Genomic DNA, 56331 nt, shown 5'->3' with positions numbered 1-56331 from the left:
CGGCCCTTGCCGGAATCCCCAACTCTTCCGTGATCCCCAAGGTTCTGGCCGACCACCCGATCGATTTCCGGAGGTCCCGCTCCTGCCGACGGTCCTCGCCGACGCCGGGTGGCCCGGCAGGAGCAATGTCCTGCCGGGCCACCCGGTCTCTTCCTGCTCTCCCCGCTCTCCCTACAGCTTGGAGTTCCGGTTGGCCGCGGCCCTGAGGCCGGCCACCGTGAACGCCACGACCAGCAGTGAGGCCAGCGTCGCGGCCACCGCCGACAGAGCCGGGATCGGGGCTGTCACCCCGTCGGGCCGCAGCACGTAGGAGAGCGTCGTGGAGGCGACCCGATCACCCACGAGGTGGCTGACGGTCAGCGCACCGGCCACCAAGGTGCTCGCCAATGCCACGATCGGCGACCCGCTCAGGCACAGTGCCGCGCCCGTCACAGCGCAGACGGCAACGACGCCGAGCGCGGCGGAGACACCGAGGGTGGGCGCGTCCGACCAGTTCAGCGGGAAATGGGCCGCCGCACAGAGCAGCAGAAGGATGCCTGCCGTGCGGCGCAGCCACGCCAGGAGTGTCTTGCCCTGTGCGTGCGTGGCCCCGGCGGCCGGGACCGTCGAGGGGTGGGCAGCCTCGGCGGGCGAAGCCATCGGCGCGGCTGGAGTTCCGGCCCCGACGCCGGTGGCGTCCTTGCTTTCCCCGCTGTCCGTGTGCTCCGTGTGCCCTTGGTGTTCCTGGTGTTCCTTCAGGCTGCCGATGAGCTGCATCAGATCCTCGACAGATCTGGTCGTACCTGCGGCGTGCACCGCCTCGGCGCCGCTGTGCGGGTCGTGCGGAGGGCGGGACAGCAGGTGAACGAGACGGCTGACCTCCGGAATAGGCCGTTCTTCGGCGGCGTGCCGAATGGCTTCATCCATGTGGTCGGCGGGGTGTTCCGGCGGGCCGAGCAGTTCCACCAGCTGGGTGACGTCGTCGACGGAGCGGGCCACTGCGGCCAGGCGGAGCACCGAGGCTGCGGTCGGCATGCCGTCAGGTGACTGCTCCAGGAGGGTGACGAGGTCGACGACGTCGTCCAAGGGCCTGGACACCACGGCGACGCGCAGGAGCTCTTCCACCGCGTCGGCGTCGAGGCCGGGCGTCGTCTCTTCCGAGGGTCCTTCGTCGGCGACGGGCGCGGCCCGTTCCGGGCGTACGTCGTCGACGACCTGACCGGTGTCGTAGGCGGCCTGGCCGATGTCGTAGGTGGCCTGGCCGGTGTCATGGGCGCCCGGGCCGGTGTCGTAGGCGGCCTGATCGGTGTCGTGGTCCTCTGTGTGCGGCCGCAGGGCAGGCTGATCGCGGGTCGGGGCGCCGAGCTGCACGGTCCCCCAGTGAACCGACGTAGAAACCAGCGGCTCGTCGGTCCCGGATATGTCCCCCGCGGCAGAGAATGACTCAGCGGCCATTTCGTTCTCCATTCCAGCGAGGCGTCCTCACCCCGCACGTGTGCGTACATCCCGTTCTATGCACGCTTCCTTCGCCCCGCCACTGGAGGAACTCGCCCGGCGGTGGGTCGGCAGGGCGGCCCCGGCGCCGAGCCGAGCAGCGCGAGCCGACCGGCAGGACGCCCTGCAAGACGCCCTGCCGCGATTCGACACCGGCTGTCAGCGGCTTCTCACGCCCACGGCTGGAATGGGCGCTTCCTCTGTTGCCGCTGATACTGCCGTCATGCACTTAGGTACCGCCCGTGTGGTGACGACTGGATACTGCAACTCAGCAACGGCATAGCGTGGTTACGGAGAGAGGGGGCTCGAGTCCATGCCTACCAACTCCGTGATCCTCGTCGTCGATGACCACAAGGACACCCTGTTCGCGCTGGAGAGCGCGCTGGCCCCTCTCGGGTACCCGATGGTGAGCGCGACCAACGGCGACGACGCCCTCAGGATGGTCCTGCGCGGGAACGTCGGGCTCATCCTGCTCGACGTGCGCATGCCGGGCGTGAGCGGTCTCGACGTCGTGCGCTATGTACGCCGACTGGACCAGACACGGTCCATCCCCATCATCTTGCTGACCGGATTCGACGTGAGCCGCGACATAGCCTCTACGGCCTTCCTGCTCGGCGTGGCCGATGTCGCCCTCAAGCCCATCGACCCGCTGACCCTGCGCACGAAGGTCCGCTACCTCTTCGACACCCATCAGCAGATGAAATCCATGCAGCTGGAGATCGAGGAACTCCGGGCCCAGCTGAAGGACGGGACCATCGGAACGACGGGCAACAGTCACTCCGCATCACAGTGCGCTCCCGGCCCTCAGATCGAGACGTGAACGCCCCCTCGTGTGCGCATCAATCACCATGAGCGTGCGTGAGCGACGAGCCCACCGGCCGCGTAGACGGACCGGCGGCGCCCGTGGAGAGCAGCGTCGGCCGCAGACCCCGGCCCGACGCCGCGCTCCCGTTCGTCACCGACGCGTGGTGTCCGTCGTCTCACGGCTGCCACTCTTGGCCAACCCGCGGCTGACCAGGTAGCCGATCGTCAACAGAGTGACGTACAGCCATGCCTGGTCGGCAGGAAATCGGTCCACCCCGTCAGAGCCGTCACCGACCGCCAGGGAAGCGATCAGGACCGCTATCACCGACGCGACGTAGGCGAACATCTCCGAGGTCTTGAACGAGGGTTTCGTCTCGGACTGAGTCTGACGTGCTGCATATGTGTCCCGGGCCTGGCCGGCTTCCGCATCCGGATACCGGGGGGACGAAGCTGCGGTCATCTTGTCTCTGCCTCCTGAATGGGGGGTGCCTCACGACTTGCAGGCAGGCGCCGCGTACCCGAGGCACCGACACCGGAACGCTCTGCCGCATATGCGCGCTCGCCGCCCCCCGCTCATCAGCCAGGCACCCAAGAGACCGCAGAGCAGCATGCGCCGCGGAGCACCGCACCAGGTGGCCAGGGTCGTCGCGGGGTATCCGTGGGGTCTGTCGTCACCGCGGACTCCGGCCGGAACAACACGCTCCCAAGGACCGCCGATCTGCCGCTCTGTCCGCCCACTGGCACCCGTCGGCCGCCCCGTGGCCTCGCGCATGACGACGGCCCCTCAACCGATCAAGGTCGAGGGGCCGTTCACCGCATCTAGCTGCGGCTTACCACTGTGGGCGCGGACGGTTTCGAACCGCCGACATCTGCCTTGTAAGGGCAGCGCTCTACCACTGAGCTACGCGCCCGGGATATTGCGACAGCCTACCCTGCCTGTGGCCCCGCCCCGCAAACCCGTACGGGTGACCACGGGGTGGGGTTAACCCCACCCCTGATCCGGGAGCGGGCCGGATCGGCGGGGGGCGGGGGCCACTCGTACGATCTTGGAGCGACCGGGGAAGCAGAAGTCGCAGTCATGGCGTGGACTGACCGCCACAGCCGCTCAGGGGGAAATCTTCATGACCGTCCGTTCCGTTCACCGTCGTGGCAAGGGCCGCACCTCCAGCACTCGCGACACGCGCCGCCCCCGCGGCCTCCGCGTGCTCGGCGCCGCGAGTGGCGTCGTCGCCGTCGCCCTCCTCGCCGGAGCCTGTGGGGCCAGTGCCGATGACGATTCGGATCCGGAGCGGCGGACCTTCGCGCTGGCGGGGAAGACCCTGACCGTCGACTCCGACGATTCGGCCCTTGAGTTCGTCACCGGGGGCTCCGACGACAGCAAGGTCGAGGTGACCCGGTGGTTCGACGGCTCCACCGTGCTCGGCGGGAGCCCCAAGGTGACCTGGGTCATGGACGGGGATCGGCTGACCCTGCGCATGAAGTGCTCCGGCGTCTTCACCGACTGCTCGGCCAAGCACCGCATCGAGGTGCCTCGTGGGGTGGCCCTGAAGGTGGAGAACAACAATGGGCACGTGAACGCCAAGGGGTTCCGGGAGCCGCTCTCCATCCGCACCAAGGACGGTTCCGTCACCGTCAAGGACCCCACCGGGCCGCTGACGCTGGACAGCGACAACGGAGCGGTCGATGCGACCGGCGTCCGCTCGGCACGCGTCCGTGCCACCTCCAAGGACGGTTCCCTGCGGCTCGGGCTTGCGTCCGTGCCCGACCGTGTCGAGGCGCGCAGCGCGAACGGCTCCCTCACCATCGAGGTACCGAGGAAGAAGGGCGGCCGCGACGTCTCGTACGACGTGGCGACCAAGACCGACAACGGGGCCGTGGATGTTTCCGTTCCCCGTGACAGTGGTAGTCCGCACCTGGTGTCCGCCCGTAGCGAAGACGGCAAAGTCACGGTGCGCAGCGCGAACTAACCGGCCCGTGTGTTCGTCATTAACCGGTGGGAGAATGTGACACCGGGCAAGGCGGATGACAGCACGGGAGAGGGATAGTGACGGCGACACCTTCGCAGCCGTACACGCCGGTTACGTCCAGCGGTTCAGTGGCGCTGGAGCCGGATGAGGATGTACGTCGCTGCGGGAGCGTGCGGCCATCTCCCCGCACCCCTCTCCGCGATGCCGTGGCGCTCGCCCTCCTGCCCCTCCCCCTCCTTGCCCTCGCCCTCCCCGCCGCCTTCGCCGGCGGCGGCACCCGGCGGTGGTTCGGCGGGCGCGGGGAGAGCATGCGGGCCGATGCGCAGGCCGCCAAGGACGCGGCGGCCGCTGCCTTCTACGAGTTGGACACTGCCCAGCGCGATCTGCGGATCTCCATCGAGACGATCGTCGCCGTCGACTCCACGCCCGCCGCGCAGCGGGCGGTCTCCGACTTCGATGCGATCGGGCGGCGGATCGACGAGGCCAGCCGGCAGTACATCAGCGCGGTGGACGCGCACGACCTCGACCGCGACGACCTGGAGGCCTCCGTCGCCGCCCGCGCCCGCACCGAGCTCACCCAGGCCAAGGGCGAGCTGGACAAGGCCAAGCAGGACCTGGACCGGTTCCAGCAGGGGCTCGGCCCGCTGCTCGACAAGGCGGAGACACAGCTCGCCCGGCTCGCCCCTGCCGTCGAGCGCGCCCGGCAGACCCTCCTGGCCGCCAGCAACGCCCTCGATGCCGTACGAGAGGCCGGGCTCAAGGCCGACGATCTCGCCGCACGCCTCGCCGCCCTCGGCCCGGAGCTGACCAAGCTCAATCAAGGGGCCGGCCAGCACGGCGTGCCGGAAACGCTGCAGCGCGCCGACCGCGTCCTTCGGGACGCCGAAGGCGTGCGGGCCGAGGCCGAGCAACTGCCGGAGCGGGCCGCCGAGATAGACCGCCGTCTGGTCTCTCTGCGGACCCGCGCGCAGGCCCTGACCACCCGCAGCGGCCAGGTAGAACCGGTCCTCAGCGAGCTGCGGCGGCGTTTCACGGCCGCCTGCTGGCAGGACCTGCAGCGCGTGCCGGACGAGGCCGCGGAGAACGTACGGCAGGCCGAGGCCAAGCTGAAGGAGGCCCGGCAGGCGCGCGAAGAGCAGCGCTGGCCGGATGCCACCGCCCGGCTCTCCACGGTCCGCGCCCTGCTGAACTCGACGGACGAGGCGGTGTCGGCCGCCGGCGACCGGCTGCACCGGCTCAACGCGGTGGCGAAGGATCCCCAGCAGGAGATCGAGCGCACCCGCTTCGCGATCCGCGACGCCCAGCGCCTGGCCATGGCGGGGCGCCAGACCCCTGAGCAGCGGCACGCCCGTCCGCTCGACGAGTCCGTCGCCCGTCTGGACCGCGCTGTGGCCTCCCTGGAGGGCCGGCACCCGGATTACTGGCACTTCCTGACCGAGACCGAAGCCGTGCGGCAGACGGTGGCGCGGGTGGTCGGCCAGATCCGGGAGGAGCGGGGGCAGGGGGCCTAGGGGCCCAGGGGCGGCTGGTTCCGGCGCCTCTGCTGGCGGTCAGCGGCCTGCGGGCGGATCCTGGAGTTACGTACGCCGACGTCTCCGTACGCGGGCGTCTGCGGCAACAACGTACAGAAGCGGCCTCCGCGCATACCCAAGGGAGGCGGACATGGCCACGCATGTACTTCAGACAGGGCCGAAGCGGCCCAGGCGGCACGTCACGCTGAACGAGCACCTGCCCGTCGACCACCGCCTCAGCACGATCTACCGCGTCGGCGCGGGCCTCATGGGGCTCGTCCTGCTCGCGTTCGGCATCCTCGGCCTGATCGACAAGATCGGTTTCTTCGACACCGGGGGCGACACCGTCGGCGGTCTGAACACGAACGGCGCGCTCAGCGTCCTCTCGATCTGCGTCGGGCTGCTCCTGTTCGTCGGCATGGTGATCGGCGGCAACTTCGCCTCGACGCTCAACATGGTCCTGGGCTGTGCCTTCATCCTCAGCGGCTTCGTCAACCTCGCCCTGCTCGACACCGGCCTCAACTTCCTCGCCTTCCGCATGCCGAACGTCCTGTTCAGCTTCGTGGTGGGCATCCTGCTGATGATCTTCGGGATGTACGGGAGGGTCGGCTCGGCCCTGCCGCACGACAACCCGTACTGGAGGGCGCGCCACACCGGGCAGTGAGCACCCGAGCGCCGACCACCCCGAGCGCTGACCACCCCGAGCACCCTGAGCAGGCACGCCGAACGCCCTGTGGCAGCCTTGGGGCATGTCGGACCTCAGCACTGCCTTCAGTAAAGACCTGCGGACCCGGCGCCTGGTCGCCATCGTGCGCGGCACCGACGCGGAGGCCTCCTTCCGGACGGTCATGGCGCTCGTCGAGTCCGGTGTGCCGCTCGTCGAGGTGTCCCTCAGCGGCGCCGACACACTGGGCGTCCTGCGCCGGGCGCGCGCCGAACTGGGCGACGCGGCCTGGCTGGGCGCGGGCACCGTCCTCACCGCGGACGACGCGCGACGCGCCGCCGACGCGGGGGCCAACATCATCGTGACGCCGGGTCTCGGGGCCGGCGTGGATGAGGCCGTACGGCGTGAACTGCCCGTCGCCGCCGGGGTCCTGACCCCCACCGACGTGATCGCTGCGAGCACGTCGGGCGCGACCGCGCTGAAGATCTTCCCCGCGTCGGCGATGGGCGGGCCTTCGTACCTCAAGGCACTGCGGGCCCCCTTCCCCGACCTGCCCTTCGTACCGGTGGGCGGCGTGGACGCGGCAGCCGCCGAGCAGTATCTGGCGCTCGGCGCGGTCGCCGTGGGCGTCGGCTCCCCACTCATCGGGGACGCGGCGGACGGCGGCGACCTGGACGCGCTGCGCAAGCGCGCGGCTCAGTTCGTGGCGGTCGCGGGGGCGGGCCGATGAGCGCCACCACCGCACCTGTTCAGGGAGCCACCACGGCACCTGTTCAGGGGGCCGACAGCGTCCTCACCCTCGGCGAGACCATGGTCGCCCTGCGCGGCAGCGGGCCGCTCAAGCTGGGCGGTTCGATGGACGTGTCCATCGCGGGCGCCGAGTCGAACGTGGCCATCGGCCTCGCCCGTCTCGGCCACCCGACGCGGTGGGCGGGCGCGGTCGGCGATGACGAGGCGGGCGAGCTCGTACTGCGCACGCTGCGCGCCGAGGGAGTCGACGTCAGCGGCGCGACCCGCGATCCGGGCGCGCCCACGGGCCTGATCCTCTTCGAACCGCGGCTGCCCGAAGTGACCCGCGTGCACTACTACCGCGCGGGCTCCGCCGGTTCACGCCTCACGGCGTCCGCGGTCGAGCGCGCCTTCACCGCTCCCGGCGCGCCCCGCGTCCTGCACCTCACCGGCATCACCCCGGCCCTCGGCCCGTCCGCCCTGGCCGCGTGCCGCCGCGCCATCGAACTGGCCCGGGAGCACGGCACGACGGTCTGCCTCGACGTCAACTTCCGCTCCCGTCTGTGGAGCGACGAGGAGTCCGCAGCGGTCATGCGTTCCTGGATTCCGTACGTCGATGTCCTCATCGCGTCGGACGACGAACTGCCGCTGTGCGTACCGGACATGACGGCCGCCGGTAAGCCGTCCGCCCTGGCCGAAGCGCTCCGCGCGCAGGGCGTCCGTGAGGTCGTGGTCAAGCTCGGTGCCGACGGGGCCACCGCGTACACCGCCGACGGCGAACTGCACGCTCCGGCGCGCCCGGTGCGGGCGGTGGACGCCGTGGGCGCGGGGGACGCGTTCGTCGCCGGGTATCTGTCGGCGCTGCTCGACGGAGCCGACGTGGCGGGGCGCCTGGACCGGGCCGTGACGACCGGGGCCTTCGCCGTGGCGTCGCACGGGGACTGGGAAGGGGCGCCCACGCGCGCCGAGCTCGGGCTCCTTGGAGCGGGGCCCGGGACCGTGATGCGCTAGCGCCTCTCCTGATGCCGGGCGGTCAGCCGCAGCAGCCCCCGCCACAGCAGCCGCCTCCGCCGCCTCCACCGCCACGCGGGGCAGGGGCGGACGCCGAGGCCGAGCCCCCGACGGCGACCGTCGACAGCAGCTTCACCGTGTCCTCGTGCCCGGCGGGGCAGGCCGCGGGGGCGGCGGACTCGGCCATCGGACGGCTCAGCTCAAAGGTGTCGCCACAGGAACGGCAGCGGTACTCGTATCGGGGCATGGGCCAAGGCTAGCGGCAGCGGACCGGCCGGCGGTCAGACGCCCGCCGAACCATGGCGGAGGAAGCCCCGCAGGATCTCCTCCCCCGCCGCGACGCCCCGCTCAGGCAGCACCGTGAGCCCCGGCGCCGTCCAGCCCGTGTCGGCCAGCTCGCCGTGCCCAGGGCGCCACGAGCGGTCGGCGGCGAGCAGCAGATCGGCGTCGAGCAGCGAGTCACCGGCGGCGAGAATCTCCTGCGCGTCGATACGGCGGGCCACCTCGCGCACCGCCGCGCTCTTGGTCAGCGGCTTCGGCACGGCGTAGATCTTGCGGCCCTGCAGCGAGACGGCCCAACCACGGCCCTGCGCCCACACGGCGAGCTCCTTGACCCACTCCTCCGGCAGCAGGGACCGCTCGACGACCAGATAGGCGAAGAGATCCTCGGCCACCCGCTCCTTCAGGAGCCAGGCCGGGTCGGCGGTGCGCACCATGTGCGCGCGGACCTCGTCGAGCGAGGCGCACTCGGCGGCGAGGCGACGGCCGACGCCGGCCCGCCACTCGGGGTCGGAAACACCGTCGACCAGCAGGTGCCCGCCGTTGGCGCAGATCGCGAACTTCGGTGCGGGGCCCGGCAGATGGATGCGGCCGTACTGCTCGCGCGTACGCGTGGTCGTCGGCACGAAGACCGTGCCGCGGCCCACCTCGTCGAGGAGCCCGGCGGCGGTCTCGGTGACGTACGAAAGGGGCTTGCTCTCGTACACCTCGACGCAGAGCAGGCGCGGCGCTTCGGCGTCGGGCATGGTCAGGCCGAGGGCGGCGGCGGAGTAGATGAGGGTGCGGTCGAGGTCGCTGGCGACCAGCACGGTGCGAGGCGCGTCCACAGAGGTACTCACTTGGAGGCCACCGCCTTGCCGTCCGTGCCGGTGGCTCCGCGCGTGAACTTCGGGTGGATCAACCCCACGCACGTGTACGGGAGTTCGCCGACCTCCTCGACCGGTACGCCTCGCTGTTCGGCGAGGAGTCGTACGTGATCGAGGTCGGCCCCCGCTCCCGCACGCGCCAGGATCTTCCAGGGAACGCGGCGGAGGAGGACGCGCGTCGTCTCGCCGACGCCCGGCTTGACCAGGTTCACGTCGTGGATGCCGTACTCCTCGCTGATCCGCTCGACGGCGGCCCAGCCCTCCCAGGTCGGGGCCCTGTCCGCCGAGAGCAGCTCCTTGACCTGGGCGTCGACGGCGTCGGTCACCTCGTCGAAGTGGGCCGCGACGGCGTCGATGAAGTCGAGGGAGACATCGCCGTCGGCGAGCTCGCGGTAGAACTTCGCGCCGTGGAAGTCGTCGGGTCCGACCAGGTCCGCACGGAGGACGGTGCGCGATATCAGGCCGGAGACCGTCGAGTTGAGGCAGGCGGAGGGGATGAGGAAGTCCTCGCGGGTGCCGTAGGTGCGGACGCAGGAGCCGGGGTCGGCGAGCACGGCGATCTCCGGGTTGAAACCGGCGGTCCCGCCTGCCTCCTCGAACTCCCTTACTGCGTCGGCGAGTTCGCGCGTGATCGCCCCCTTGCCCGTCCAGCCGTCGACGAAGACGACGTCGGCCGGGTCGTGGTGGGCGGCGAGCCACCGCAGCGCGTTGGCGTCGATGCCGCGGCCGCGCACGATCGACACGGCGTAGTGCGGCAGGTCCAGACCGTGCCGGTCCTTTGCCCAGCGCCGCATCAGTACGCCGACGGGTGTGCCCGCGCGGGCCAGCGAGACGAGGACGGGGCGAGGGGACCGCTCGGCGAGCACGGTATCGGTGACGGTGCCGACGGCCTGCGCGATGCGTGCGGCGGAGGTGCCGAGCGCGGCACGGAACAGCTCCTGGTACTGCGGGCTCGGCTGGTACTCGACCGGCAGCGACTCGGCGTAGTGCGCGCCACCGCTCTGTATCGCCTCCTCGCGCTCCTCGGTGGGCGCCTCGAGCCGTACGTCCGAGAGGTCCTGGAGCAGCCAGCCGACGTCTTGTGGCGCGTACGAGGAGAAGGCGGGGCCGCGAAGGGGCTCGGGCAGCATGGAGGGCCTTTCGGGGACGTACTCAGGGACGCACTCAGGGACGTACGAGGGCACGACGGCGAGCAGCACCTGTGGGGTGTGCGCGGCGAGCTGCGCCAACAGGCCGTCGGGAGCGTGGAGTTCGGGGCGGTCGCCCACGGAGTCGACCACGATGACGATCGCGTCGAAGTCACCGCCCGCGACGTTGTACGCGTACCTCTCGCCGGGTCCGTCGGCGGGGGCGTCGTGCGCGGGGAAGACCAGGCGGCTGCGGATGGCGTAGCCGGGGTCGTTCACGGCGAGGACGGGCGAGCGCGTGGTGGTGGAGTACCGCACCTCCGCGGCGCGTGCATCGCCCGCATCCCCCGGGGGCAGCCGTTCCTCCAGTGCCACACCGAGAGCCAGCGGCGCGTACATCAGCTCCTCGAAGCCGAGGACGAGGACCCGGCGCGGGAGCGTGCCGGGGGCCTCCGCGTCCGGCGCAAGGGCCTCGGCGACGCGCCCCGCCATCTCCGGCAGCGCGGCGTCCAGGGCTGCCCGGTGCCCGGGCGTGAATCCGTGGCGCCCGCCGTCCGGCACTCCCGCGGGCCAGCCGAGGTCGACCCGGGTGACCGAGCCGCCCTCCCGGCGCGGGGCGGGGAGGGCCGCCGCAGCGGCCTCGTACTCCTCTACCAGCGCCCGCCCCTTCTCAAGGACCCCGTCGGGCAGGCTCACCGTGCCGGACGCCATCGTGATCAGGTCGACCCGTGCGCCGATCTCCCGGGCGAAGTCGGCCAGGCGGCCCTGGTCCTGCGGGGAGCGCATGTCGACGAGCGCCACGATGACGTACCGCTCGCGCGGGAAGAGCTGATGCAGCGCGCGGATGGTGTTGAGGACCGTGTTCCCGGTGGAGAACTCGTCGTCGACGAGGACCAGCGGACCGTCCCTCGTGAGCAGCCGGGGGTCCTCGGGGAGCAGCAGATGCGACGTCGCGTGCGAGTGGGACTCCTCGAAGCCGCCCGCACTGCGCACCCCGTCGACCGGGCGGCGCGTGGAGTGGAGGTAGGGCGCGAGGGCGAGGCCGTCCGCGACGCAGTGGCCGAGCCCTGTCGCCGTCTCCGCGTACCCGAGGACGACCGCGCGCCGGGCCTCGGCGTCACCCAGGAGCGCGCGCACCCGGACACCCAGGTCGCGCCCGGCCGCGTACACGACCGAAGGGCGCTGCGGCACGTGCTTGCCCAGGACGTTCGACACCAGGAGGTGCGCCCGCTTGGGGTTGCGGCGCAGGGCGAGGCCGAGCAGGCCGCTCAGCCCCGCGTCCCCGGCCAACTCCACACCGAGCCGCTCGGCGACCCACGTCCCTGACCACACCACGTCGTCGTTCACAGTCCTCGCACAGTCCTTACGTTCCTTCGCCGTCAGCCGGAGAGCCCGGCGGTGAGCAGCTCCACGAAGCCGATGTCCTCGCGTGCGACGCCGAAGACCTCGGCGCGCCTGAGAGTCCGCTCGGCCCACGCGCGGTGCGGCTTCACTTCGTTCATCTTGTTCGTGTACGTCGAGCGCATGACCCCGCCGCCGCCCCGCTCCGGGCGCAGGATGTCCTCGGCGTCGCTGAACTCCTCGTGGCTGACGACCGACAGCGCGTGCACGGGCAGCACGTGCGAGGGGTGGATGCAGGTCTTGCCGAGCAGGCCGTTGGCCCGGTCGAGCTCGATCTCGCGCAGCAGCCCGTCGATGTCGTGCTCGATGAGCGCCTGCCGCAGTTCCTCGGCCCGGCCCTCCAGGAAGGGGCTCCGGCGCAGCTGCGGCTTGAACATCCTCTCCTGGACGCGGAAGTACTCCCACACCGGCCCGGTGACGGTGAAGCCCGTGCCGTCGGCCCTGCCGAGGTGATTGACCACGTCGGCGATGACCGAGGCCACGATGTGGACGTCGTACGCGGTCATGTGCGGCGGCCTGCGCAGTCCGTACGCCGAGCAGAAGTCGGTGACGCCGAGCCGCAGGGCGAGCACCCGCTCGCGGTACTTGTCGACGGTGCGGGCGATCCCGGCGAGGGTCTCGGCGCGGCTTTCCAGGTGCAGCAGCTCGGGCGATTCGAGGACGGGCATCGCGAAGAGCCTTCGGCCGCTGGTGGCCTCCGCCACGGCGAGCGACTCCAGGAAGGCGACGCCACGCTCCTCGGTGAACTTGGGCAGCACGAATCCGGACAGCAGCCGGATGCTGGGTCCAAGCCGGTTCGCCAGGTCGGCTATCTGCTCGGGCTCCCTGACCCGGATGAACAGCAGCGGCGGCTCCGCGCCGTTCCGCTCCGCCAGGTCGGCGAACTGCCTGACCAGGTTCTCCTCGGCGCCGATGACCTCGGTGTCGTCGATCGAGTCCTCAAGGCAGAGCACCATCGAGATCACGCCACGACCGGCCTGCTTCGCGATGTCGTCGGCGAGGCGGGGGCGCGTGGCAGGGCTGTAGAGCGTGGCCCCGAGGGCTACAGCCAGCAGACTCGGGGAGGAGTCCGCGGTGAAGGAGCACGGCTCCCGATGGAAGAGACGCTGTCGCACCTCTGGGGCTATATGCCCGAAATGACGCATGATTTCCCCTGTACTCGTCGGCGCGACCGACGTGATGTGGCCGGTAATAGTACGTAGGGACGGGTGTCAAGGGTTCCCCATGGGCATGAAATTCAGGTAACCCGGCCATGTCAGACACACAGGCCACACACCGTCACCCCCGCGTTGTCCCGTACAGGACCGGGAAGGCAGGATGACCGCATGACGCACGCGATGTTGAAGGGGTCGAACGTCCCGCTCGAAGCCACGGCCGTCCGCGCCGTGCTGCGCTGGACCCCCGGGCAGGGCGTTCCGGACGTCGACGCGTCGGCTCTGCTGCTCGGCGCCGACGGCCGCGTGCGCTCCGACGAGGACTTCGTCTTCTACAACCAGCCGCGCCATCCGTCGGGCAAAGTCTGGCGGCTCGGCAAGAAGCGGGTCGCCCAGGGCCTCTCCGAGGGCCTGACCGACACGGTCCAGACGGATCTGGCAGGCCTGGATCCCGCGGTGGGCCGAGTCCTGCTCGTCGCCTCCGCCGAGAACATCGCCTTCGAGCACGTACGCGGGCTGCGCATCCTGCTGTACGACGCCACAGCGGGCGAGACCGAACCGCTCGCGTATTTCGACATCACCCCGCAGACGGGCGCCGAGACCGCCCTCATCTGCGGCGAGCTCTACCGCCGCGGTGACGTGTGGAAGTTCCGCGCTCTGGGCGAGGGATATCTGAACGGCCTGGAGGGTCTCGCCGGCGACTTCGGCATCTCCGTGGACGAATCGGAGGCGGTGACGGACCCGACGCCCGAGGCCTCGCTTCCGCAGCCGTATCCGCAGCAGGCTCAGCCGCTGCCCGCAGCGGCCACCACTCAGGCTCAGGCTCCGGCACCGCAGCCCTTCCCCGCTCCGGCCCCGCAGCCCGCGTACGGCTACCCTCCCGAGCCCCCGCGCCACCAGCCTGCCCCGCAGCCTTCCTACGGCTATCCACAGCACGCGCCCGCCCATGCGGCGCCGGTTCCGCAGCCCTCGTACGGCTATCCGCAGCCTGTGGCGCCCATGCCGGACCCGAACTTCCGGCTGCCGCCCCAGGGCCCGCAGTTCCTGGCGCGCTGAGCTAGCGGAAGCCGGGCCCGGGGCCGGGTCTCCCCGCCCCCGGGCTTCCACTGAGAACCAGACGAACACCGAACCTGAACCGACGCCCTCACGAGGGGCTGCTAAGCCCCTCCCACCTGCGACTTGTAGCCGCGGCCCCACTGCAGTCCCCAGCCGTACAGCCGGTCGAGCTCGGCCTGGAAGCCGTACACGAACTTCACCTCGCGGCGCACGATCAGCTCGTCCTTGACGTTCTCGAGTGTGAATATCGCGCAGGAGCGGGCCTGCGGATGGCGCTCGTCCAGGTCGATCTCGACCCGTGGCCCGTTGCTGGGATAGAGCGTCACCTTGGCGTGCGTGCGGTCGAAGGCCGGTGTCTGGTCGTAGATGTAGGCGAAGAACAGCAGCCGCTTGATCGACTCGCGGTGGTCGAGGTTCACATAGATCGTCTCGCCGGACGGCGAACCGAACCGGTCGTCGCCGCTGAGCTTCACGAACGGCGGGGCGTTCAGGTCCCCGAAGAAGCTGCCGAGCGGCTGTACGACACCCTTGGCGCCGTCCATCGTCTCGTACAGGCAGCCGAGGTCGAGGTCCACGTTGACCACGCCCTGGGTGTGCGCCTGGACCACGTCCGGCTGGAACATCCTGAAAGGGTGTCGCAGCAGGCCACCGCCCTCACGCTTGCCGATGATGTCGGACGTTCGCATCTGCCAGTGCAGGTTGACCCGGAGGTTGCCGGTGGCCGCGCCCTGCTTGTTGAGCGAGACCGTCGGGTGCCGCTTGGTGAGTTCGATGGAGTTCGTCGCGGCGCTGCCCGACTCGAAGTCCATAGAGCGCCCACGGAATAAACCGTCCCAGAAGGACATCGCCGCCCCCAAAAATTGCCGGAGCCCCATGGGCTCGTCACGAATGCCACGGGGCGGCCAGGAGGACTCGTCCTCGATGGCCGCCCCGTTCAGAAGCGTTCCTCACTCATCCCCGGGTCACACGCCGGGAACGAGTCAGACCCGAACTCACACGCCGGACGAGACCTCAGCCTTCTCGTCCGAACCTGAGCCCTTTCCCTCCGCGGCTGCCAGCGCACGGTTGCGGCGCACGGAGGAGAAGAAGGACCAGGCGATCAGGAGGACACCGACGGAGCCGGTGATGACCTCGTGGATCTCGTACTGGATCGTGACGAGCAGGATCACGGCGAGGGCGCCGATCGCGTAGTGCGCGCCGTGCTCCAGGTAGACGTAGTCGTCGAGGGTGCCCTGGCGGACCAGGTAGACGGTGAGCGAACGGACGTACATCGCGCCGATGCCCAGGCCGAGCGCCATCAGGACGATGTCGTTCGTGATCGCGAAGGCGCCGATCACGCCGTCGAAGGAGAACGACGCGTCCAGGACCTCGAGGTAGAGGAACATGAAGAACGCGGCCTTGCCGGCCATGACGACGGCAGGAACCTTCTTGCCGCTCTTCTTGGCCTCTTCCTCCTGCTCGTGCTCGCGCTCCTCCTCTTCCTCGAGCTTGTTCTCGAAGAATCCGGAGAGACCGCCCACCACGAGATACGTGATGAGTCCCGCGATGCCGGAGATGAGCACCGTCTGTGCCTTGTCCACATGCGCGCCACCGTGCTGGTGGGCGTGGGTGGCGAAGGTCATCGAGGAGACCAGGAGCACGACGAGCGCGATGCAGACCGACAGCATGTCGACCTTGCCGAGCTTGGCCAGCGGGCGCTCCAGCCAGCCGAGCCACTTGATGTCACGGTCCTCGAAAATAAAGTCGAGGAAGATCATCAACAGGAACATGCCACCGAACGCGGCGATCGACGGGTGAGCGTCGGTCACCAGCTGCTGGTACTTGTCCTTGTCGTTGAGAGCCAGCCGCACGGCCTCGATCGGACCGATCTTGGCGCTCATGGCCACGATCGCGACGGGGAAGACGAGCCGCATGCCGAAGACGGCGATCAGCACACCGATGGTGAGGAAGATTTTCTGCCAGAAGGCACTCATCTTCTTCAGGATCCCGGCGTTGACCACCGCGTTGTCGAAAGACAGCGAGATCTCGAGGATGGAGAGGATCGCCACGATCCCGAAACCTGTCCACCCCCCGTAGAGCACCGCCGCGACCAGGCCGATCGCGGTAACCGCGAACGACCAGCCGAAGGTTTTCAGAAGCACTGGCTACCCAATCGTGTGTGTACGGGCTCCCGTTTAGCGGTCTCCCCCGCGCCGGTCCCCGGCTTTACGAAACATTGACCCCGAAGTCTAGAGCGATGCCTCGCAGTCCTGACGCGTACCCCTGCCCAACGGCACGGAACTTCCACTCTCCGCCATAACGGTAGACCTCGCCAAAGATCATCGCAGTCTCCGTGGAGGCGTCCTCGGAGAGGTCGTAGCGTGCGAGCTCCTGGTGATCGGCTTGGTTGACCACACGGATGAAGGCGTTACTGACCTGTCCGAAGGTCTGGCCACGATTGTCCGCCTCATGGATCGAGACAGGGAAGACGATCTTGTCGCAGTTGGCGGGAACCTTGGAGAGGTCGATCAGGAGCGACTCGTCGTCCCCGTCACCCTCACCCGTGAGGTTGTCGCCAGTGTGTTCGACAGAGCCGTCCGGGCTCTTGAGGTTGTTGTAGAAGACGAACCACTCGTCGCCGATGACCCGGCCCGAGTTGCACATCAGCGCACTGGCGTCGAGGTCGAAGGGGGCTCCGGTCGTGGAGCGCGCGTCCCAGCCGAGGCCGATCAGGACCTGTGTGAGGTTCGGTGCGGCCTTGGAGAGGGAGACATTGCCTCCCTTGGCGAGCGTGACGCCCATGATGTGGTCCTCCCCGTGGTTCGAGAGCAAGAGTTCCCCGGACTCCCCTGTCGGGAGCAAGAGTTTTGAGCACGTCCGGCGCCGCACTCGTGGTGTGCGGCGCCGGACGACAAGGCGGAGGGTGCTACTCGGCTCAGACGTTGACGCCGAAGTCCTGCGCGATGCCGCGCAGGCCCGAGGCGTACCCCTGGCCGACTGCGCGGAACTTCCACTCCGCTCCGTTGCGGTACAGCTCGCCGAAGACCATCGCCGTCTCCGTCGAGGCGTCCTCGGAGAGGTCGTACCGCGCGATCTCCGCGCCGCCCGCTTGGTTCACGACGCGGATGAACGCGTTGCGGACCTGGCCGAACGACTGCTGGCGGGTCTCGGCGTCATAGATCGAGACCGGGAAGACGATCTTGTCCACGTCGGCCGGAACGGCCGCCAGGTCGACCTTGATCGCCTCGTCGTCGCCCTCGCCCTCACCGGTGGTGTTGTCACCGGTGTGCTCGACGGATCCGTCCGGGCTCTTCAGGTTGTTGAAGAACACGAAGTTGCCGTCGCTGCTGACCTTGCCCTCGGCATTCGTCAGGATGGCGCTGGCGTCGAGGTCGAAGTCCGTACCGGTGGTGGTACGGACGTCCCAGCCCAGGCCGACCAGAACCGCGGTCAGGCCGGGGGCCTCCTTGCTCAGCGATACGTTGCCGCCCTTGCTGAGGCTGACTCCCACAAATCCTCCCAAATTGATGTCCAGGGGCGGGGAGCCCCAGTCATGCTTTGCCGGTCGTGCTCTACCAGTCGTGCTTGCCATCAGATCAACGAGTGGATCCTAGTGACCGGTTCCCGGCCGCCACAGGCTCTGCACCTGAAGAATCACAGGGTGTCACCCCTGAGGAATCACAGGGTGTCAAGCGCCTTGACGTACTCGTTGAGGTCACGGGCGTCCGGCAGGCCGTTGACGACAGTCCAGCGCACCACGCCCTCCTTGTCGATGATGAACGTGCCGCGCACGGCGCAGCCCTTCTCCTCATCGAAGACCCCATAGGCGCGCGACGCCTCACCGTGCGGCCAGAAATCGGAGAGCAGGGGGTACTCAAGACCCTCCTGTTCGGCGAAGACGCGCAGGGTGTGGATGGAGTCGTTCGAGACCGCGAGCAGCTGGGTGTCGTCGTTGACGAACTTCGGCAGTTCATCGCGCAGGGCGCACAGCTCGCCCGTGCACACACCGGTGAAAGCGAACGGGTAGAAGAGCAGGACCACGTTCTTCTCGCCGCGAAAATCCGACAGCTTCACGGTCCGGCCGTGGTTGTCCTTCAGCTCGAAGTCCGGGGCCTTGGTGTCGGTCGCGATTCCAGCGAGCGCCATGAGCTAAGCATCCCTTCGATGGGGCTGTTCGGGTGATGACCACCCTACGCAACGGGCGTTTCGTCCGATCACCCCCCATGGCGGGCACTTCACTCGGCCCACGCGCATGCGTGAGCCCCCACCGGCATGTGTCGGTGGGGGCTCACGGCGATTGGCTCAGTCGACTTCCTGCTGCCTGAGCGGCAGCTTCACCGCTTCTTGGCTGCCGCCTTCGGCGTGACCAGACGGCTGCCCGTCCAGTCCTTGCCCGCGTTGATGGTCCTGGTCTGCGCAAGGCCTGCGGTCTGGGCTGCCTCGTTGATGTCGCTCGGCTCGACGTACCCGTCGCGGCCGGTCTTGGGCGTCATCAGCCAGAGGTCGCCGCCCTCTTCGATCAGCTGGGTGGCGTCTACCAGCGCATCCGTCAGGTCGCCGTCGTCCTCGCGGAACCACAGCACCACGGCGTCAGCAGTGTCGTCGTAGTCCTCATCGACGAGCTCGCTGCCGATCACCCCTTCAATGGCCTCGCGGAGCTCCTGATCGACATCGTCGTCGTAGCCGATCTCCTGGACCACCTGCTCGGGCTGGAAACCCAGCCTCGCGGCAGGGTTGGTCCGCTCCTCCGCGTGGTCCGCGGTCGCGCTCACGGCTTGCCTCCTGATCATGTTTTCGGGAATGCCTTCATCCACGCGCGTGCGCGGGACATTGGCGGTAGTCCACACGGGCGGACCGGATCGCGCAAGTACCCGGCCGTCAAGACCGCTGAAACGGTGACGTTCCCGGCCGTGTCGCCGCAACTCAAGGCCCACCTGCCAGATGCTTCTCCGCTCGCACTTCGCTCGTACGACGCCGATCGGAACTGGGGTCCGAACGGCCTTACGAACCGGCTAGGCGGGATGGGCGTATCGTTGCGATTTGGTCGAGCCTACCCCAGGGCCGCCGGGCGGACGCCTCGGTTACCTCTCAGTAGAGATGACGATTCCGACTACGCGGTACACGATGGGGAACGTCTCACAGCCAGGCAGAACCCAGGCGAAAGCCCCAACAGCGAAGGAACAGCGTGGCTTCCGGATCCGATCGCAACCCGATCATCATTGGCGGCCTGCCGAGTCAGGTCCCGGACTTCGATCCCGAAGAGACCCAGGAGTGGCTCGACTCCCTTGATGCCGCGGTGGACGAACGCGGCCGTGAGCGCGCCCGCTATCTGATGCTCCGACTTATCGAACGCGCGCGCGAAAAGCGCGTGGCAGTGCCCGAGATGCGCAGCACGGACTACATCAACACGATCGCCACCAAGGACGAGCCGTTCTTCCCCGGCAACGAGGAGATCGAGCGCAAGGTCCTGAACGCGACCCGCTGGAACGCCGCCGTGATGGTGTCGCGCGCCCAGCGCCCCGGCATCGGGGTCGGCGGCCACATCGCCACCTTCGCCTCGTCCGCCTCGCTCTACGACGTGGGCTTCAACCACTTCTTCCGCGGCAAGGACGAGGGCGACGGCGGCGACCAGATCTTCTTCCAGGGGCACGCGTCCCCCGGTATCTACGCCCGCGCCTTCCTGCTCGACCGGCTCTCCGAGCAGCAGCTCGACGCGTTCCGCCAGGAGAAGTCGAAGGCCCCGAACGGGCTCTCGTCCTACCCGCACCCGCGCCTGATGCCGGACTTCTGGGAGTTCCCGACCGTCTCGATGGGCCTCGGCCCGCTCGGCGCGATCTTCCAGGCGCGGATGAACCGCTACATGGAGGCGCGCGGCATCGCCGACACCTCCAAGTCCCATGTCTGGGCCTACCTCGGCGACGGCGAGATGGACGAGCCCGAGTCGCTCGGCCAGCTCTCCATCGCCGCCCGCGAGGGCCTGGACAACCTGACCTTCGTCGTCAACTGCAACCTCCAGCGCCTCGACGGCCCGGTGCGTGGCAACGGCAAGATCATCCAGGAGCTCGAGTCGCAGTTCCGTGGCGCCGGCTGGAACGTCATCAAGCTGGTCTGGGACCGCAGTTGGGACCCGCTGCTCGCCCAGGACCGCGACGGCGTCCTGGTCAACCGGCTCAACACCACACCCGACGGCCAGTTCCAGACGTACGCGACCGAGACCGGCTCGTACATCCGTGAGCACTTCTTCGGCGACGACCACCGCCTGCGCTCCATGGTCGACGGAATGACCGACGAGCAGATCCTGCACCTGGGCCGCGGCGGCCACGACCACAAGAAGGTCTACGCGGCGTACGCGGCCGCCAAGGCCCACAAGGGCCAGCCGACCGTGATCCTGGCGCAGACGGTCAAGGGCTGGACGCTCGGCCCGAACTTCGAGGGCCGCAACGCCACGCACCAGATGAAGAAGCTGACGGCCGACGACCTCAAGGGCTTCCGCGACCGCCTGCACATCCCGATCACGGACAAGGAGCTGGAGGGCGGCGCCCCGCCGTACTACCACCCGGGCCGTGACTCGGAAGAGATCCAGTACATGCACGACCGCCGCCAGGGCCTCGGCGGCTACGTCCCGACCCGCGTGGTCCGCTCGAAGCCCCTCCAGCTTCCCGAGGACAAGACGTACGCGACCGCGAAGAAGGGTTCAGGTCAGCAGTCGATCGCCACCACCATGGCGTTCGTCCGCATCCTGAAGGACCTCATGCGGGACAAGGAGATCGGCAAGCGCTTCGTGCTGATCGCCCCCGACGAGTACCGCACCTTCGGCATGGATGCCTTCTTCCCGAGCGCGAAGATCTACAACCCGCTCGGCCAGCAGTACGAATCCGTTGACCGTGAACTGCTCCTCGCCTACAAGGAGTCCCCGACCGGCCAGATGCTGCACGACGGCATCTCGGAAGCCGGCTGTACGGCCTCGCTGATCGCCGCGGGCTCGGCCTACGCCACCCACGGCGAACCGCTGATCCCCGTGTACGTCTTCTACTCGATGTTCGGTTTCCAGCGCACCGGCGACCAGTTCTGGCAGATGGCCGACCAGCTGGCCCGCGGCTTCGTGCTCGGCGCCACCGCGGGCCGCACGACGCTGACCGGCGAGGGCCTCCAGCACGCGGACGGCCACTCGCAGCTGCTCGCCTCGACCAACCCGGGCTGTGTCGCCTACGACCCGGCTTTCGGCTACGAGATCGCGCACATCGTCAAGGACGGCCTGCGCCGGATGTACGGCCCCGACAGCGAGGACGTCTTCTACTACCTCACCGTCTACAACGAGCCCATCCAGCACCCGGCCGAGCCCGACGATGTGGACGTCGAGGGCATCCTCAAGGGCATCCACCGCTTCAAGGCGGGCGAGCAGGGCGCCATCCCGGCGCAGATCCTCGCCTCCGGTGTCGCGGTCCCGTGGGCGGTCGAGGCCCAGCAGATCCTCGCTTCGGAGTGGAACGTCAAGGCGGACGTCTGGTCGGCGACCTCCTGGAACGAACTGCGCCGCGAGGCGGTCGACGTGGAGCGCCACAACCTCCTGCACCCCGAGGAGGAGCAGCGCACCCCGTACGTGACGCAGAAGCTGTCCGGCGCCGACGGCCCGTTCGTGGCCGTCTCCGACTGGATGCGGAGCGTCCCGGACCAGATCTCCCGCTGGGTCCCCGGCACGTACCAGTCCCTGGGCGCCGATGGCTTCGGCTTCGCTGACACCCGCGGTGCGGCCCGCCGCTTCTTCCACATCGACGCGCAGTCGATCGTGGTCGGCGTGCTGACCGAGCTGGCCCGCGAGGGCAAGGTCGACCGCTCCGTGCTGAAGCAGGCCATCGACCGCTATCAGCTGCTCGACGTCATGGCGGCCGACCCGGGCGCTGCGGGCGGCGACGCCTAGGCCGTCAGACCGTGGCCACGTAGGTCGTCCGGAGGGCGGTGGGGCGTTGGTTCCCGCCGCCCTCCGGCGTTTCCCGCGACGCACGCAGGGAGTCAGTTCGCCCAGAACCTGGAGTCAGTTCTCCCAGACCTTGAACGCCCGTACGCGGTAGGGCGATTCGGGGAGCCAGGTGCCACCTCCTGGATAGGTGTCGAACTCCGCGGTCTCGGCGCATTCCGCGGACTGATACGTGGTGACCGGTCGGCCCGTGCGGTTGGCGAGAGCTTGAGCGCTGCCCCCCTCCGGCAGCGCTACACAACTCTCGATGTCGATCTCGGACAGCTCGTACGTCCGTCGCGCCCCTTTGAACTCCGCCTTTCCCCATAGACAGAGCTCCCCCGGCCCGCAACTGGCGAGCCTGGGTGGCTCGGCGGCCCCCGCATGCCGCGCCGGTGTCGCGAAATCGGCCTGCGTGGACGGTGTCGCTGCTCCGGCCTGTACGGGCGTCAGGATCACTGTGGCGAGTGCGGCCGCGGCGAAGGTCGTGGGCATGGTCGTGCGCATCTGCTTCAACTCCCGTGTCGTGTCGATCACTTGCCAGAACTGTGACCCACTCGCCAACTCCGTCGGAAGGGGTACGGATGTGCGTCACCCAGATAGGCGAAAGCCCCCCAGTTGGACCCTGAGGGGCTTTCCCTGATGCGTGATCGCCGGGCAGATGCTTGCCCGACAGATGCGTCCGGCCAGATGCCTCCGGCCAAATATGTCGGGCTAGATGTGTCCGACTCCGGCCCCCGCCTCGGCGTTGGCACCTCGCTTGGTCAACATGGCGACCAGCGCCGCGAGGACCGCGACACCACCGGCGACGGTGAAGGCCAGCCCCATGCCCGACACGAACGTGTCGTGCGCGACTGAGGTGATCGCCTCGGCGACCGGCTCCGGCGCCTTCGGCGGAACCGGGGCTCCGCCCATCTCGATGACGGAGGACGCCTGGTCCTGCTGGTCCGGCGTCAGGGGCGGAAGCTTGGCATCCGTCCAGTTCGCGGGAAGGTCGCTGTCGACCCGGGCCGCCATCAGCGCGCCGAGCACCGCCGTGCCGAGAGCGCCGCCGACCTGCATGCCCGCCTGCTGGAGACCGCCTGCCACGCCGGACAGCTCCAACGGGGCGTTGCCGACGATGACCTCGGTGGCGCCCACCATCACGGGCGCGAGGCCAAGGCCGAGCATGCCGAGCCAGAGCGACATCGGCAGCGTCGCGGTGTCCGTGGTCATCGTGGACATGCCGAACATCGCGATGGCGGTGGCGACCATGCCTCCGACCAGCGGGACGCGCGGGCCGAACTTGGTGATGAGCGCACCGGCGATCGGCGACGAGACGATCATCATGGCCGTCAGCGGCAGGAGGTGCAGGCCGCTGTCGACCGGACTCATGCCGTGCACGTTCTGCAGATAGAACGTGACGAAGAACAGCCCGCCCATGAAGGCGAAGGCCATGAGGACCATCAGGACCACACCGGCGGACAGCGGGACGGACTTGAACATGCCCAGCGGGATGAGCGGTTCCTTGACCTTCGTCTCCCAGAAGGCGAAGAGCGCGAAGAGAATCACCGCGCCCGCGAGCAGGAGCAGTGTCTTGGACCCGCCCCAGCCCCACTCCGAGCCCTTGATGAGGGCGAGGATCAGCGCGAACATGCCGCCCGACAGGAGGACGATGCCGGGGATGTCGAAGGACTTCGGCGCGTTCTCCGCCCGGTGGTCCTTGAGGATCACCAGGCCGAGGACGAGAGCGATGACGCCGACGGGCACGTTGATGAAGAACACCGACTGCCAGCTGACGTGCTCGACAAGCAGGCCGCCGACGATGGGGCCGCCCGCGGTCGAGGCACCGATGACCATGCCCCAGATACCGATCGCCATGTTCAGCTTCTCGGCGGGGAAGGTGGCGCGCAGCAGGCCGAGCGCGGCCGGCATCAGCAGGGCTCCGAAAAGGCCCTGGAGCACGCGGAAGCCGACGACCAGGCCGACGCTGCTGGAGAACCCGATCGCGCCGGAGGCCACGGCGAAGCCCGCCACGCCTATCAGGAAGGTCTGTCGGTGGCCGAACCGGTCACCGAGCTTGCCCGCGGTGATCAGTGCGACGGCGAGCGCGAGAAGGTAGCCGTTGGTGATCCACTGGACCCCGGCCATCGTGGTGCCGAGGTCTTTCGCGATGGCCGGGTTGGCGATCGCCACGATGGTGCCGTCCAGGGCGACCATCATCACGCCGATCGCGACGGAGAAGAGCGTCAGCCAAGGGTGGCCGCGGAGCCCCTTGGCCGGGGTCGGAGCGGACGAAGGCTCCGGCGCCTTTTCCGCCTTGTCGACGGTGATCTGACTAGTCATGCGTTCGAGGCTAGTGTCAGTCGCTGACAGTTGACAAACCATTTCACAAGTCGGTAGCTGTCACATAGCTCACAGGTATGGTGAGCTGGTCAAAGCGGCGGAAAGAGGGCCATGACGTGAAGACCGGGCAGCGAGCGGCGGACCCCGCGAAACCGCAGGCCGAGGACTTCGGAGGCGTCTTGGACGAGCCCTCCCGGCCCGGACTGCGCGAGCGGAAGAAGCGGCGCACCCGCGAAGAGCTCCTGCGCGCGGCGCTCGAGCTCTTCACGACGAAGGGGTACGAGGAGACGACGGTCGACGAGATCGCCGAAGCCGTCGACGTCTCTCAGCGCACGTTCTTCCGGTACTTCACCAACAAGCAGGAGACCGCCTTCGCCGTACAGGAGATGGTGGAGCAGCGCTTCGTGGAGGCGCTGCGCGAACGCCCCGCCGACGAAGCGCCGTTCGTGGCTCTGCGCGGGGCCGTGATCGGCACCTGGGACGCGATGGGCCGGTCCATCGAGGAGGTCGTCCCGGTCGAACTCCACATGCGGACCTACCAGATGATCGAGTCCACCCCTTCCTTGCTCGCCGCTCATCTGCGCCGCTCCATAGAGATGGAGGAAGAGATCGCGCGCGTGATCGCCGAGCGTGAGGGGCTCGACCTGGAGACGGATCCGCGACCGCGCGTGGTGGTGGCCGCCTTCAACGGAGTCATGCGCGTGACCGGACGGCTGTGGGGCGCGGGCGAGGACTCCAGCGTGGAGTCGATCCGCACGATCACCGAGACCTACCTCGACCAACTGGGGCCCGCGTTGGCGGAAAACTGGCGCAAAGAGTAGCGACGCACACACTCCGCGTCAGGTCACGGCGCGGGTCGGCGCATCGAACAAATCAATACATTGAGTGACTGGTTGACGCGCCACCAGTAAGAGTGCGCCGGGTGCGCTGCGCGCACTTGGAGTCTACGGAGCGTGACGAAAGCGCCCAAAGTGCGCCCGCTATGCCTCAATTACCCCATGCGAAACGTGATCTGCCTCACCCGGTGCACGGTAGGCATCACGACTCTCCTAGGGTGGTCCGTAGTGACTTCCTTCGACTCCTCCCCTCAACTCAGCGCCTGGCGCGCACTGCTCGCCCTCGCCGTCGTGTTCGTCATGCTCGCGACCACTGGCTGGACTGCGGTACGCCACCACAAGGACGCCGCATCGCCGCTCGCGGCCTCGCTCTCCGCCTGGGAAAGCGGGCACATCAACGGACGGGCCCTGCCCGACCCCGGTGCCCCGGCCGGCAGGCTCGCCCACTTCTTCGCCTCGCTCGACGTGCGACAGCGCGCCCTTCTCGCCACCCGCTACCCCCTTGCGGTCGGCAACATGAACGGTGCCCCCGTAGAGCTGCGATATCGCGCGAACCACAACGCCCTGGACGAAGCGCGCAAGACCGAGCGACGGCGTATGCACGACAACCGGCTCTCCCCTCTCGGGCAGCAGGAGGCGGAGCGCAGGATGAAGCGCTTCGACGTGATGATGCACCCGGGTCGGCAGGTCCTGTCCTTCGATCCCATGGGGTCGGGGCGTATAGCCGAGGTCTTCGGAGACCTCGACCGGGCTTCCCGGGTGTCGGTCGTGGTGCCCGGGGTGGACACGAACCTGCTGACCTTCGAGCGGACGAACCGTAAGTACTCGGCGCCTGTCGGCATGGCCCAGTCTCTGTACCGCGCGGAGCGCTCGGCGAGCCCACGCGCGCGTACCGCCGTGATCGCCTGGGCCGACTACACCGCGCCCATCGGCCTCGGTGTGGACGCCGCCACGTCCATGCGCGCGGACGACGGGGCGATCCGGCTCAACTCTTTGGTGCGCGGGCTGCCGGGGCATTCGCCCGTCGCGCTGTACTGCCACAGCTACGGCTCGGTGGTGTGTGGGGTGGCCGCGCGAAAGCTGCCCTCCCGCGTCTCCGACATCGCGGTCGCGGGCAGCCCCGGCATGCGGGCGGACACGGCGGCTCAGCTGGGCACCGGTGCCCGGGTCTGGGCCACCAGGGACGGCGACGACTGGATCCAGGATGTGCCAAACATGGAGGTCGGCGGGCTCGGCCACGGGGCCGATCCCACCTCTCGGGACTTCGGCGCGCGCGTGCTGTCCGCACGGGGCGCGATCGGCCACACCGGCTATTTCGAGCCGGGCACGGAGAGCCTCAGGAACTTCGCCGACATCGGCACCGGTTCGTACCGTGCAGTGCGGTGTGCGAGCGGGGATGACGCGTGCCGGAAGGAATTTTCCGGCACGACAGCGGCCTGACGCGCGTAGAAATCGACGAAACAGCGGCACGCCGCAGGAGGGACGGAGGCGCGCGTGCCGCCTACGATGAGCCGCATGGGTGATGTACTGGCCGGATTTCACGCCGCCTGGGAGTTCGAGTCCGACTCCGTGCTCATCCGCTTCGAACGGGGGATCCGCACGCCGAAGCTCCTTCAGGCACTCGGTGAACGCCGCATCCCCCACGAGGCGATCGCAGCGGTGACGCTTACTCCTGGCAAGCGCGGGACGGTCGTCCTGCACGCCGTGCCCAGACCGGGCGCGGATCCGCTGATGGAGGCTGCCGGGGGCCAGCTCAAGGACGGCTGCGACCCGTATCGACTTGTGCTGCCCGCCGAGCGGGAGACGCTCGCCGAGTACTACGCGGACGAGCTGCGTGCTCAGATCACCCAGGACGACTGCGGGCCTCCGGACCGTTACCTGGTGGCCCCGCCGGAGACTCCGCTGCAGTTCAAGGCGTACGACGGGAAGGCGTCCTTCGACGGCAAGTCGGTGGCCTTCCGGTGGTTCTGGACGGGGGCCTCGTCCGCGAAGTGGAAAGCCGGCGACCAGAGTTTCCTGGTCACGGACCTGAGCGGCGTCGAGTGGCGCTCTCCCGAGGTCTTCGAGGGCCATCTGCGGCTGCTGCGCCGTGAGACGCCGCTCGCCCAGCCCGCGCAGGCGGACCAGGACCCCGCGGCCGTCGTCTTCGGTCTCGGGTACGGCCCGGTGCACGAGTCGCTGCCCTTCGCGGCGTCGGTGCTCGCCGCGGTGCGGGCGTCGGGACCGGCCCTGACGCCCGGCACGGTCCCCAGCGCCGCCCCGGTGACTCGTCGCGACCCCGCGGACATCGCGGAACGCATCCGGCACCTCGGCGAGCTGCACCAAGCCGGTCTGCTCACGGACGAGGAATTCACCACGAAGAAGGCTGAGCTCCTGGCGGAGATGTGACCCGGTGGGATGGGACCTGTGACCCGCCGGGGTGGGAGAGCAGCGGCTTCGTGCCTACTCTGATCAGGCCATGAGCAGCGCATCGACACCACCTGACCAGGGCCCCCGCGCACCGGCCACCGAGCCGGACGGGCGAGGGACCTCGTCTCGGCGTGCGGCCGCGGGCGTCCGTGAAGGGCTCGGCAGGGCAGGAGCCTTTCTCTCGAAGCCCGCCGGGCGGACCGAGCCACTCCTCGCCCGGGCTCCCAGCCGCTGGGTGCGGCTGCTGCCCTTGATCACCGCGCTGGCCTTCGTCGCGGCACTCATCCCGGTCACCACCCAGGTACTGACGAACGACTACGGGGTGAGCGGCGGCCTGGCGGGCGCCTTGGGCGTCGCGCAGGCCGCACCGCTGCTCCTTGCGGTCAGCCGCCCGTTGGCCGCCTGGTGCATCATGATCGTCGCGGACGTCCTCGGGGCGATCGTGACGCTGTCCATGGGCGACGACCGTCCCGCGCCTTGGACAGCCATGATCATCGTGGGGTACGTGGCCGTGTGCCTGCTGCTGTCCCTGCGCGAGAGCCGACGCACTCTTCTGGGCATCTGGCTGGTCACCGTCGTCGTGAGCCTCGTCCTCGGTGCGTTCCGCGACGACGGCAGCCAGGACACCAGCGTGCTGCTGATCGTCCTGAGCGGTGTCGCGCTGCTGCTCGGCGCGCTGCTGCGCGAGCGTGGCGACGCGCAGCGCAGACTCGTCGAGCAGGAGACCATCAGCGAGGCCGAGCGCGCCCAGCGCACCCTCCTCGAGGAACGGGCCCGCATCGCGCGAGAGTTGCACGATGTCGTCGCCCACCACATGTCGGTGATCACGGTGCAGGCCGACTCCGCGCCCTACCGCATCGACGGCCTTCCGGACGCTGTGCGCGAGGAGTTCGGGAGCATCGCGGCCAGCGCCCGTGAATCCCTCACCGAGATGCGACGGCTGCTCGCGGTGCTGCGCAGCGAGGACACACCGGGCGAACGTGCCCCGCAGCCCGGACTCAGCAGGCTGCCGCATCTGGTGGAGGCGACGGTGCGCGCCGGCATACCCATCGATCTGTCACGCCCTGAACTGTCGGTGCTCACACAGCTGGCCGACGTCACACCGGCCGTCGACCTGTCCGCGTACCGCATCGTCCAGGAAGCCCTGTCGAACGTGATGCGGCATGCGCCGGGAGCGCGCACCACCATCACCGTGACCCTGGACGAGGAACATCTGCTGATCCTCGTCGTCAACGGCCCGCCCACCGAAACACCCGACTCGCTGGAGCACAGCGGCACAGGTCACGGACTCGTCGGCATGCGCGAACGCGTACGGTTGGTCGGCGGCACGGTCGACGCCGGGCCGCTGCCCGACGGCGGCTTCCGTGTGGCGGCCCAACTCCCCCTCCTCATGAAGGAATCCGGCACCGCATGACCATCCGCGTGATCATCGTCGATGACCAGAACATGGTGCGGGCCGGCTTCGCCGCACTCCTTGCGGCCCAGAGCGACATCGACGTCGTGGGCGAGGCGCCGAACGGCAAGGAGGGTGTGGACGTCAGCCGCAAGACCCACCCCGATGTCGTCCTGATGGACGTCCGGATGCCGGAGATGGACGGACTCGCCGCCGCCCGCGCCCTGTTGGACCCGCCTCCAGGCGTGGTGCACGTGCCGAAGGTGCTGATGCTCACCACCTTCGACGTGGACGACTATGTGTACGAGGCGCTGCGCGCGGGAGCCTCGGGCTTTCTCCTGAAGGACGCCCCGCCCGCCGATCTGATCTCGGCGGTACGTGTGGTGGCGGCGGGCGAGGCGCTGCTCGCTCCGTCGGTGACCCGTCGTCTGATCACGGACTTCGTCAAACAGCGGCCGCGCAATGACCAGTCGCTGCGGCTGAACGGCCTGACACCGCGTGAGACCGAGGTACTGGCGCTGATCGCGCGCGGTCTGTCCAACCAGGAGATCGCCGAACACCTTGTCCTCGCCGAGCAGACGGTGAAGACCCATATCGGCAAGGTCCTCTCCAAGCTTGACCTGCGAGACCGCGCGCAAGCCGTGATCTTCGCCTACGAGTCGGGGCTGATCACACCCGGAGAGCAGTGAATCGGACCTGATCACGCCCGGGCAGCAGTGGAACCCCCACCCTCATACCGCGGTATGAGCTGTACATACCCCGGTATGACCTGCGAGTTGGCTCTCCAGTGTGAGGTGCTGCCGGGCACCGTCTCCCTACTTTCCTCTCGTCACGCCAGAGCGTGCCACGAGACGGGGAGGGATACGGGCCATGCGCCTTCGTTCTTGGAAAGCCCGCGGGAGCTGGAAATCCCGCGGCAGGCGGACGCTGATCGCAGCGGCACTCACGACGACGATCGCAGCCGGCACGACCGGCTGGGCCGTCGGCAATGAGCAGCAGCCGGTCACGGGCCCCCCGCCGGGCACACAGGCATGGCGCGCGGACCGTTCGTGGGGGGGTCGGCTGCCGGATCCCGCGGCCACGGCCCCCGCCCGAGTCGCCGCGTTCTTCGGCTCGCTGAGCGAGGCGCAGCAGCACAGGCTGGCCACGCGGCACCCCTCGGTCGTCGGCAATCTGGACGGCGCCCCGATCTCTCTGCGGTATGAGGCCAACTCCCTTTCCCTGAAAGCCCAACGCACCCGCGAGCAGCACCGCGAGAGCGACCCGAGCCTCACCTCGCAGGACCACGCGCAGGCCCGGTCCCTGGCCGCGCGTTACGGAGAACTCCTCAGCCCAGGTCGACAGATACTCGCCTTCGACCCGCGTGGCCGAGGTCAAGTCGCCCAGGTTTACGGGGACTTGGCGAGCGCCAAGCATGTATCCGTCGTCGTGCCGGGCTCCGACATGGATATGAGCACCTTCGACCGCTCGAAGGACGAGTACGGCACACCGGCCGGGATGGCGCGCTCCCTGCACGCCGCCGCGGGCGACGGCACGGCCGTGATCGCCTGGGTCGGGTACACCACTCCGGTCGGCCTGGGCCCCGACGCCGCGACGGGACGCCTCGCGGAGGCCGGCGCTCCCCGGCTCGCGCGGTTCGTGCAGGGCCTGTCGGCATCCGGTACGCCACGCCCCGCCGTGTTCTGCCACAGCTACGGCTCGGTGGTGTGCGGCCTGGCGGCTCCACAGCTGACGGCGTCCGACCTGGTGGTGCTCGGCTCCCCCGGCATGCGTGCGGACAGCGTGGCCGATCTGCACACCTCCGCCCGCGTCTGGGCCGCCAAGGACGACAGCGACTGGATCGGTGACGTGCCGAACGTCGAGCTGTTCGGCCTCGGCCACGGCGAGGACCCGGCCGACCCGGGATTCGGCGCCCGACGTGTTCCCGCGGAGCGAGCCGAGGGCCACACCGGCTACTTCGCCCCCGGGACGGATTCCCTCCAGGCCTTCGCCGCCATCGCTGCGCCGACCACTGCCCCCATCAGCACATCGGACCACAGCACCGGCACCGGCATCCGCACCGGCGGAAGCGCATCTGCCGCCGACGCCCGCCTCATCGGAGAGCGGCCATGAACCTCACCCCGCCGACCACCCTGCACAAGCTGCGCAGGACCGCGTCGGCGATCGACGCCAAGACACCCGCACATCGTGACCGCGCCATAGACGGGCTGCGTGCGCTCGCCCTGCTCGCCGTGCCGACCGGGCACTGGCTGCTCGGCGGATTCACCCTCGATGCGGGCGGCGCGCTGCACAACGCAAGCCCGCTGGCTTCGTTCGGATTCTTCGCGCCGCTCAGCTGGGTGCTGCAGATGCTCGGGATCTTCTTCCTGGTCGGCGGCTATGCCTCCGTCCTGTCGTATCGCCGGGCGGCGGCGCGCGGCGAGTCGACAAGACGCTGGCTTCGCGGGCGGGTGGCACGTCTGGGGCGCCCGGTCCTCGGGGTGACGGCCGTCTGGGCCGCTCTGATCCCGGTGCTTTACGTGATGGGAGTGCCGGGAACGACCCTGCGCACAGGGTCCACGCTGGTGATACAGCCGCTGTGGTTCGTCGGGATCTATGCGGTCATCACAGCGCTCACCCCATGGTGCATCAGGGCAGCAGAGCGGTTCGGCGCCTGGGCCGCGGCTCCCCTGCTCGGCTCGGTGGCCGTCGTCGACTTCCTGCGCTACGGCTCCTTCGGGGACGCCATGCCGTCCTGGCTGAGCCTGCTGAATCTGCTGCCCGGCTGGATGTTCGCCTATCAACTGGGCGTCAGCTGGGGCGAGAAGAAGCTGGGCAGGCGCGGTGCGTGGCTGCTGTTCGTCGGAGGGACCGCCCTCTTCGCCGCTCTGCTGCTCGTCTTCCACTATCCGGCGTCGATGGTCGGCGTCCCGGGTGAGGCCCGGACGAATTCACATCCCCCGTCGCTGCTGGTTCTGGCACTGGCAGCCGCGCAGAGCGGTGCGGCGATCCTGTTGCGCGAGCGCATCGGCAAGCTGCTGCGCAGGCCCGCCCTGTGGGCGCCGGTCGTCGTGATCAACCTGTCGGCGATGACGATCCTGTGCTGGCATCAGACGGCGATGCTCGCAGCGGCCGTGCCCGGCTCGTTCCTCGGCGGCACGGTGCCAGGTTTGACGGCGGGTCCGGACACCTGGGGCTGGATAGCGGCCCGGGTCGCCTGGCTTCCGGTCTTCGGAGCGCTCCTGCTGCTCATAGGCCGCTATGCCCGCGGCTTCGAGGCACCGTGGGAGCGCGCCACGCATGCGCGCCGGGCACTCGCCGGGCTCCTGGCGGCCGGGTTCGCGGTCTTCGCACTGGGCCTGGCGTGAACAGCTGGACCATGCGGCGGGACCCCGCAGCCCTGCCCGAAGGGACCTGCTCGAAGGGGCCTGCTCGACAGGAGCCTCGCCGGGTGGGGGCCGCTGTGACACGGGCCCCACCCGGCGGAGCAGCCGGCGGCTCGTTACTCGCGGCCCGCCGAAGTCGAGGTCATGTCGGCGTAGCGATCGCCTTCGACCTGGGCGGCGATGAAGTTCAGCTGGGCGAGTTCGGAGGAGCTGAGTTCGAGGCGGGTGGCCCCGGTGTTCTCCTCGACGCGGGTGCGCTTGCGGGTGCCGGGGATCGGGACGACCGCAAGGCCGTGGGCCTGGGCCTGCTGTTGAACCCAGGCGAGGGCGACCTGGCCGAGGCTCGCGCCGTGGGCGGCGGCGACGGTGCGGACGGGTTCGAGGAGGGCCGCGTTGGTGGCGGCGTTGTCGCCCGTGAAGCGGGGCTGCTGGCGCCGGAAGTCGTCCTCGCCGAGTTCCTTTTCGGCGCTGACGAAGGAGCCAGTGAGGAAGCCGCGGCCGAGCGGAGAGTAGGGGACGAGGGCGACGCCGAGTTCGGCGGCGACGGGAACCACGCCCTGCTCGATGTCACGGCTGAAGAGCGACCACTCCGACTGGAGGGCGGCGATGGGATGGACGGCGTGGGCGGCACGGAGTTCGGGTCCTGTGACCTCGCTGAGGCCCAGGTGCTTGACCTTGCCCGCGGCGACCAGCTCGGCCATCACGCCGACCGTCTCCTCGATCGGCACCTTCGGGTCGCGGCGGTGCATGTAGTAGAGGTCGATGACGTCCACGCCGAGGCGCTGGAGGCTGGCGTCGACGCAGGCGCGGATGTACGCGGGGTCGTTGTTGATGATCCGCTTGGTCGAGTCGTTCGGGTCGATGGCCAGGGCGAACTTGGTGGCGATGACCACCTCGTCGCGGTGTGCCCTGACGAAGGGAGAGAGGAACTTCTCGTTCTCACCGGAGGCGTAGGCGTCGGCGGTGTCGTAGAGGGTGACGCCCAGTTCGAGGGCTCGCTCCAGGGTCGCTCGGGCCTCCTGCGCGTCGGTGGGGCCGTAGGCGAAGCTCATGCCCATACAGCCGAGTCCCTGGACGCCGACTTCGGGGCCACTTGTCCCGAGCCGCACCTTCGCGATGGGGTCGGGAGTCCTGCCCGCGGTGCCGGTCGCCCCGGTCGTCTCGGTCGTCTCGGGCTTCGCAGCCGTCTCGGGTGTCGCGGGCCTATCGGGCGTCTCTGCGGTCATCAGTCTCAGAGCCTCTCCGACGCCGGGCGGGCGTCAGCGTAAAAGTTGATCTTGTAGTCGAGTACGGAGAGCGTGTCCTGGAGCTCCGTGATGCGGGTGCGGACGTCACGGCGGGTCTGCTCGAGGAGTTCGTGGCGCTCGGTGAAGGTGTGCTCGCCCTCGCGCACCAGCTCGGCGTAGCGGACCATGTCCGCCACCGGCATGCCGGTCAGGCGGAGTTTGCCGACGAAGGTGAGCCAGTCCAGATCGCGGTTGCGGTAGCGGCGCTGGCCCGTGTGGGAGCGGTCTATGTGGGGCATCAGGCCGATTCGCTCGTACCAGCGCAGGGTGTGCGCGGTCAGGCCGATGAAGGCGACGACTTCGCTGATCGTGTAGTGGTCCCGGCCGTTCGTGCGGGGGTGCGTGGTGGGTGCCGAGGCGCAGGCGTCCGCCTTGGTCGCGGTGCCGCCGGCGCCGTCGGTGCTCTCGGCGGTGCCGGGGGTCGCTTCGGTCACGCCCTGCTCGGGGCGCGGTGTGCGGGTGGTCTCGGTCTCCATCACCGTCATGCCCCCACGCTAAAACCTTGGAGTGCGCTCTAGGCAAGCAGAACCGGGGGAAATGCGGGAGGAAATATGCGACGGAATCAAACCATCGGAAAATTGGAGGACACCGCTTCGGGTGGTGACTACGGTGTCGATCATGAGTGTTGTGCGCCGCGCTACGCCGGATGATGCCGAGGAACTGATCAGGCTGCGCCAGGTGATGATCGACTCGGTGTTCGGCACCGGTTCGGCCAGCGCTTCCGCCCACGGGTCCGACACCGGATGGCAGGTTGAGTCCCTTGCCGTCGTGCGGGACAAACTGGCCGATGCGAAGGGCGACTTCGCCGCCTTCGTCATCGACAGGACCGATCACCCCGGGAAGCTGGCGGCGCTGGTGGTGGGGACGCTGGAGTACCGCATCGGGCGTGCGGGCAATCCGCGGGGCATCATCGGCCATGTGTTCAGCGTCGCCACCGACCCGGATCAGCGGCGGCGTGGGCATGCACGGGCCTGCATGGAGGTGCTCCTCGACTGGTTCCGGGAGCGTGGTGCGGGAAGTGTCGATCTCAATGCGTCGGCCGACGCGGAGCCGTTGTACGCCTCGCTCGGCTTCGTGCGCAAGCCCGACCCCTCGATGCGGTTGAAGCTGTAGGGCGCATAGGCTCGTACACATGCAGAGCCTGGCGTTGATCGAGAACTGGCCGGTCCCCACCGCTGCCGCCGCCGTCGTTCGCGCGGACGGCACGGTCGTCGGGGCGCACGGACCCACCGGGCACCGTTTCGCCCTCGCTTCGGTCACCAAACCGCTGGCGGCGTACGCGGTCCTCGTGGCGTACGAGGAGGGGGCCATCGAGCTCGATGAGCCCGCGGGACCCGAGGGGTCGACCGTGCGGCATCTCCTTGCGCACACCAGTGGTCTTGCGTTCGACGAGCATCGCGTGATGGCGCCTGCCGGGACGCGGCGGCTCTACTCGAACGCGGGGTTCGAGGTTCTCGGGGATCATGTCGCCAAGGCGACGGACATTCCCTTCGGGGAGTATCTGCGGCAGGCCGTGCTCGAGCCGTTGGGGATGGACGCCACCTCGCTCGACGGGGACGCGTCGCCCGCCAAGGACGGGGTGTCCACCGTTGATGACCTGGTGAAGTTCGCCGCCGAGGTGCAGGGGCCGCGGCTGCTCGATCCGCGGACGGTGGCCGAGGCCATGTCGGTGGCGTATCCGGGGCTGAAGGGTGTGCTTCCCGGATACGGGCATCAGAGCCCCAACGACTGGGGGCTCGGGTTCGAGATTCGGGACTCCAAGTCGCCGCACTGGACGGGGAGTTCGTCCTCGCCCCGGACGTTCGGGCACTTCGGTCAGGCCGGCACGTTCCTCTGGGTCGATCCCGATGCGGGGGCGGCGTGTGTCGCTCTGGCGGATCGGCCGTTCGGGCCGTGGGCCGCTGAGGCGTGGCCTCCGTTCACCGACGCGGTGCTTGCCGAGCTCTGAGGGGCGCTTGCGCTGTGCGGGCCCGGGCTTGAGGGGTCCGCTCTCGAACCAGGGGTCCGCTCTTGAGCTGTTGCCCCGCACCGCCGTTGCCGCAAGGAGCGTTTTCGCGGCCCGGCGAGAGTGGGGGTGCTGCCGCGTCAGCCCCCCGCCATCTCCCACACCAGCAGCTCCGCCCCGGCCGTGGCCGCGGCCACCGCCTCCAAGTTCTTCGCCTCCGTGATCCGGGCCGCGTCCCCGGGCCGCAGCTCCTCACCGCCCAGGCGCACTTCACCCCGCACCACGTGGACGTACGCCAAGGGTGCGTCCGGGATCGCGGTGCGCTCGTTCGCGCCGAGCCGTCGGACGTGGAGGAGCGCTCCTGCCGCGGGGACCGCGTAGGGGGTGGAGTCCGCGATGCCGTGGACCACCTCGTAGGCCGGGTCGCCGCCGGGCGTCAGGGGAGAGAGCCACATCTGGACGAAGACCAAGGGGGTCTCGGCGTCGTTGCGTTCCACATGGCGGACGCCGCCCGCCGCGCTCAGGTGCTGGACGTCCCCGGCGCGCACGACCGACGCGTGCCCGGTCGAGTCGCGGTGGGTCAGTTCGCCCTCCGCCACCCAGGTCACGATCTCGGTGTGGCTGTGCGGGTGTTCGTCGAAGCCCGCGCCGGGTGCAAGACGCTCTTCGTTGCAGGCCAGGATGGCGCCGAAACGCAGGTTGTCCGGGTCGTAGTGCGGCCCGAAGGAGAAGGCGTGGAAAGTCTCGATACCGGTGCCGGGCTCCCCGCCGCGGTACCGATCGCCGGAGCGCCGTACATCAATCACACACCCCACGTTAGACCCGGCACCGCACACCCCCGTCCCGATAAGGCAGTCTTGTCCCCGTGCCCGAACCCTCTGCGAACGAAGCCCGCCCGGACGCCCAGCAGGCAGCCCACGAGGAAGCCGCGCGCCACGAGGAAGCCGCCCGTCAGGACGCGCACCGGAAGGCTCACGCGCACTCAGCCACGCTGAAGCGCCTCGAACAGTCATCCGGCAGCCTCGCGGCGCAGGCCATCGCGCGCATGGACGAGACGCTGTCCTGGTACCGGGCGATGCCCCCGGAGAACCGCTCATGGATCGGCCTGGTGGCGCAGGCCGGCATCGCCGCCTTCACCGAGTGGTTCCGTCATCCCGACGCCCCCCAGGCCATCTCCACCGACGTCTTCGGCACCGCCCCGCGCGAGCTGACCAGGGCGATCACCCTGCGCCAGACCGTCGAGATGGTGCGTACGACGATCGAGGTGATGGAGTCGGCGATCGACGAGGTCGCGGCCCCGGGGGATGAGTCCATCCTCCGTGAGGCGCTCCTCGTGTACGCCCGCGAGATCGCCTTCGCCACCGCGCAGGTCTATGCGCAGGCCGCCGAGGCACGCGGTGCCTGGGATGCCCGCCTGGAGTCGCTCGTCGTGAACGCCGTGCTCTCCGGGGAAGCCGACGAGGGGGCGGTGAGCAGGGCCGCAGCGCTCGGCTGGAACTCCCCCGAGCACGTCTGCGTCGTCCTGGGCACCGCGCCCGACGGCGACAGCGAGCTCACCGTCGAAGCCATCCGCCGCGCCGCACGGCACGCCAAGCTGCAGGTCCTCACCGGTGTGCTCGGCGACCGTCTTGTCGTCATCGCGGGCGGCAGCGACAATCCTCTGCAGGTCGCCAAGAGCCTGATCGGCCCTTACGCGGCCGGGCCCGTCGTCGCCGGACCCATCGTTCCCGACCTGCTCGCCGCCACCCGGTCCGCGCAGGCCGCCGCCGCCGGGCTCAAGGCCTGTGCCGCCTGGCAGGACGCCCCGCGCCCTGTCCTCGCGGACGATCTCCTGCCGGAACGCGCGATCGCGAGCGATCCCGCCGCGCGCGAGCAGTTGGTGGAGGAGATCTACAGACCACTGGAGGAAGCAGGCTCCGCACTTCTGGAGACTCTCAGCGTCTATCTGGAACAGGCCAGCAGTCTTGAAGGTGCCGCCCGGATGCTCTTTGTGCACCCCAACACCGTGCGCTACCGGCTGCGACGTGTGACAGACGTCACCGGTTGGTCGCCGTCGGACGTGCGCTCCGCATTCACGCTGCGGATCGCGCTGATCCTGGGGCGTCTGGCCGACGGCGATCTCCAGTCGTAGGACTTTGTCGGACCCCTACAATTCCCCCAGCCGTTCTTCGTCCCTGTCCTCACGGGCGGCTCCTGCCGTCCACAAGAGAGAGTGTGAGTGTGCTCGTACTCGTCGCTCCCGGCCAAGGCGCCCAGACGCCCGGCTTCCTGACCCCCTGGCTCGATCTCCCCGGCGCGGCCGACCGCATCGGCGCGTGGTCGGACGCCATCGGGCTCGACCTCGCCCACTACGGCACGCAGGCCGACGCGGACGCGATCCGCGACACCGCCGTGGCCCAGCCCCTCCTTGTGGCCGCCGGTCTGCTCGCCGCCGAGGCACTCGGTGACGCACTGCGCGCGAACAAGCCCGGCGCGGTCGCGGGACACAGCGTCGGCGAGATCACCGCAGCCGCGTACGCAGGTGTGCTCGGCGACGACGCCGCGCTCCGTCTCGTCCGCAAGCGGGGTCTGGCCATGGCCGACGCCGCGGCGATCACGGAGACCGGCATGGCGGCGCTGCTCGGCGGCGACCCCGAGGTCACCATCGCGCACCTGGAGAAGCTCGGCCTGACGCCGGCGAACGTGAACGGCGCCGGACAGATCGTCGCCGCGGGCACCGCGGAGCAGATCGCCGCGCTCGTCGATGACAAGCCCGAAGGGGTGCGCCGCGTCGTGCCGCTGAAGGTCGCGGGCGCCTTCCACACGCACCACATGGCTCCCGCGGTCGCCACGCTCGAAGAGGCCGCCAAGGCCCTCGACCCGGCCGACCCCCAGCTGACGTACGTGTCGAACCGTGACGGTCAGGCCGTCACGACCGGCTCGGACGTCGTGTCCCGCCTGGTCGGCCAGGTGGCCAACCCGGTGCGCTGGGACCTGTGCATGGAGACGTTCAAGGAACTGGGTGCCACGGCGATGATCGAGCTGTGCCCTGGTGGCACGCTGACCGGTCTCGCCAAGCGCGCCATGCCCGGCGTGCGGACGGTGGCCCTGAAGACACCGGACGACCTCGACGCCGCATCTGCGCTCATCGCCGACACCGCATCCGCCGCCGACGCGGCGGGTGCCTGAGAAGGAGCCAGGAGAGCATGTCGAAGATCAAGCCCAGTAAGGGCGCCCCGTTCGCGCGCATCATGGGTGTCGGCGGCTACCGCCCGACCCGTGTCGTGCCCAACGAGGTGATCCTCGAGACGATCGACTCGTCCGACGAGTGGATCCGCTCCCGCTCCGGCATCGCGACCCGCCACTGGGCCTCCGACGAGGAGACCGTGGCCGCGATGTCCGTCGAGGCCTCCGGCAAGGCGATCGCCGACGCGGGCATCACGCCGGAGCAGATCGGCGCGGTCGTCGTCTCGACCGTCTCGCACTTCAAGCAGACCCCGGCCATCGCGACCGAGATCGCGGACAAGATCGGCGCGGGCAAGCCCGCCGCGTTCGACATCTCCGCGGGCTGCGCGGGCTTCGGCTACGGCCTGACGCTCGCCAAGGGCATGATCGTCGAGGGTTCCGCCGAGTACGTCCTGGTCATCGGCGTCGAGCGGCTGAGCGACCTGACCGACCTCGAGGACCGCGCGACGGCCTTCCTGTTCGGTGACGGCGCGGGCGCGGTGATCGTCGGCCCCTCCAAGGAGCCGCAGATCGGCCCGACGGTCTGGGGTTCGGAGGGCGACAAGTCCGAGACGATCAAGCAGACCGAGTCCTGGGAGGCGTACCGCAAGGGCTCTCCCGCCAAGTTCCCTGCCATTACGCAGGAGGGCCAGGCGGTTTTCCGCTGGGCCGTGTTCGAGATGGCGAAGGTCGCACAGCAGGCGCTGGACGCGGCCGGGATCACCGCGGACGACCTGGATGTCTTCATTCCGCACCAGGCCAACGAGCGGATCATCGACTCGATGGTGAAGACTCTGAAACTGCCGGAACACGTCACGGTCGCCCGTGACGTGCGCACCACCGGCAACACGTCGGCAGCCTCGATTCCGCTCGCGATGGAGCGGCTTCTGGCGACCGGCGAGGCGAAGAGCGGCGACACCGCGCTCGTCATCGGCTTCGGGGCGGGTCTCGTGTACGCCGCCACGGTCGTTACCCTCCCCTAGGCATCACGTCCGGATCATCCGGTCCGTACAGATGCCGCCACACCCTCTGGATACATAGAAGGAGCGCCAACATGGCCGCCACTCAGGAAGAGATCGTCGCCGGTCTCGCGGAGATCGTGAACGAGATCGCCGGCATCCCGGTCGAGGACGTCCAGCTGGACAAGTCCTTCACCGACGACCTGGACGTCGACTCGCTGTCCATGGTCGAGGTCGTCGTCGCCGCCGAAGAGCGCTTCGACGTCAAGATCCCGGACGACGACGTCAAGAACCTCAAGACGGTCGGCGACGCGACCAGCTACATCCTCAAGCACCAGGCCTGATCAGGCCTCTCTGCTGAAGCACCCGGCCTGACAAGGCTGCTCTGCTGTCGCCACCCGGCGGTGGCGCCGCTGATCCCCTCAACACCGTGGAGAATTTTCCTGTGAACCCGACCAATCGCACCGTGGTCGTCACCGGTATCGGCGCAACCACACCGCTGGGTGGCGACGCAGCCTCGACCTGGGAGGGCCTGCTCGCGGGCCGTTCCGGTGTCCGTCTTCTCGAGCAGGACTGGGCTGCCGAACTTCCGGTCCGTATCGCGGGGCAGATCGCGGTCGAGCCGGGCGAGGTCATTCCGCGCCCGCAGGCCCGCAAGCTGGACCGTTCGGCGCAGTTCGCGCTGATCGCGGCCAGGGAGGCCTGGGCCGACGCGGGTTACACCGCGAAGGCGGGCGAGGACCCTTCCGTGGACCCCGACCGCCTCGGCGCGGTCATCGCCTCCGGCATCGGCGGCGTGACCACCCTGCTCGACCAGTACGACGTGCTCAAGGAGAAGGGCGTACGCCGCGTCTCCCCGCACACCGTGCCGATGCTGATGCCCAACTCCCCGTCGGCCAACGTCGGCATCGAGCTGGGCGCCCACGCGGGCGTCCACACCCCCGTCTCGGCGTGCGCATCGGGCGCCGAGGCCATCGGCTACGCGATCGAGATGATCCGCACCGGCCGCGCCGACGTCGTCGTCGCGGGTGGCACGGAGGCGGCGATCCACCCGCTGCCGATCGTCGCGTTCGGCAACATGATGGCGATGTCCAAGAACAACGACGACCCGGCGGGCGCCTCGCGCCCCTACGACGTCGACCGCAACGGCTTCGTGCTCGGCGAGGGTGCCGGCGTGATCGTCCTCGAGTCCGAGGAGCACGCCAAGGCCCGCGGCGCGAAGATCTACGCGGAGGCCGTCGGCCAGGGCATCTCGGCCGACGCCCACCACATCACGCAGCCCGAGCCTTCCGGCAACGGCATCGCGGCGGCGCTGCAGAACCTCGTCGACGGCACGGACCTCAAGCCCGCCGAGATCGTGTACGTGAACGCGCACGCGACCTCGACGCCGCAGGGTGACGTCGCCGAGATCAAGGCGCTGCGCAAGGCGTTCGGCCACGACGTCGACCACATGGCGATCTCCAGCACGAAGTCGATGACGGGTCACCTGCTCGGTGGCGCGGGCGGCGTGGAGACCGTGGCCACGGTCCTCGCGCTGAAGAACCGCATCGCCCCGCCGACGATCAACATCGAGAACCTCGACCCGGAGGTCGACGCGGACGTCATCCGTGACGAGGCCCGCGTGCTGCCCGAGGGCACGATCGCGGCCCTGAACGACTCGTTCGGCTTCGGCGGCCACAACGTGGTGCTCGCGTTCAGGAGCGTCTGAGCACGTCAGCCGCGTACGTGACGACGTATACGTGACGAAGGGCCCCCACCGGATGGTGGGGGCCCTTCGTGCGTGCGTCGGAAGCTTCGGACGAGCGTCAGACGACCTGGTGCAGCCACCGCACCGGCGCGCCCTCGCCCGCGTACCGGAAAGGCTCCAGCTCGTCGTCCCAGGGCTTGCCGAGCAGCTTGGCAAGCTCGGCCTCCAGGTCGCTCTCGCCGCCCTTGGAGCGGGCCAGGGCGGCCCGCAGACGGTCCTCCGGGATCAGGATGTCGCCGTGGATACCGGTGACCGCGTGGAAGATCCCGAGTTCGGGCGTGGCGCTGTACCGCTCGCCCTCGGCCGTGGGGCACGGCTCGGAGGTGACTTCGAAGCGCAGCAGCTGCCAGCCGCGCAGGGCGGACGCGAGTTTGGACGCGGTGCCCACCGGGCCGCGCCAGGAGAACTCCGATCTCCAGCTGCCGGGCGCCGCGGGCTGCCTGATCCAGTCGAGGTTGACGCGCGCGCCGAGTACGCCCGCGACTGCCCATTCGACGTGCGGGCACAGCGCGCGCGGTGCGGAGTGCACGTACAGAACTCCACGTGTCGTCACCGGGACCTCCAGTGTGGGTCGAGGTTCGCCTTCCCCAGCGGCCTCGCGCCCGTGCCGAGCGTTGTGGCCCCGCCTTCGGGAAACTCCCAAAAACGGGACAGATGTGACGTGATGTAATTTAGCGGAACCGAAAGAGCGGGGTGCCACTGGGTGGCGAGGCTACCGTGCGGCGGCGCAAGGAGTGTGACGTACCGTCGGTACCGAGGTCAGGAATCACCCACCATTCACTCGCAGGTGCGTCGAAACGGCGCGGTCGGCCTAGGACACTGATCGTGACAACGGATCGGCCTACGACAGAGGGGACCTGGGGATGCGGAACCGAAGGTATCGCCCACGCGCCGCCGTCGCCATAGCGACGGCGGTTCTTCTCGGCGCCACCGCGGTCACCGCGTGTGACGCGTCCGGCGGCGACTCCCCGGCACCCAAGGGACCATCGGCCGACAAGCCCTCCCCCAAGCCCACCCCTACGTGGGACGCGAGCCCGAACTCCCTGGCGGCCGTCGGCGACTCCATCACCCGCGGCTTCGACGCCTGCTCGGTGCTCGCCGACTGCCCCGAGGCGTCCTGGGCGACCGGCACGGACTCCGAGGTGCGCAGCCTCGCGACCCGCCTGCTCGGCAAGGAGCGGGCCGCGGGGAACAGCTGGAACTACGCGAAGACCGGCGCCCGTATGGAAGATCTCACCGGGCAGGTCGAGCAGGCCGCGCTCAAGCGCCCCGAGCTGATCACGGTGATGGCGGGCGCGAACGACGCCTGCCGCCCCTCGGCGGATTCCATGACCCCGGTCGCCGAGTTCCGCGCCGACTTCGAGAAGGCGATGCGCGCGCTGCGGCGCGAGCTTCCCAAGACCCAGGTGTACGTCACTTCCGTGCCGGATCTGAAGCGGCTCTGGTCGAAGGGGCGCGCCAACCCGCTGGGCAAGCAGATCTGGAAGCTCGGCATCTGCTCCTCGATGCTGGCGGATCCGGACGCCCGGGACGCGGCGGCGACGGAGCGGCGTGACACGGTGCAGAGCCGCGTGGTCGCGTACAACGAGGTGCTCAAGGACGTGTGCGCGAAGGACCTGCGCTGCCGGTACGACGGCGGGGCCGTCTTCGACTACCGCTTCGACGGCGACCAGTTGAGCCACTGGGACTGGTTCCACCCCAGCAAGGACGGCCAGTCGCGCCTTGCCGAGTTGGCCTACCGGCAGGTGAAGGCCAAGAACCCCGAGGGCTGAGGGTCCCGGGGGCCGAAAGGGCCGAGGATCCCGAGGGCCGCGGGTGCGGCAACCCGGCGTAGGGTCGCGATCATGCGCAGTGAACTCTTCGGGGCTCTCCCCGACGGCACGCCCGTCCATCGCTGGATCCTGGAAAGGGGTGGAGTGCGGGTACGCGTCCTGACGTACGGCGGGATCATGCAGTCGGCGGAAGTTCCTGACCGCTCGGGGCGCCTCGATCCTGTGGCCCTCGGCTTCGACGACCTTCAGGGCTATCTCGACCACCCCGGGCCGTACTTCGGTGCGCTGGTGGGCCGGTACGCGAACCGGATCGCGGGCGGTGAGTTCGCCCTCGACGGCCGTACGTACAGCCTGGCGCGGAACAACGATCCCAACGCGCTGCACGGCGGCAGGGCCGGTTTCGACAAGCGGGTGTGGGAGGCCACGGAGGTCGGGCACGGGGTGCGGCTCACCCGGGTGAGCCCGGACGGCGAGGAGGGGTATCCCGGGCGGCTCGCGCTGTCCGTGACGTACACGCTGGGCGAGACGGGTGAGCTGCGGATCGCGTACGAGGCGACGACCGACGCCCCGACGGTCGTGAACCTCACCAACCACACGTACTGGAACCTCGCCGGGGCCGTGCCGGGGAGCGGCGGCGCCGGCGGGCACGAGCTGCGGATCGACGCGGCGCGCATGACGCCGACGGACGAGACGCAGATCCCCACGGGGGTGTACGCGGACGTCGGCGGGACGCGGTTCGACTTCCGGACGGCGCGGAAGGTCGGGGACGGGATCGACCACAACTACGTGCTCGACAAGGGGATCACCGAGCGGCCGGTCGAGGTGGCGGAGCTGAGCGACCCGGCGTCCGGGCGCGTGCTGAGTGTCGCGACGACGGAGCCCGGCCTCCAGCTGTACACGGGGGACCACTTCGAGGAGCCGCTGCCGTTCGCGCCCGGTGACGGTGTCGCCCTGGAGACGCAGCACTTCCCCGACTCCCCCAACCGGCCGGACTTTCCGAGCACGGTGCTGCGGCCGGGTGGGGTGTACAGGTCGGAGACGGTTTACGGCTTCTCGGTCCGCTAGGGCGGTTGGCCTACGCCTGGCGCGACCGGCCTACGTCAGACGGCGATCGTCTCGCTCAAGCGGCGGTCGGCGATCGAGCGGCCCACCTGGATCTCGTACGAACCAGACCTGTACGTCCAGGAGTTGGTGGTCTCGTCCCACGTCTCGAAGGCGCGGCGCGGGAGTTCGATCCGTGCCTCCGCGCTCTCGCCGGGCGCTGCCTCGACGCCCGTGAAGCCTGCGAGCCAACGGGCCGGGCGGTCACCGTCGTTCGCGACCGGGGCGAGGTAGACCTGGACGACCTCGCGGCCCGCGCGGCGGCCGGAGTTGCGGACGCGGATCGTGGCCGTCGTGCCTTCCAGGGTGAGGGACTCGTAGGTCCAGTCGGTGTAGCCGAGGCCGTGGCCGAAGGCGTACGCAGGGGTGGTGCCCGCCCTCTCCCAGGCGCGGTAGCCGATGAACACGCCCTCGGTGTAGGCTAGTTCACCATCGGCCGGGGTGACCTTGGTGACCGGCGCGTCCGCGAAGGCGCCCCACGTCGTGGGCAGCCGCCCGCCGGGCTCCTCGGCGCCGAGCAGCACATCGGCGAGCGCGGCGCCGCCCTCCTGCCCGGGGAACCAGCCGAGCAGCACGGCCGCGACGTCCTTGCGCCACGGAAGCTCCACCGGGGAGCCGGAGTTCACGATCACGACCGTACGGGGATTGGCCGCGGCCACCGCGCGTACGAGGTCGTCCTGGCGGCCCGGGAGCCGCAGATCCTTGCGGTCGAAGCCCTCGGACTCGACGCGCTCGGTGGTGGCGACGACCACGACGGCGGTGTCGGCGCCGCGTGCCGCATCGACGGCCTCCGCGATCAGCTCGTCGGCGTCCCGCTGCGGCTCCAGGTGCACGAAGGAGAACACGACGCCGGGCAGCGGGGCCGCGTACTCCTTGTCGAGCGGGTGGAGCAGGGAAACCTCGACCGTCTCGCCCTTCGTCAGACCTACCTTGGCGCGCTCGACCGGTGAGCCGAAGAACGCCTCGAAGGGGTCGGACTCGGGGCCCATCACCTCGGACCCGTCGAAGACGACCTCGCCGCCGACGGTCAGCGTGAAGGCGCCGAGACCGCGCGTGCCGAAGGAGTGCTCGCCGCTCACGCGCGGCGTGAACGTGCCGACGACCTCGATGGAGGCCATCGTCTCGTGGGTGACGCCTTCGGGCAGGTCGTTGCCGATCCACTGGACCTGGCCGGAGGGGAGGTTGCCCTCCCCCAGGACGTCGCCGTGCGCGTCGCGGCAGATGGCGCGCAGCTCGAACCCCTTGTCGGCGGGGGCGAGTTCATCGCTCGGGTCGGCGCCGACGGCGTACGTCAGGGCGTCGTCGCCGAGCGCGGCCGTCAGACCGTCGAGCGGGGAGACCACATGTGCGGGGAAGACGGTGGCGGAGCCGCCGCCCAGGACGCGGGCGTCGCGCGCCGCGGCGCCGATGAGGGCGACGGAGGCGGTGGGATTCAGCGGCAGCGTCTCGTTCTCGTTGCGCACGAGGACGAAGGCGCGGCGGGCGATCTCGCGGGCGAGCGCATCGCCGTCGATCTCGGCGGGCACGTCGGTGACGACGGGCTCGGCGCCTTCGAGGATGCCGACGCGGGCGGCCAGACGCAGGACGTTGCGTACGGCCTCGTCGACCGTCGACTCCTTGACCTGGCCGCCGCGCACCGCCTCGGCGAGCGCGTCGCCGTACACGGTCCGCGGTCCCGGCATGGCGACGTCGAGGCCGCCCTCGATGGCGCCGGTGGTCGAGCGTGCGGCCATCCAGTCGGAGACGTTGTAGCCGTCGAAGCCCCACTCCCCGCGCAGGACCTCGTTGACCAGGTAGCGGTGCTCGGTCATCGTCGAGCCGTTGACCTGGTTGTACGCGGTCATGATGCCCCAGGGGTGGGCGTTGGCGACGATCGCGTCGAAGGGTGCGAGGTACAGCTCGCGCAGGGCGCGCGCACCCACCTTGTTGTCGACGGTGAAGCGGTCGGTCTCGGCGTCGTTCGCGACGAAGTGCTTGACGGTCGTGCCGACGCCGCCGGACTGCACGCCCTGGACATAGCCGGTGCCGATGACGCCGGTCAGATACGGGTCTTCGCTGTACGCCTCGAAGTGCCGGCCGCCGAGCGGCGAGCGGTGCAGATTGACGGTGGGCGCGAGGAGGACGTGGACGCCCTTGCGGCGGGCCTCCTGAGCGAGGAGGGTGCCCGCGCGGCGGGCGAGGTCCTGGTCCCAGGCGGCGGCTAGCGCGGTCGGGGACGGCAGGGCGATGGAGGGGTCGTCGGCGGTCCAGCGGGTGCCGCGCACGCCGATCGGTCCGTCCGACATCACCAGGGACGCCAGGCCGATCTCGGGCAGCGCGTGCAGCGACCACATGTCACGCCCGCCGAGCAGCCGGGCCTTGGCATCCAGATCCAGCGCGGCGAGCGCGGCCTCCACGACCGCCTCGCGCGCCCGATCGGCCTGGTCGGCCGGTGCGGCTCCGGGGCCCTGGTTTTCCGCCATGGCGGTACCTCCTCGTTGAAGTCCGTTCCGTACGTTCCCTCCATCCTGCCTCGCCTACCTGTAGGTAGGTAGTTTTCGTAACCTGGACGTTATATTGATGGTGGCATGACGTACGGTCGTCCCGCGAGCAGGACCGAGAACGTGAAGGGCAGACACGATGGCGCCCAAAGCCAAGGCCACGATCAGGGCCAGAAGTGAGGAGCGGCGTGCGGAGATCCTGCGGGCCGCCTTCGAGGTGATCGCCGAGCGCGGCTACCGGGGTGCGAGCCTGGGTGCCGTGGCCGAGCGGGTCGGACTGACCCAGCAGGGCCTCCTGCACTACTTCCCCACGAAGGACGCCCTCCTCGTCGCCGTCCTTGAAGCCCGCGACCAGTGGGACGCGGTCCCGTCGAACGAGATCCGCCTCGACCTGCTCGGCTCGCTCGTGGAGTACAACGCGATGCGCCCCGGCATCATCCAGACCTTCTCCGCGCTGCTCGGCGAGAGCGTCACGGACGGGCATCCGGCACGGGCGTACTTCACCGAGCGGTACGGATCGGTGCGGGAGAAGTTCGCGGCGGTCCTGCGCGTGGAGTACGGGGAGCGCCTGCCCGGCGGCCTCACTCCGGAGGCTGCGGCGCCGCTGCTCGTCGCGGTGATGGACGGGCTCCAGTACCAGTGGCTCCTGGACCCCGAATCGGTGGACATGGCGGGGGCGTTCAGGGATTTCCTGGGGCTGATCGGCGGCGAAAGCGGCGGCGAAAGCGACAACGGCAGCGAGTGATCAGGCGTCGGCCCGGACGGCCGCCACGACCTCGATCTCGATGAGCGCCTCAGGGCGGAAGAGCCGGGGCACCTCGACCGTCGTACTGGTGGGCGACGTCGCGGTGAGGAACCGGGCGCGTACGGCGGCGTATTCGGGGAGGTCGCCGATGTCCGTCAGATACGTCCGGATGTTGATGACGTCGTCGAGTGTCGCGCCGTGGGCATCGAGCAGGGCGGACAGGGTCTCGAAGATCCCGTGGCTCTGCGCCGCGATGCTGTCGCCTTCGGCGATCTGCCCCGAGAGGTACAACAGGGCTCCCCCGCCGTCCAGTTCGACGCGGGCGACCTGGGAGTAGGGGCCGAGGGGCTGCGGGGCCGACGCTGGGTTGTCGATGGTTATGTGCATGGTGCGGGCTGCTCCTCCTGGGGTGCGGGTGCGGGTGCGGGTGCGGGTGCGGGTGCGGGTGCGGGTGCGGGTGCGGGTATGGCACGGCTACGACGGTTTGACGTTCCCGGAACGGATGTGGGCGACTGCCCGCGCGATGTCCTCGTGGACGACCTCCGGGTCCGCGGCGGCGGCCTTGAAGTGTTCCAACACCGCCTCTATGGCCGGTAGTTGAGTCACCTCCGTCGCGAGTGCCACGTCCTTCACGGCGAGGTCGCTGCCGAAGTGCACGTCCGTGGCAAAGGCGCGCCCCACGGCGCCCCCGAGCGGCCCCTTGGCGAGCGCCTCCTTGGCCGTCTCCTCGTCGAGCCCCAGCGCGTCCGCCAGCTTCATCGCCTCGGCCACGAGGGCCACACCGCCGATGACGGCGGTGTTGACGACGACCTTCAGCGCGGCCCCCGAACCGAGCGGACCCGTGCGGGTCACCGGGCCGAAGCAGGCGAGAATCTGCGCGACCCCGTCCGCGTCACCGCCCGCGAGAATGCCGAGCTGCCCCGAAGAGGCCTTGTCCGTGCTCCCCATGACGGGCGCGTCGACGAGGGTCACGCCGTCCGGCACCCTCGTCCCCAACTCCCGTACGACATCGGGCCCGACGGTGGACATCTCCACCCAGTGGACCCCCGCCCGCAGCTCGGGCACGATGGCGTCGGCGACGGCACGCACCGCGTCGGGGCCCGCCAGCATGGTGATGACGACATCGGCGTCACGCACGGCGTCCGCGGGGTCGACGGCGAGCCGGGCGCCCGCCCCCACCAGTGGCTCCGCCTTCTCGGCCGTCCGGTTCCATACCGTCAACGGATGTCCTGCCGAGAGGAGTTGGCGGGCCATCGGTGCGCCCATGTGCCCCAGTCCCAGAAACGCGATCTTCTCCATGGGCCCGACGCTAGAGCGGCGCCGCGGGCTACTCAAGTCGCCTCGCGGGGACGGCGCGGCACTACCAAGGTCGCCCGCGGCGTAGACCAACGGCCCTCTCGGCTCCGCGGCGTCGCTGGCCAGACTTGGCCCACCGTACGCACCGTACGGGCGGACACACGGAGGCACCGTGCGGAGTGACGGGACCGGGATCAGCCGGGGGCAGTTTCTGGCAGGGGCGGGGGCCGTGGGCGTCGCGGCGGCAGCGGGGGGTCTGCTGACCGCGGCGGCACCGGCCGCGGCAACCGGCCCCGGAGCGGGCGGACTCACGTATCGAGGCGTCTGTTACGAGGTCGCCGAGGGGGAGACACCCACGACCGGCTGGAACGCGGGCCGCATGCGCGCGGACCTGTGCGCGATCCAGGACCGGCTGCACGCCACCACCGTCTCCGTCTTCGGCGACGGCGTACGGCGGCTGGGCGCCACCGCGACGGAGGCCGCCGAACGCGGGTTGCACGTCTGGCTCCAGCCGCGCCTGGCCGACCGCCCCGAGCGGGAGATCCTCGACCACCTCGCGGAGACGGGCCGGCACGCCGAGCGGCTGCGGCGGCAGGGCGCGGCGGTCCACCTCAGTGTGGGCTGCGAGTTCGTGCTGTTCGTGCCGGGGATCGTGCCCGGCGACAACGCGGTGGAGCGGATCGAGAACATCATCAAGGGGAACTACGACCCTGTTCTGATGCAGCGGCGCCTGAAGCGGTTCATCGGCCGTGCGGCGGCGGTCGGCAGGTCCGTCTTCGGCGGCAGGCTGACGTACGGGGCGGCGGACGGCGACGAGGTCGACTGGGGTCTGTTCGACATCGTGAGCGTCAACTACTACGGCTACCACGGCAGTCGGTCCGGCTACGTCCGCGACCTCAAGCCCTACAAGCGCTGGGGAAAGCCGGTGGCGATCACCGAGTTCGGCACATGTACGTTCCGGGGCGCGCCGGAGCAGGGCGGCATGGGGTGGGACGTCGTCGACTACACCAAGGAGCCGCCCGAGATCAAGGACGGGCTCGTCCGCAGCGAGCGGACCCAGGCGACGTACATCACCGACGTACTGGACGCCTTCGAGTCGCTGAACCTCTACTCGGCGACGCTCTACAACTTCGTCACCCCGGACGCCCCGCACCGCGCCGAGACGCGGTACGACCTCGACATGGCGAGCTACAGTCTCGTGAAGCCGATCCAGGACGGTGGCGGCCCGTCCGGCCGCTGGCACTGGGAGCCGAAGGAGTCGTTCCACGCGGTGGCCCAGCACTATGGGCGCGCTGCTCGGCGTTCATGACGGTGCCGCCGTCGAAGGCACCCAATTGGGTTGACCCGCCGCCCCCGGCCAGCTTCGATCAGCGTCGGCCCCCGCTCCCCCGCCATCCCGGAAGTCGCCCATGCCGCCTGCCAAGATGCACGCCCACGAAGCCGACATCGACACGCCGCTCGTACGCCGGCTGCTCGCCGCGCAGTTCCCCGACTGGGCGCACCTCGCCGTCGAGCCCGTCGACTCGAACGGCACCGTCAACGCCATCTACCGCCTCGGCGACGACATGGCCGTCCGGCTCCCGCGTATCGAGGGGGGCGTCGACGACGTACGGCGCGAGGTGCTTCATCTGCCGCGGCTCGCGCCCTCGCTTCCCGTCGCCATCCCCGCGCCGCTGGGGCAGGGCGAGCCGGGCGAGGGCTTCCCGTGGCCCTGGTACGTCTACCGCTGGCTGGAGGGGGAGAACCCGGTCGTCGGGGAAATGGTCGAACCCGGCCTGTTCGCCGCCGATCTGGCGGAGTTCGTCATGGCCCTGCAGCGCGTCGATCCGGCCGGCGCGCCTGCCGCGTACCGCAGCGGGCCGCTCGCGTCCCGTGCCGCCGACACCCGCGAGGCGATCGCGCAGCTCCACGGCGTCATCGACACCGATGCCGCCACCGCCGCCTGGGACGCCGCCCTGTGCGCGCCCCGATGGGACGGGCCGCCCGTCTGGGTCCACGCCGATCTGCAACCGGGGAATCTCCTCACCGCCGACGGACGGCTCAGCGCCGTCATCGACTTCGGGTGCCTGGGGCACGGCGAACCCGCCGTCGACCTGATCACCGCGTGGAGCCTGCTCACGGCCGACGCGCGGGAGACCTTCCGCGCCGCCACGGGCGTCGACGACGCGACATGGGCGCGAGGGCGCGGCTGGGCCCTTTCGATCGCGCTCATCGAGCTGCCCTACTACCGGACGAGGAACGCCACCATCGCGAAGATCGCACGCCATGTGATCGACGAGGTTCTTGCCGATCATGCCCGGCTTGCCGCTCAGGCCCGGCTTGCCGATCATGCCGGGCTGAAACGCTAGCGGGCGCCGCCCTTCTGCCGGGATACTGCGGCCACCACTCCCACCAGCCACGGAAGGACTCCCGTGTCACTCTCGTCCAACGTCTCCCCGCGGCTCGCCGCGCTCGGCGTCACCCTCCTGCTCTCCCTCGCCGCCGTGCCCGCGTCGGCCGCCACCGAACCGGCCGCCACCGCATCGGACGCCACCACGGAGGAGCAGCGCCTCGACCGGGCCGCGCCGCAGGAGATCCTGCGCCGCAGCGGATTCGACGCCGTGGCGCCGGAGTTCGCGCGGGCCCTGGATCGCGCCCACTCGTACGCGGAGGCCAAGCGCATCGTCGTACGGCAGGGAGAGGCGCTGTGGCGGCGTGCCGTCGACCGGGCGCAGGGGCGGGGTCCCGCCGGTGAGCTGAGCAGGGACGACGACCGGCCGCTGTACTGGGCCCGGCTCGGGATGACCCGGGAGCTGCGCCAGTGGGAGCCGACCCGCTTCGGGGTGGGCGAGGCACGGCAGCGGCTTCTCATACGGGCCCTTGAGGACGCGTCCCGCGGGCACAACTCCATCAGCTACCCGAAGAAGGACTCGGCGGGCCACCACCTCAAGCGCGTCCTCGTCACCGGCTTCGACCCCTTCACGCTCGACCGGGACGTCCGCATCAGCAACCCGTCCGGCGCCACCGCCCTCGCGCTCGACGGCACCGTCATCGACACCGCCGACGGGCCAGCCCGCGTGGAGACCGCCGTCTTCCCCGTCCGCTGGGATGACTTCGCGGAAGGCACGGTCGAGCGCACGCTGCGCGCCCACCTCCCCCGCGTCGACCTCTTCACCACCATCAGCCAGGGCCGCGCGGGACGCTTCGACATCGAGCGGACCAACGGGGCCTGGCGGGGCGGGTTCCCCGACAACGAGAACCTCTCGCGCACGGAGACGGTCCCGGTGGCCGATCCGGCCTCGCAGCCGCAGTGGACGTCCACGACGCTCCCGTACAAGGACATCGTGAGCGCCGAGACGGGCCGCTTCCCCGTGTACGACAACACCTCGGTGACCGAGGTCCCGGCGGGCCAGAGCGCTCCGGTGGTGCGTCCCGACGGGCCCACCGCGGGTTCCACGGCCCGCGAGGGCGGCGGCGGCAACTACCTGTCGAACGAGATCGCCTACCGGGCGACGCTCCTTCGCGACCGGCTCGGGCTGCACGACCGGCTGCCCGGCGGCCATGTGCACACGCCGATCCTGCAGTTCGGGGCGGGCAATACGGACCCGGCCACGGGTGAGATCACCGATCCCGAGTTCGTGCGCAACCGACTCGACATCATCGCGCAGGTTCGGCAGATCCTGACGACCGCTATGGACGCCCGCCAGTAGCGGACATCTGGCCATCGGGACCGGCCGAACCGGCTGAACCGGCCGGTCCCTGCGGGTCTTCAGGGCCGTCGGGGTCGTCGGGGTCGTCCGAGGCGTTTTCGCCCGCCAGTTCCCGCGCCATCAGCGTGGCCCCCGCGACCGCCCCCGGCATCAGGAACACGGCGACGAACGGGACGAGGAAGGCCACGGCGAGCGGGGTGCCGAAGCCCCACACCAGCTGCTTTCGGCCGCGCAGCAGCGCGAGCCGGTCGCGGAGTTCGACGCCCCGGCGCTGCAGCGCCACCGCGGTCAGCTCCTCGGTCAGGAAGAAGCCCGTCACACAGAAGCCGATCACCGGGACCACGGTCTGGCCGACGACCGGGATGAAGCCGAGGGCGAAGAGCAGGATGCCCCAGATCACGGCACGTACGACGATACGGAGGCTGTCGCGTGCGGAGATCCACAGTTCGCGCCAGAGCGGCAGGCCCGACTCGGGGGCGTGCCCGGCGACGGAGATGTCGACCTTCTCCGACAGCGACTCGTAGAAGGGCTGGCCCACCAGGAGCGTCACGGCCGTGAAGGTGATCACCGAGAGGAGGAGCGCGAGCGCGAAGAGCAGCGCCGTGAGGAAGCCGCGGAACAGGCCGAGCCACGGCGACGACCAGTCGTCGGCGAAGGGCGTCGCCCAGCCGACGAAATCAGTGCCCCACAGGGCGAGCGCGACGAGCGCGGCCGCGTAGAGAAGCAGGGTGATCAGGCCTGGCAGCAGACCGACTCCGTACTGCTTGCCGTGCTGGGCGACCCAGCGCTGGCCCTTCATCAAGTAGCCGAAGCCTCGTCCCAGATCACGCATGCGACACAGCCTATCCGCCGGTCGCAGCCCTGCGGGCCACGGGATTCGCGGGGGACTCATGGGGCCGAAGGCCCTCTTGTTGCGCGGGGGTTGAAACGGTAGACCACGCGTACTGACTTCTCTCCGGCTTCGCTTCAGTTCTTTTCAGTTCTCTATCAGCTCTCTATCAGCTCTCTTCAGGAGGTACGTATGGGGATGCCCCGGCCGTCCAGACCTGTTCTGCTCACCACCCTCGCCTCGGCGGGCGCTCTCCTCTTCACCACGCTCGCACCCGGCAGCGCGACCGCCGACCCGAGTCCGGGCGGGCGCGACATCCTCCGCGAGGGTTCGCCCCTCAGCAGCACCGAACGGGCCGCCAAGACCCCGGAGAGCGCCGCCGACCGCGCACTGGGAGCCGCCGAGAGCCCCGGCCTCAGGAGCGGCAAGGGCCGCGGCTATCCCCGCGAGCAGAAGCTCACTCCGCCTCCCGCTAATCCGGCCGACAAGTCGATAAAGCTGGGCCTGTCCCCCTACCACTCCATCGCCCCGAAGCTGAATGACATCCAGGGCATCGGCGACCGCGTCAGCGTGGAGATCGCGGGCCGTTCGGCAGGCGGGCACCAGCTCTACCTGGTGACCGTCACCTCTCCCGAGTCCGCCAAGGAGACCGCCCGCCAGGAGCGGATGCGCGACCTCATCGAGAACGCGCCCGGCACCGCAGCCAAGGATCCGGCGGTCAAGTCCTCGTACAAGACGCCGGTCTTCATCAACAACAACATCCACGGCAACGAGTGGGAGGGCACGGACGCGGCCCTGAAGCTCGTCGAGAAGCTCGCGAAGGCCAAGGACGGCAAGACGAAGGACCTGCTCGCGCACAACCGGCTCTACTTCAACGTCACGGCCAACCCCGACGGCCGTATCGCGGGCACGCGCGAGAACGCCAACGGCTTCGACCTCAACCGCGACTTCATCACCGCGTCGCAGCCCGAGGTCCGCGCGATGCGGCAGATCGCCATCGACAAGCAGCCCGCGGTCATGATCGATCTGCACGGGTACGTCAACGGCACGCTGATCGAGCCGACGACTCCCCCGCACGGCGAGAACTACGAGTACGACCTCTTCCTGAAGAACTCCTACGCCAACGCCCTCGGCATGGAGGCCGCGGTCAACGGCCTCGGCTACACCCCCGAGAAGGACGGCGTCGAACCGGCGATCATTCCCTTCCGTGACCAGGAGGAGGGCTGGGACGACTGGCCGCCGATCTTCACCCCGCAGTACATGCCGTTCCACGGCGCGGTCGCCGCGCACACCATCGAGTTCCCGATGACCGTCAACAACGACGAGTACGACGATCTGTCGGTGCCCGAGCTGCGGCGGCGGTCCGCGATCAACGTGAACATCGCGGGCGCGGCGATGTCGGCGACGCTCAAGTACACGCAGGAGCACCGGACTTCGGTGATCGCCGACCAGATCGAGACGTTCCGTCGGGGCGCGACGGGTGCGGCGCAGGTGCCGGTCTCGCCGGAGACCGTGCCCGGGGTGCCGGGCATCGGCCCGGAGGACGTCTACACGACCGACTTTCCCCGTGCGTACGTGATTCCGCGGGGCAAGGAGAAGGGCGAGCGCGGCCAGCGCTCGGCGGCGGCCGCCTCGCGGCTCGTGGAGCATCTGCTCGACAACGACGTGGAAGTCCGCAGGGCGTCGCGGGACTTCAGGCTCGGCGGGACTTCGTACGCCGAGGGTTCGTACGTCATCGACATGCGTCAGCCCAAGCGTGGGCTCGCCAATGTGATGCTCGCCGACGGGCGCGACATCAGCGACAAGGTGTCCACCATGTACGACATCTCGGGGTGGAGCCTCGGGCGGTTGTGGGGCGCGACGGTGGACCCGGTGAAGGGCGGCTCGCTGTCCGGTGTGCGGTCGGGCGTCGTGGACTCCGCGTCGCGGGTCGGGCATGTCGCTTCGCGCGGGGCTCTTCGGCTGCGGCTCGATGACGCGCGGGAGGTCGCGGCTCTCAACTGGCTGCTCGCACGCGGGACTTCCGTGCGTCGGGCTGACGACGGAAGCGTGATCCTGCCGTCTTCGGCACGGGATGCGGCGGTCGCCGCTGCGAAGAAGTACGACGTCGCCTTTGACGCCACCAAGGTGAAGGGCGGTCCTTTCGTGCACCCCACGCGGGTTGCGGCGGCCGTCACTCCCGGCGAGCTGTTCGCTCTGCGGGAGATGAACTTCGATGTGGTGCCGGTGTCGACGGATGCCCTCAACGCCGGGTTCGACTGGAAGAAGTCGGGTGCGGACGCGCTGTTCGTGTCGGCCGGGCTCTCCTACGGCGAGCTGAACGCCGGGGCCAAGGCCGGGCTCGACGCGTTTCTCGCCGGTGGGGGCGGGGTTGTCGGGCGTGGCTCGGAGGGGGCCGCGTTGAACTCCGACGCGAAGCTGCTTTCCGTGAAGGCGGTCGCCGGTAACGGGGACGCCAATGGTGTGGTGCGGGTCGTCAACTCCGGCGGTCCTGTCACCGGCGGTGCGCCGGAGCATTCGTTCGTGTACTCGCCCATGTGGTTCACCGGGCTTGGGAGCGGGGTGCGGGTCGAGCAGTCGTACGGGGCTGGGAATCCGCTGCTTTCGGGGCATTGGCGGGCGGTTGAGGGGGCCGGTGGGCCCTCTGACGCCGCGGGTCAGGCGTCTGTGGTGAGCGGGGCCGCTGCGGGGTCCCGCGTGGTCCTGTTCGGCACCGAGCCGCTGTTCCGGGACCACCCCAAGGGGGTGTTTCCGCAGGTGGGGAGGGCGTTGCTGAGCGTGGGCCGAGGCTAGAGCGGGCCCTGCGGGGCTTTCCCCAACCCCGCCCCTTCCCGGCTGTATCTATTGGCGGCTTCGCCGCGCAGGGGCTCCGCCCCAGACCCTGGTCCTCAAACGCCGGACGGCTGACAGATCCAGCCCGTCCGGCGATTGAGGACATCTTGTACGGGGTCTGGGGCGGAGCCCCAGGTAGGTCC

The 56331-nt window shown here is 69.7% G+C and carries 51 protein-coding genes and 1 tRNA gene; 29 read left to right on the top strand and 23 right to left on the bottom strand.

From position 1 onward, the window contains the following. Window positions 1-171: 171 nt before the first annotated feature. Window positions 172-1434 (bottom strand): hypothetical protein, encoded by a 1263-nt coding sequence (locus ACFQ7F_RS19175; protein ID WP_383271816.1) that lies wholly within the window; start codon window positions 1432-1434, stop codon window positions 172-174. Between the two features lie 352 nt (window positions 1435-1786). Between ACFQ7F_RS19175 and ACFQ7F_RS19170 the strand changes: the two genes are divergently transcribed. Continuing rightward, window positions 1787-2293: a two-component system response regulator gene (locus ACFQ7F_RS19170; protein WP_383271814.1), complete on the top strand. Its 507-nt coding sequence runs from the start codon at window positions 1787-1789 to the stop codon at window positions 2291-2293. Window positions 2294-2428: 135 nt separating this feature from the next. On the opposite strand, the gene ACFQ7F_RS19165 is transcribed toward ACFQ7F_RS19170, so the two are convergent. Next, window positions 2429-2737 carry a hypothetical protein gene (locus tag ACFQ7F_RS19165; protein WP_383271812.1) on the bottom strand — a complete coding sequence of 103 codons (309 nt, stop codon included), beginning with the start codon at window positions 2735-2737 and terminating at the stop codon, window positions 2429-2431. Between the two features lie 379 nt (window positions 2738-3116). Beyond that, a tRNA-Val gene (locus ACFQ7F_RS19160) sits at window positions 3117-3188 on the bottom strand. A 210-nt stretch (window positions 3189-3398) separates the two neighbouring features. On the opposite strand from ACFQ7F_RS19160, the gene ACFQ7F_RS19155 reads away from it, so the two are divergent. From ACFQ7F_RS19155 to ACFQ7F_RS19135, 5 genes are all read left to right on the top strand, one after another. Further along, window positions 3399-4244: a DUF4097 family beta strand repeat-containing protein gene (locus ACFQ7F_RS19155; protein ID WP_383271810.1), complete on the top strand. Its 846-nt coding sequence runs from the start codon at window positions 3399-3401 to the stop codon at window positions 4242-4244. 77 nt (window positions 4245-4321) lie between these two features. After that, complete coding sequence (locus tag ACFQ7F_RS19150) at window positions 4322-5755, top strand: hypothetical protein (protein WP_383271808.1); 1434 nt, start codon at window positions 4322-4324, stop codon at window positions 5753-5755. 151 nt (window positions 5756-5906) lie between these two features. Next, on the top strand, window positions 5907-6419 hold the full coding sequence (locus ACFQ7F_RS19145) for a DUF4383 domain-containing protein (protein WP_383271806.1): 513 nt from the start codon (window positions 5907-5909) through the stop codon (window positions 6417-6419). Between the two features lie 85 nt (window positions 6420-6504). Then, entirely contained in the window at window positions 6505-7149 is a 645-nt protein-coding gene (locus ACFQ7F_RS19140; RefSeq protein WP_383271804.1) for a bifunctional 4-hydroxy-2-oxoglutarate aldolase/2-dehydro-3-deoxy-phosphogluconate aldolase, read from the top strand. After that, the gene (locus ACFQ7F_RS19135; RefSeq protein WP_383271802.1) at window positions 7146-8159 is read left to right on the top strand and encodes a sugar kinase; all 1014 of its coding nucleotides are present in this window, start codon (window positions 7146-7148) and stop codon (window positions 8157-8159) included. The genes ACFQ7F_RS19140 and ACFQ7F_RS19135 overlap by 4 nt, the downstream gene beginning before the upstream one ends. 22 nt (window positions 8160-8181) lie before the next feature. Here ACFQ7F_RS19135 and ACFQ7F_RS19130 read toward each other — a convergent pair whose 3' ends face one another. Genes ACFQ7F_RS19130 through ACFQ7F_RS19115 form a run of 4 tightly spaced genes read right to left on the bottom strand, consistent with a single transcriptional unit; the run spans window position 8182 to window position 12977 of the window. After that, window positions 8182-8406 (bottom strand): zinc ribbon domain-containing protein, encoded by a 225-nt coding sequence (locus ACFQ7F_RS19130; protein WP_383271800.1) that lies wholly within the window; start codon window positions 8404-8406, stop codon window positions 8182-8184. A 34-nt stretch (window positions 8407-8440) separates the two neighbouring features. Next, complete coding sequence (locus ACFQ7F_RS19125) at window positions 8441-9277, bottom strand: HAD family hydrolase (protein ID WP_383271798.1); 837 nt, start codon at window positions 9275-9277, stop codon at window positions 8441-8443. Then, window positions 9274-11778 (bottom strand): phosphoribosyltransferase, encoded by a 2505-nt coding sequence (locus ACFQ7F_RS19120; protein WP_383271796.1) that lies wholly within the window; start codon window positions 11776-11778, stop codon window positions 9274-9276. Before ACFQ7F_RS19120 ends, ACFQ7F_RS19125 begins: the two co-directional genes overlap by 4 nt. A gap of 32 nt (window positions 11779-11810) precedes the next feature. Then, complete coding sequence (locus tag ACFQ7F_RS19115; RefSeq protein WP_383271794.1) at window positions 11811-12977, bottom strand: HpcH/HpaI aldolase/citrate lyase family protein; 1167 nt, start codon at window positions 12975-12977, stop codon at window positions 11811-11813. Window positions 12978-13157: 180 nt separating this feature from the next. On the opposite strand from ACFQ7F_RS19115, the gene ACFQ7F_RS19110 reads away from it, so the two are divergent. Continuing rightward, the gene (locus ACFQ7F_RS19110) at window positions 13158-14042 is read left to right on the top strand and encodes a TerD family protein (protein WP_383271792.1); all 885 of its coding nucleotides are present in this window, start codon (window positions 13158-13160) and stop codon (window positions 14040-14042) included. Window positions 14043-14143: 101 nt separating this feature from the next. On the opposite strand, the gene ACFQ7F_RS19105 is transcribed toward ACFQ7F_RS19110, so the two are convergent. The 6 genes from ACFQ7F_RS19105 to ACFQ7F_RS19080 form a co-directional block, all read right to left on the bottom strand. Further along, complete coding sequence (locus ACFQ7F_RS19105; protein WP_383271790.1) at window positions 14144-14887, bottom strand: Tellurium resistance; 744 nt, start codon at window positions 14885-14887, stop codon at window positions 14144-14146. Window positions 14888-15034: 147 nt separating this feature from the next. Then, window positions 15035-16183, bottom strand: a complete 1149-nt coding sequence (locus ACFQ7F_RS19100; protein WP_383271788.1) for a DUF475 domain-containing protein — start codon at window positions 16181-16183, stop codon at window positions 15035-15037. A gap of 64 nt (window positions 16184-16247) precedes the next feature. Beyond that, entirely contained in the window at window positions 16248-16823 is a 576-nt protein-coding gene (locus tag ACFQ7F_RS19095) for a TerD family protein (protein WP_190081128.1), read from the bottom strand. A 133-nt stretch (window positions 16824-16956) separates the two neighbouring features. After that, entirely contained in the window at window positions 16957-17532 is a 576-nt protein-coding gene (locus ACFQ7F_RS19090; RefSeq protein WP_361827689.1) for a TerD family protein, read from the bottom strand. Window positions 17533-17699: 167 nt separating this feature from the next. Beyond that, window positions 17700-18167, bottom strand: coding sequence for a peroxiredoxin (locus ACFQ7F_RS19085; RefSeq protein ID WP_383271786.1), 468 nt, complete (start codon window positions 18165-18167; stop codon window positions 17700-17702). A gap of 188 nt (window positions 18168-18355) precedes the next feature. Next, window positions 18356-18793, bottom strand: coding sequence for a DUF3052 domain-containing protein (locus tag ACFQ7F_RS19080; protein WP_383271784.1), 438 nt, complete (start codon window positions 18791-18793; stop codon window positions 18356-18358). A 413-nt stretch (window positions 18794-19206) separates the two neighbouring features. Here ACFQ7F_RS19080 and aceE point away from each other — a divergent pair, with 413 nt between their 5' ends. Next, the gene (gene aceE, locus ACFQ7F_RS19075; protein WP_383271782.1) at window positions 19207-21939 is read left to right on the top strand and encodes a pyruvate dehydrogenase (acetyl-transferring), homodimeric type; all 2733 of its coding nucleotides are present in this window, start codon (window positions 19207-19209) and stop codon (window positions 21937-21939) included. Between the two features lie 114 nt (window positions 21940-22053). Here aceE and ACFQ7F_RS19070 read toward each other — a convergent pair whose 3' ends face one another. Together ACFQ7F_RS19070 and ACFQ7F_RS19065 are read right to left on the bottom strand one after the other, a co-directional pair. After that, a complete protein-coding gene (locus tag ACFQ7F_RS19070; RefSeq protein ID WP_383271844.1) occupies window positions 22054-22482 on the bottom strand; it encodes a peptidase inhibitor family I36 protein in 429 nt (142 codons plus the stop codon). 207 nt (window positions 22483-22689) lie between these two features. After that, on the bottom strand, window positions 22690-24300 hold the full coding sequence (locus ACFQ7F_RS19065) for an MFS transporter (protein ID WP_383271780.1): 1611 nt from the start codon (window positions 24298-24300) through the stop codon (window positions 22690-22692). A gap of 179 nt (window positions 24301-24479) precedes the next feature. Here ACFQ7F_RS19065 and ACFQ7F_RS19060 point away from each other — a divergent pair, with 179 nt between their 5' ends. From ACFQ7F_RS19060 to ACFQ7F_RS19030, 7 genes are all read left to right on the top strand, one after another. Next, window positions 24480-25121 (top strand): TetR family transcriptional regulator, encoded by a 642-nt coding sequence (locus ACFQ7F_RS19060; protein WP_383271842.1) that lies wholly within the window; start codon window positions 24480-24482, stop codon window positions 25119-25121. Between the two features lie 243 nt (window positions 25122-25364). Beyond that, window positions 25365-26576 carry an alpha/beta hydrolase gene (locus tag ACFQ7F_RS19055; protein WP_383271778.1) on the top strand — a complete coding sequence of 404 codons (1212 nt, stop codon included), beginning with the start codon at window positions 25365-25367 and terminating at the stop codon, window positions 26574-26576. 75 nt (window positions 26577-26651) lie between these two features. Continuing rightward, a complete protein-coding gene (locus ACFQ7F_RS19050) occupies window positions 26652-27524 on the top strand; it encodes a DUF4429 domain-containing protein (protein WP_383271776.1) in 873 nt (290 codons plus the stop codon). Between the two features lie 70 nt (window positions 27525-27594). Continuing rightward, window positions 27595-28959 (top strand): sensor histidine kinase, encoded by a 1365-nt coding sequence (locus ACFQ7F_RS19045; protein ID WP_383271774.1) that lies wholly within the window; start codon window positions 27595-27597, stop codon window positions 28957-28959. Then, complete coding sequence (locus tag ACFQ7F_RS19040) at window positions 28956-29627, top strand: response regulator (protein ID WP_383271772.1); 672 nt, start codon at window positions 28956-28958, stop codon at window positions 29625-29627. Before ACFQ7F_RS19045 ends, ACFQ7F_RS19040 begins: the two co-directional genes overlap by 4 nt. Window positions 29628-29808: 181 nt before the next feature. Beyond that, window positions 29809-31050, top strand: a complete 1242-nt coding sequence (locus ACFQ7F_RS19035) for an alpha/beta hydrolase (RefSeq protein WP_383271770.1) — start codon at window positions 29809-29811, stop codon at window positions 31048-31050. Beyond that, window positions 31047-32285 (top strand): acyltransferase, encoded by a 1239-nt coding sequence (locus ACFQ7F_RS19030; RefSeq protein ID WP_383271768.1) that lies wholly within the window; start codon window positions 31047-31049, stop codon window positions 32283-32285. Before ACFQ7F_RS19035 ends, ACFQ7F_RS19030 begins: the two co-directional genes overlap by 4 nt. A gap of 134 nt (window positions 32286-32419) precedes the next feature. Here the strand turns inward: ACFQ7F_RS19030 and ACFQ7F_RS19025 are convergent, their stop codons facing one another. Together ACFQ7F_RS19025 and ACFQ7F_RS19020 are read right to left on the bottom strand one after the other, a co-directional pair. Continuing rightward, entirely contained in the window at window positions 32420-33361 is a 942-nt protein-coding gene (locus ACFQ7F_RS19025; RefSeq protein ID WP_383271840.1) for an aldo/keto reductase, read from the bottom strand. A gap of 173 nt (window positions 33362-33534) precedes the next feature. After that, on the bottom strand, window positions 33535-34074 hold the full coding sequence (locus ACFQ7F_RS19020) for a MerR family transcriptional regulator (protein WP_383271766.1): 540 nt from the start codon (window positions 34072-34074) through the stop codon (window positions 33535-33537). Window positions 34075-34207: 133 nt separating this feature from the next. On the opposite strand from ACFQ7F_RS19020, the gene ACFQ7F_RS19015 reads away from it, so the two are divergent. Continuing rightward, window positions 34208-34702, top strand: coding sequence for a GNAT family N-acetyltransferase (locus tag ACFQ7F_RS19015; RefSeq protein ID WP_383271764.1), 495 nt, complete (start codon window positions 34208-34210; stop codon window positions 34700-34702). 19 nt (window positions 34703-34721) lie between these two features. Further along, the gene (locus ACFQ7F_RS19010) at window positions 34722-35537 is read left to right on the top strand and encodes a serine hydrolase domain-containing protein (protein WP_383271762.1); all 816 of its coding nucleotides are present in this window, start codon (window positions 34722-34724) and stop codon (window positions 35535-35537) included. Between the two features lie 137 nt (window positions 35538-35674). Here the strand turns inward: ACFQ7F_RS19010 and ACFQ7F_RS19005 are convergent, their stop codons facing one another. Further along, window positions 35675-36340, bottom strand: a complete 666-nt coding sequence (locus ACFQ7F_RS19005) for a pirin family protein (protein WP_383271760.1) — start codon at window positions 36338-36340, stop codon at window positions 35675-35677. Between the two features lie 185 nt (window positions 36341-36525). Between ACFQ7F_RS19005 and fasR the strand changes: the two genes are divergently transcribed. The 5 genes from fasR (at window position 36526) to fabF (ending at window position 41405) form a co-directional block, all read left to right on the top strand. After that, window positions 36526-37665: a fatty acid biosynthesis transcriptional regulator FasR gene (fasR, locus tag ACFQ7F_RS19000; protein WP_383271838.1), complete on the top strand. Its 1140-nt coding sequence runs from the start codon at window positions 36526-36528 to the stop codon at window positions 37663-37665. An 89-nt stretch (window positions 37666-37754) separates the two neighbouring features. Continuing rightward, a complete protein-coding gene (locus ACFQ7F_RS18995) occupies window positions 37755-38702 on the top strand; it encodes an ACP S-malonyltransferase (RefSeq protein ID WP_383271836.1) in 948 nt (315 codons plus the stop codon). Between the two features lie 17 nt (window positions 38703-38719). After that, entirely contained in the window at window positions 38720-39721 is a 1002-nt protein-coding gene (locus tag ACFQ7F_RS18990) for a ketoacyl-ACP synthase III (RefSeq protein WP_383271758.1), read from the top strand. A 71-nt stretch (window positions 39722-39792) separates the two neighbouring features. Continuing rightward, window positions 39793-40041, top strand: a complete 249-nt coding sequence (locus tag ACFQ7F_RS18985; protein ID WP_160504853.1) for an acyl carrier protein — start codon at window positions 39793-39795, stop codon at window positions 40039-40041. A 101-nt stretch (window positions 40042-40142) separates the two neighbouring features. Further along, window positions 40143-41405: a beta-ketoacyl-ACP synthase II gene (fabF, locus tag ACFQ7F_RS18980; RefSeq protein WP_383271756.1), complete on the top strand. Its 1263-nt coding sequence runs from the start codon at window positions 40143-40145 to the stop codon at window positions 41403-41405. Window positions 41406-41502: 97 nt separating this feature from the next. Here the strand turns inward: fabF and ACFQ7F_RS18975 are convergent, their stop codons facing one another. Then, window positions 41503-41997 (bottom strand): DUF3145 domain-containing protein, encoded by a 495-nt coding sequence (locus ACFQ7F_RS18975; protein ID WP_361189458.1) that lies wholly within the window; start codon window positions 41995-41997, stop codon window positions 41503-41505. A gap of 310 nt (window positions 41998-42307) precedes the next feature. On the opposite strand from ACFQ7F_RS18975, the gene ACFQ7F_RS18970 reads away from it, so the two are divergent. Further along, a complete protein-coding gene (locus ACFQ7F_RS18970) occupies window positions 42308-43216 on the top strand; it encodes an SGNH/GDSL hydrolase family protein (protein ID WP_383271754.1) in 909 nt (302 codons plus the stop codon). Between the two features lie 72 nt (window positions 43217-43288). After that, on the top strand, window positions 43289-44281 hold the full coding sequence (locus tag ACFQ7F_RS18965) for an aldose epimerase family protein (RefSeq protein WP_383271752.1): 993 nt from the start codon (window positions 43289-43291) through the stop codon (window positions 44279-44281). Between the two features lie 35 nt (window positions 44282-44316). Here ACFQ7F_RS18965 and ACFQ7F_RS18960 read toward each other — a convergent pair whose 3' ends face one another. Further along, entirely contained in the window at window positions 44317-46779 is a 2463-nt protein-coding gene (locus ACFQ7F_RS18960; protein ID WP_383271750.1) for a glycoside hydrolase family 3 C-terminal domain-containing protein, read from the bottom strand. A 157-nt stretch (window positions 46780-46936) separates the two neighbouring features. Here ACFQ7F_RS18960 and ACFQ7F_RS18955 point away from each other — a divergent pair, with 157 nt between their 5' ends. Continuing rightward, window positions 46937-47542 (top strand): TetR/AcrR family transcriptional regulator, encoded by a 606-nt coding sequence (locus ACFQ7F_RS18955; protein ID WP_383271748.1) that lies wholly within the window; start codon window positions 46937-46939, stop codon window positions 47540-47542. Here ACFQ7F_RS18955 and ACFQ7F_RS18950 read toward each other — a convergent pair whose 3' ends face one another. Beyond that, entirely contained in the window at window positions 47543-47929 is a 387-nt protein-coding gene (locus tag ACFQ7F_RS18950; protein ID WP_383271746.1) for a RidA family protein, read from the bottom strand. It abuts the gene before it with no gap. A gap of 87 nt (window positions 47930-48016) precedes the next feature. After that, window positions 48017-48841 (bottom strand): NAD(P)-dependent oxidoreductase, encoded by an 825-nt coding sequence (locus ACFQ7F_RS18945; protein ID WP_383271744.1) that lies wholly within the window; start codon window positions 48839-48841, stop codon window positions 48017-48019. Between the two features lie 169 nt (window positions 48842-49010). Between ACFQ7F_RS18945 and ACFQ7F_RS18940 the strand changes: the two genes are divergently transcribed. From ACFQ7F_RS18940 to ACFQ7F_RS18930, 3 genes are all read left to right on the top strand, one after another. Then, window positions 49011-50147 carry an abortive phage infection protein gene (locus tag ACFQ7F_RS18940; RefSeq protein ID WP_383271742.1) on the top strand — a complete coding sequence of 379 codons (1137 nt, stop codon included), beginning with the start codon at window positions 49011-49013 and terminating at the stop codon, window positions 50145-50147. 100 nt (window positions 50148-50247) lie between these two features. Then, on the top strand, window positions 50248-51186 hold the full coding sequence (locus ACFQ7F_RS18935; RefSeq protein WP_383271740.1) for an aminoglycoside phosphotransferase family protein: 939 nt from the start codon (window positions 50248-50250) through the stop codon (window positions 51184-51186). 63 nt (window positions 51187-51249) lie between these two features. Then, entirely contained in the window at window positions 51250-52527 is a 1278-nt protein-coding gene (locus ACFQ7F_RS18930; RefSeq protein ID WP_383271738.1) for a pyroglutamyl peptidase, read from the top strand. Here the strand turns inward: ACFQ7F_RS18930 and ACFQ7F_RS18925 are convergent. Further along, window positions 52508-53359, bottom strand: coding sequence for an EI24 domain-containing protein (locus tag ACFQ7F_RS18925; protein WP_383271736.1), 852 nt, complete (start codon window positions 53357-53359; stop codon window positions 52508-52510). The genes ACFQ7F_RS18930 and ACFQ7F_RS18925 overlap by 20 nt on opposite strands. Before the next feature lie 189 nt (window positions 53360-53548). Between ACFQ7F_RS18925 and ACFQ7F_RS18920 the strand changes: the two genes are divergently transcribed. Beyond that, a complete protein-coding gene (locus tag ACFQ7F_RS18920) occupies window positions 53549-56149 on the top strand; it encodes a M14 family zinc carboxypeptidase (RefSeq protein ID WP_383271734.1) in 2601 nt (866 codons plus the stop codon). The last annotated feature ends 182 nt before the right edge of the window (window positions 56150-56331 follow it).

The sequence above is a fragment of the Streptomyces sp. NPDC056486 genome, from assembly GCF_042795295.1.
GTDB lineage: Bacteria > Actinomycetota > Actinomycetes > Streptomycetales > Streptomycetaceae > Streptomyces.
The sequence above is the reverse complement of the archived record's forward strand: the minus strand, read 5'-3'. Positions and strand labels throughout refer to the sequence as shown.

Excerpts from the sequence above, each read along its gene's own strand:
- ACFQ7F_RS18935 (WP_383271740.1), top strand. The coding sequence starts at position 50,248 with ATGCCGCCTGCCAAGATGCACGCCCACGAAGCCGACATCGACACGCCG.
- ACFQ7F_RS18970 (WP_383271754.1), top strand. The coding sequence starts at position 42,308 with ATGCGGAACCGAAGGTATCGCCCACGCGCCGCCGTCGCCATAGCGACG.
- ACFQ7F_RS18985 (WP_160504853.1), top strand. The coding sequence starts at position 39,793 with ATGGCCGCCACTCAGGAAGAGATCGTCGCCGGTCTCGCGGAGATCGTG.
- ACFQ7F_RS19165 (WP_383271812.1), bottom strand. The coding sequence starts at position 2,737 with ATGACCGCAGCTTCGTCCCCCCGGTATCCGGATGCGGAAGCCGGCCAG.
- ACFQ7F_RS19170 (WP_383271814.1), top strand. The coding sequence starts at position 1,787 with ATGCCTACCAACTCCGTGATCCTCGTCGTCGATGACCACAAGGACACC.
- ACFQ7F_RS19025 (WP_383271840.1), bottom strand. The coding sequence starts at position 33,361 with ATGGGCATGAGCTTCGCCTACGGCCCCACCGACGCGCAGGAGGCCCGA.
- ACFQ7F_RS19140 (WP_383271804.1), top strand. The coding sequence starts at position 6,505 with ATGTCGGACCTCAGCACTGCCTTCAGTAAAGACCTGCGGACCCGGCGC.
- ACFQ7F_RS19130 (WP_383271800.1), bottom strand. The coding sequence starts at position 8,406 with ATGCCCCGATACGAGTACCGCTGCCGTTCCTGTGGCGACACCTTTGAG.
- ACFQ7F_RS18955 (WP_383271748.1), top strand. The coding sequence starts at position 46,937 with ATGGCGCCCAAAGCCAAGGCCACGATCAGGGCCAGAAGTGAGGAGCGG.
- ACFQ7F_RS19145 (WP_383271806.1), top strand. The coding sequence starts at position 5,907 with ATGGCCACGCATGTACTTCAGACAGGGCCGAAGCGGCCCAGGCGGCAC.
- ACFQ7F_RS19050 (WP_383271776.1), top strand. The coding sequence starts at position 26,652 with ATGGGTGATGTACTGGCCGGATTTCACGCCGCCTGGGAGTTCGAGTCC.
- ACFQ7F_RS19095 (WP_190081128.1), bottom strand. The coding sequence starts at position 16,823 with ATGGGCGTCACGCTCGCCAAGGGAGGCAATGTCTCCCTCTCCAAGGCC.
- ACFQ7F_RS19035 (WP_383271770.1), top strand. The coding sequence starts at position 29,809 with ATGCGCCTTCGTTCTTGGAAAGCCCGCGGGAGCTGGAAATCCCGCGGC.
- ACFQ7F_RS19030 (WP_383271768.1), top strand. The coding sequence starts at position 31,047 with ATGAACCTCACCCCGCCGACCACCCTGCACAAGCTGCGCAGGACCGCG.
- ACFQ7F_RS19065 (WP_383271780.1), bottom strand. The coding sequence starts at position 24,300 with ATGACTAGTCAGATCACCGTCGACAAGGCGGAAAAGGCGCCGGAGCCT.
- ACFQ7F_RS19115 (WP_383271794.1), bottom strand. The coding sequence starts at position 12,977 with ATGCGTCATTTCGGGCATATAGCCCCAGAGGTGCGACAGCGTCTCTTC.
- ACFQ7F_RS18945 (WP_383271744.1), bottom strand. The coding sequence starts at position 48,841 with ATGGAGAAGATCGCGTTTCTGGGACTGGGGCACATGGGCGCACCGATG.
- ACFQ7F_RS19105 (WP_383271790.1), bottom strand. The coding sequence starts at position 14,887 with ATGTCCTTCTGGGACGGTTTATTCCGTGGGCGCTCTATGGACTTCGAG.
- ACFQ7F_RS19135 (WP_383271802.1), top strand. The coding sequence starts at position 7,146 with ATGAGCGCCACCACCGCACCTGTTCAGGGAGCCACCACGGCACCTGTT.
- ACFQ7F_RS18925 (WP_383271736.1), bottom strand. The coding sequence starts at position 53,359 with ATGCGTGATCTGGGACGAGGCTTCGGCTACTTGATGAAGGGCCAGCGC.
- ACFQ7F_RS19015 (WP_383271764.1), top strand. The coding sequence starts at position 34,208 with ATGAGTGTTGTGCGCCGCGCTACGCCGGATGATGCCGAGGAACTGATC.
- ACFQ7F_RS18965 (WP_383271752.1), top strand. The coding sequence starts at position 43,289 with ATGCGCAGTGAACTCTTCGGGGCTCTCCCCGACGGCACGCCCGTCCAT.
- ACFQ7F_RS18990 (WP_383271758.1), top strand. The coding sequence starts at position 38,720 with ATGTCGAAGATCAAGCCCAGTAAGGGCGCCCCGTTCGCGCGCATCATG.
- ACFQ7F_RS19040 (WP_383271772.1), top strand. The coding sequence starts at position 28,956 with ATGACCATCCGCGTGATCATCGTCGATGACCAGAACATGGTGCGGGCC.
- ACFQ7F_RS19110 (WP_383271792.1), top strand. The coding sequence starts at position 13,158 with ATGACGCACGCGATGTTGAAGGGGTCGAACGTCCCGCTCGAAGCCACG.
- ACFQ7F_RS19155 (WP_383271810.1), top strand. The coding sequence starts at position 3,399 with ATGACCGTCCGTTCCGTTCACCGTCGTGGCAAGGGCCGCACCTCCAGC.
- ACFQ7F_RS19070 (WP_383271844.1), bottom strand. The coding sequence starts at position 22,482 with ATGCGCACGACCATGCCCACGACCTTCGCCGCGGCCGCACTCGCCACA.
- ACFQ7F_RS18950 (WP_383271746.1), bottom strand. The coding sequence starts at position 47,929 with ATGCACATAACCATCGACAACCCAGCGTCGGCCCCGCAGCCCCTCGGC.
- ACFQ7F_RS19045 (WP_383271774.1), top strand. The coding sequence starts at position 27,595 with ATGAGCAGCGCATCGACACCACCTGACCAGGGCCCCCGCGCACCGGCC.
- ACFQ7F_RS19020 (WP_383271766.1), bottom strand. The coding sequence starts at position 34,074 with ATGACGGTGATGGAGACCGAGACCACCCGCACACCGCGCCCCGAGCAG.
- ACFQ7F_RS18920 (WP_383271734.1), top strand. The coding sequence starts at position 53,549 with ATGGGGATGCCCCGGCCGTCCAGACCTGTTCTGCTCACCACCCTCGCC.
- ACFQ7F_RS18960 (WP_383271750.1), bottom strand. The coding sequence starts at position 46,779 with ATGGCGGAAAACCAGGGCCCCGGAGCCGCACCGGCCGACCAGGCCGAT.
- ACFQ7F_RS19010 (WP_383271762.1), top strand. The coding sequence starts at position 34,722 with ATGCAGAGCCTGGCGTTGATCGAGAACTGGCCGGTCCCCACCGCTGCC.
- ACFQ7F_RS19175 (WP_383271816.1), bottom strand. The coding sequence starts at position 1,434 with ATGGCCGCTGAGTCATTCTCTGCCGCGGGGGACATATCCGGGACCGAC.
- ACFQ7F_RS19085 (WP_383271786.1), bottom strand. The coding sequence starts at position 18,167 with ATGGCGCTCGCTGGAATCGCGACCGACACCAAGGCCCCGGACTTCGAG.